The sequence below is a fragment of the Pseudomonas sp. GL-B-26 genome (assembly GCF_019947405.1).
Lineage (GTDB): Bacteria > Pseudomonadota > Gammaproteobacteria > Pseudomonadales > Pseudomonadaceae > Aquipseudomonas.
In genome coordinates this window covers 55,678-113,348 of sequence record NZ_JAGYGJ010000010.1, presented here as the reverse complement: position 1 = coordinate 113,348, position 57,671 = coordinate 55,678, and the positions used below count along the sequence as shown (strand labels likewise).

At 54.8% G+C, this 57,671-nt stretch carries 41 protein-coding genes (2 of these 41 only partly in view); 30 read left to right on the top strand and 11 right to left on the bottom strand.

All coding sequences use genetic code 11. The features are described from left to right. Together KGB23_RS09155 and KGB23_RS09150 are read right to left on the bottom strand one after the other, a co-directional pair. On the bottom strand, positions 1-3,445 hold the 5' portion of the coding sequence (locus tag KGB23_RS09155; protein ID WP_223430767.1) for a PAS domain-containing hybrid sensor histidine kinase/response regulator. It extends 26 nt beyond the left edge of the window; the window shows 3,445 of its 3,471 coding nt (coding positions 1-3,445); it begins with the start codon at positions 3,443-3,445; its stop codon lies off the left edge, out of view. Between the two features lie 232 nt (positions 3,446-3,677). After that, positions 3,678-4,217 (bottom strand): TetR/AcrR family transcriptional regulator, encoded by a 540-nt coding sequence (locus KGB23_RS09150; protein ID WP_223430765.1) that lies wholly within the window; start codon positions 4,215-4,217, stop codon positions 3,678-3,680. A 91-nt stretch (positions 4,218-4,308) separates the two neighbouring features. On the opposite strand from KGB23_RS09150, the gene KGB23_RS09145 reads away from it, so the two are divergent. The 4 genes from KGB23_RS09145 to KGB23_RS09130 all read left to right on the top strand — a co-directional run bounded on the left by KGB23_RS09145 (position 4,309) and on the right by KGB23_RS09130 (position 9,086). Then, positions 4,309-5,502, top strand: coding sequence for an MFS transporter (locus KGB23_RS09145; RefSeq protein WP_223430764.1), 1,194 nt, complete (start codon positions 4,309-4,311; stop codon positions 5,500-5,502). Positions 5,503-5,544: 42 nt separating this feature from the next. Beyond that, positions 5,545-5,856 (top strand): cupin domain-containing protein, encoded by a 312-nt coding sequence (locus tag KGB23_RS09140; RefSeq protein WP_008148700.1) that lies wholly within the window; start codon positions 5,545-5,547, stop codon positions 5,854-5,856. A gap of 105 nt (positions 5,857-5,961) precedes the next feature. Beyond that, entirely contained in the window at positions 5,962-7,113 is a 1,152-nt protein-coding gene (locus tag KGB23_RS09135; RefSeq protein WP_223430759.1) for a TDT family transporter, read from the top strand. Between the two features lie 98 nt (positions 7,114-7,211). Beyond that, positions 7,212-9,086 (top strand): MFS transporter, encoded by a 1,875-nt coding sequence (locus KGB23_RS09130; protein ID WP_223430757.1) that lies wholly within the window; start codon positions 7,212-7,214, stop codon positions 9,084-9,086. A 46-nt stretch (positions 9,087-9,132) separates the two neighbouring features. Here KGB23_RS09130 and KGB23_RS09125 read toward each other — a convergent pair whose 3' ends face one another. The 5 genes from KGB23_RS09125 to KGB23_RS09105 form a co-directional block, all read right to left on the bottom strand. After that, positions 9,133-10,059 carry a GGDEF domain-containing protein gene (locus KGB23_RS09125; protein WP_223430756.1) on the bottom strand — a complete coding sequence of 309 codons (927 nt, stop codon included), beginning with the start codon at positions 10,057-10,059 and terminating at the stop codon, positions 9,133-9,135. 374 nt (positions 10,060-10,433) lie between these two features. Further along, the gene (locus KGB23_RS09120; RefSeq protein ID WP_046047994.1) at positions 10,434-11,174 is read right to left on the bottom strand and encodes a YciK family oxidoreductase; all 741 of its coding nucleotides are present in this window, start codon (positions 11,172-11,174) and stop codon (positions 10,434-10,436) included. 200 nt (positions 11,175-11,374) lie between these two features. Continuing rightward, positions 11,375-12,046 (bottom strand): N-acetylmuramic acid 6-phosphate phosphatase MupP, encoded by a 672-nt coding sequence (mupP, locus tag KGB23_RS09115; protein ID WP_223430754.1) that lies wholly within the window; start codon positions 12,044-12,046, stop codon positions 11,375-11,377. 4 nt (positions 12,047-12,050) lie between these two features. Beyond that, positions 12,051-12,749, bottom strand: a complete 699-nt coding sequence (gene ubiG / locus KGB23_RS09110; RefSeq protein ID WP_033055822.1) for a bifunctional 2-polyprenyl-6-hydroxyphenol methylase/3-demethylubiquinol 3-O-methyltransferase UbiG — start codon at positions 12,747-12,749, stop codon at positions 12,051-12,053. 57 nt (positions 12,750-12,806) lie between these two features. Continuing rightward, positions 12,807-14,141: a TRZ/ATZ family hydrolase gene (locus tag KGB23_RS09105; RefSeq protein ID WP_223430753.1), complete on the bottom strand. Its 1,335-nt coding sequence runs from the start codon at positions 14,139-14,141 to the stop codon at positions 12,807-12,809. A gap of 108 nt (positions 14,142-14,249) precedes the next feature. Between KGB23_RS09105 and mtnA the strand changes: the two genes are divergently transcribed. The 20 genes from mtnA (at position 14,250) to KGB23_RS09005 (ending at position 42,946) form a co-directional block, all read left to right on the top strand. After that, positions 14,250-15,326 (top strand): S-methyl-5-thioribose-1-phosphate isomerase, encoded by a 1,077-nt coding sequence (mtnA, locus tag KGB23_RS09100; RefSeq protein WP_223430752.1) that lies wholly within the window; start codon positions 14,250-14,252, stop codon positions 15,324-15,326. Positions 15,327-15,761: 435 nt separating this feature from the next. Further along, positions 15,762-18,419 (top strand): DNA gyrase subunit A, encoded by a 2,658-nt coding sequence (gene gyrA, locus KGB23_RS09095; RefSeq protein ID WP_008148713.1) that lies wholly within the window; start codon positions 15,762-15,764, stop codon positions 18,417-18,419. Positions 18,420-18,656: 237 nt separating this feature from the next. Then, positions 18,657-19,742 (top strand): 3-phosphoserine/phosphohydroxythreonine transaminase, encoded by a 1,086-nt coding sequence (gene serC, locus KGB23_RS09090; RefSeq protein ID WP_056744078.1) that lies wholly within the window; start codon positions 18,657-18,659, stop codon positions 19,740-19,742. Further along, positions 19,742-20,836, top strand: a complete 1,095-nt coding sequence (gene pheA / locus KGB23_RS09085; protein ID WP_030128742.1) for a prephenate dehydratase — start codon at positions 19,742-19,744, stop codon at positions 20,834-20,836. Before serC ends, pheA begins: the two co-directional genes overlap by 1 nt. Before the next feature lie 12 nt (positions 20,837-20,848). Next, on the top strand, positions 20,849-21,961 hold the full coding sequence (gene hisC / locus KGB23_RS09080; protein ID WP_223430751.1) for a histidinol-phosphate transaminase: 1,113 nt from the start codon (positions 20,849-20,851) through the stop codon (positions 21,959-21,961). A gap of 28 nt (positions 21,962-21,989) precedes the next feature. Further along, positions 21,990-24,197, top strand: coding sequence for a bifunctional prephenate dehydrogenase/3-phosphoshikimate 1-carboxyvinyltransferase (locus tag KGB23_RS09075; RefSeq protein ID WP_263288570.1), 2,208 nt, complete (start codon positions 21,990-21,992; stop codon positions 24,195-24,197). After that, the gene (cmk, locus tag KGB23_RS09070) at positions 24,194-24,883 is read left to right on the top strand and encodes a (d)CMP kinase (RefSeq protein ID WP_008148720.1); all 690 of its coding nucleotides are present in this window, start codon (positions 24,194-24,196) and stop codon (positions 24,881-24,883) included. The genes KGB23_RS09075 and cmk overlap by 4 nt, the downstream gene beginning before the upstream one ends. Positions 24,884-25,003: 120 nt before the next feature. After that, positions 25,004-26,695: a 30S ribosomal protein S1 gene (gene rpsA / locus KGB23_RS09065; RefSeq protein WP_008148721.1), complete on the top strand. Its 1,692-nt coding sequence runs from the start codon at positions 25,004-25,006 to the stop codon at positions 26,693-26,695. A gap of 218 nt (positions 26,696-26,913) precedes the next feature. Further along, a complete protein-coding gene (locus KGB23_RS09060; RefSeq protein ID WP_134422176.1) occupies positions 26,914-27,192 on the top strand; it encodes a hypothetical protein in 279 nt (92 codons plus the stop codon). A 152-nt stretch (positions 27,193-27,344) separates the two neighbouring features. After that, positions 27,345-27,641, top strand: a complete 297-nt coding sequence (gene ihfB / locus KGB23_RS09055) for an integration host factor subunit beta (RefSeq protein ID WP_033055808.1) — start codon at positions 27,345-27,347, stop codon at positions 27,639-27,641. Positions 27,642-27,668: 27 nt separating this feature from the next. Beyond that, positions 27,669-27,905, top strand: coding sequence for a LapA family protein (locus tag KGB23_RS09050; RefSeq protein ID WP_223430748.1), 237 nt, complete (start codon positions 27,669-27,671; stop codon positions 27,903-27,905). A 228-nt stretch (positions 27,906-28,133) separates the two neighbouring features. Continuing rightward, positions 28,134-29,210 (top strand): dTDP-glucose 4,6-dehydratase, encoded by a 1,077-nt coding sequence (gene rfbB, locus KGB23_RS09045; RefSeq protein WP_223430747.1) that lies wholly within the window; start codon positions 28,134-28,136, stop codon positions 29,208-29,210. Then, on the top strand, positions 29,207-30,100 hold the full coding sequence (gene rfbD, locus KGB23_RS09040) for a dTDP-4-dehydrorhamnose reductase (RefSeq protein ID WP_223430745.1): 894 nt from the start codon (positions 29,207-29,209) through the stop codon (positions 30,098-30,100). The genes rfbB and rfbD overlap by 4 nt, the downstream gene beginning before the upstream one ends. Then, positions 30,097-30,987 carry a glucose-1-phosphate thymidylyltransferase RfbA gene (rfbA, locus tag KGB23_RS09035; protein WP_150655192.1) on the top strand — a complete coding sequence of 297 codons (891 nt, stop codon included), beginning with the start codon at positions 30,097-30,099 and terminating at the stop codon, positions 30,985-30,987. Before rfbD ends, rfbA begins: the two co-directional genes overlap by 4 nt. A gap of 54 nt (positions 30,988-31,041) precedes the next feature. Then, positions 31,042-31,965: a glycosyltransferase gene (locus KGB23_RS09030; RefSeq protein WP_223430743.1), complete on the top strand. Its 924-nt coding sequence runs from the start codon at positions 31,042-31,044 to the stop codon at positions 31,963-31,965. Further along, on the top strand, positions 31,962-32,924 hold the full coding sequence (locus KGB23_RS09025; protein WP_223430742.1) for a UDP-glucose 4-epimerase family protein: 963 nt from the start codon (positions 31,962-31,964) through the stop codon (positions 32,922-32,924). Before KGB23_RS09030 ends, KGB23_RS09025 begins: the two co-directional genes overlap by 4 nt. Continuing rightward, positions 32,921-33,940 (top strand): MraY family glycosyltransferase, encoded by a 1,020-nt coding sequence (locus KGB23_RS09020; RefSeq protein WP_223430741.1) that lies wholly within the window; start codon positions 32,921-32,923, stop codon positions 33,938-33,940. Before KGB23_RS09025 ends, KGB23_RS09020 begins: the two co-directional genes overlap by 4 nt. 137 nt (positions 33,941-34,077) lie before the next feature. Beyond that, complete coding sequence (locus KGB23_RS09015) at positions 34,078-36,015, top strand: glycosyltransferase family 2 protein (RefSeq protein ID WP_223430739.1); 1,938 nt, start codon at positions 34,078-34,080, stop codon at positions 36,013-36,015. A 729-nt stretch (positions 36,016-36,744) separates the two neighbouring features. Then, on the top strand, positions 36,745-41,694 hold the full coding sequence (locus KGB23_RS09010; RefSeq protein ID WP_223430738.1) for a glycosyltransferase: 4,950 nt from the start codon (positions 36,745-36,747) through the stop codon (positions 41,692-41,694). A 274-nt stretch (positions 41,695-41,968) separates the two neighbouring features. After that, positions 41,969-42,946, top strand: a complete 978-nt coding sequence (locus KGB23_RS09005; RefSeq protein ID WP_223430737.1) for an NAD-dependent epimerase/dehydratase family protein — start codon at positions 41,969-41,971, stop codon at positions 42,944-42,946. Positions 42,947-43,209: 263 nt separating this feature from the next. Here the strand turns inward: KGB23_RS09005 and KGB23_RS09000 are convergent, their stop codons facing one another. Together KGB23_RS09000 and KGB23_RS08995 are read right to left on the bottom strand one after the other, a co-directional pair. Beyond that, on the bottom strand, positions 43,210-43,953 hold the full coding sequence (locus tag KGB23_RS09000) for an ABC transporter ATP-binding protein (protein WP_150655198.1): 744 nt from the start codon (positions 43,951-43,953) through the stop codon (positions 43,210-43,212). A 13-nt stretch (positions 43,954-43,966) separates the two neighbouring features. Continuing rightward, on the bottom strand, positions 43,967-44,767 hold the full coding sequence (locus tag KGB23_RS08995) for an ABC transporter permease (protein ID WP_223430736.1): 801 nt from the start codon (positions 44,765-44,767) through the stop codon (positions 43,967-43,969). Between the two features lie 677 nt (positions 44,768-45,444). Between KGB23_RS08995 and KGB23_RS08990 the strand changes: the two genes are divergently transcribed. The 6 genes from KGB23_RS08990 to KGB23_RS08965 all read left to right on the top strand — a co-directional run bounded on the left by KGB23_RS08990 (position 45,445) and on the right by KGB23_RS08965 (position 55,611). Then, positions 45,445-47,439 (top strand): polysaccharide biosynthesis protein, encoded by a 1,995-nt coding sequence (locus KGB23_RS08990; protein WP_223430735.1) that lies wholly within the window; start codon positions 45,445-45,447, stop codon positions 47,437-47,439. A 1,002-nt stretch (positions 47,440-48,441) separates the two neighbouring features. Continuing rightward, positions 48,442-51,678, top strand: a complete 3,237-nt coding sequence (locus tag KGB23_RS08985; RefSeq protein ID WP_223430734.1) for a glycosyltransferase — start codon at positions 48,442-48,444, stop codon at positions 51,676-51,678. A gap of 121 nt (positions 51,679-51,799) precedes the next feature. Continuing rightward, on the top strand, positions 51,800-52,828 hold the full coding sequence (locus KGB23_RS08980; protein ID WP_223430733.1) for a dehydrogenase: 1,029 nt from the start codon (positions 51,800-51,802) through the stop codon (positions 52,826-52,828). Next, positions 52,813-53,409, top strand: a complete 597-nt coding sequence (locus KGB23_RS08975; protein WP_223430732.1) for a D-sedoheptulose 7-phosphate isomerase — start codon at positions 52,813-52,815, stop codon at positions 53,407-53,409. The genes KGB23_RS08980 and KGB23_RS08975 overlap by 16 nt, the downstream gene beginning before the upstream one ends. Further along, positions 53,409-54,098, top strand: a complete 690-nt coding sequence (locus tag KGB23_RS08970) for a nucleotidyltransferase family protein (protein ID WP_223430731.1) — start codon at positions 53,409-53,411, stop codon at positions 54,096-54,098. Before KGB23_RS08975 ends, KGB23_RS08970 begins: the two co-directional genes overlap by 1 nt. Before the next feature lie 445 nt (positions 54,099-54,543). Next, positions 54,544-55,611 (top strand): acyltransferase family protein, encoded by a 1,068-nt coding sequence (locus KGB23_RS08965; RefSeq protein ID WP_263288566.1) that lies wholly within the window; start codon positions 54,544-54,546, stop codon positions 55,609-55,611. Positions 55,612-55,936: 325 nt separating this feature from the next. Here the strand turns inward: KGB23_RS08965 and KGB23_RS08960 are convergent, their stop codons facing one another. After that, complete coding sequence (locus KGB23_RS08960; RefSeq protein ID WP_223430728.1) at positions 55,937-57,046, bottom strand: acyltransferase family protein; 1,110 nt, start codon at positions 57,044-57,046, stop codon at positions 55,937-55,939. Between the two features lie 36 nt (positions 57,047-57,082). Next, positions 57,083-57,671, bottom strand: the 3' portion of a protein-coding gene (locus tag KGB23_RS08955; protein ID WP_223430727.1) for a putative nucleotide-diphospho-sugar transferase. The gene runs 179 nt beyond the window's last position; 589 of the gene's 768 nt are visible here — the last part of the coding sequence; the start codon falls outside the window, past its right edge — the gene reads right to left on this strand; it ends in the stop codon at positions 57,083-57,085.

The window sequence follows — 57,671 nt, the reverse complement described above, 5'->3', positions numbered from 1 at the left end:
GCGCCCGCAACGCCGCCGGTTTCACCGGTTTGGCCAGATAATCCAGCCCCGCCGCATGCACTTGGGCCACCGTCTCCGGTCGCCCATCGGCGCTGATCACTACCCCTGGCACTGGCTCACCCAATCGGGTTCGCAGCCATGCCATCAGTTCGGTCCCGGTCTCGCCATCGTCCAGGTGGTAATCCACCAGCGCCAATTGCGGTCGCATCCCGTCGCTAAGCAGCGCCGCGCATTCATCGCGGTTGCGCGCGGTCCAGACCTGACAACCCCAGCGCGTGAGCAAGCTGTTCATGCCGATCAGGATGCTGTCTTCGTTGTCGATGCACAGCACCTGCGAGCCGCTCAGCAATTTGCCATTGAGTTCGGCGACCTGGGTCGGGAGCGCGGATTGCGCATGAGCCAACGGCACACTGACGCTGAACACACTGCCGCGCCCCGGCCAGGAGCGTACGCGCAAGGTATGACCCAGCACGCGACACAGCCCGTCAGCGATCGCCAAGCCAAGCCCCAGGCCTTTCTCCGCGCGCGTCTGGTGGCTGTCGAGGCGTTTGAATTCTTCGAAAATGACCTGCTGTTTATCCACAGGAATGCCCGGACCACGGTCCCAGACTTCCAGGCACAGCTCGCCCTTGCGTCGACGAACCCCTAGCAGCACCGGGCCTTTGGCGTAGCGGAAAGCATTGGTCAGGAAGTTCTGCAGGATTCGTCGCAGCAGTTTGATATCGCTGTCGACGCGCAACGTACTGCCCCTGACGCGGAATTTCAGCCCTTGGTCGCGGGCCAGCGCCTTGAACTCGGCACCGAGGACATCGAACATCTCATTGAGCACGAACGGTTTGGGATCAGGGTTGATCTTGCCGTTTTCCAGGCGGGAAATGTCCAGCAGGTCGCTGATCAAGTCCTCGGCCGAGCGTAGTGAAGTGTCCAGATGATGGACCAGTTTCTGCGCCTCACCGGAAAGGCCGTCGTCTTGGTGGGAAAGGGCGGCCGAGAACAGTCGCGCAGCGTTCAACGGTTGCATCAAGTCGTGGCTGACCGCCGCCAGGAAACGGGTTTTAGACTGATTGGCCGATTCCGCGGTGCCCTTGGCTTCGGTCAGGGCGAGGTTGAGTTGCGACAGTTCGTGGGTCCGCTCGGTGACCCGACGCTCCAGGCCCTCGTTGGCTTCGGTCAGCGCCTGCTCAGCCTCGCGGAACGCGGTGATGTCGGTGAAACTCATGACAAAACCGCCGCCCGGCATCGGGTTGCCGATCAGCTCGATCACACGGCCATTAGGGAAAAGTCTTTCAGAAGTATGGGCGCGGCCCTGACGCATCCAGTGCAAGCGCCGTGCTACATGCACTTCGGCTTCGCCGGGGCCGCACAGGCCGCGTTCGGCGTTGTAGCGAATGATGTCGGCAATCGGTCGGCCAAGCCTGATCAGTCCATCCGGATAGTTGAACAGCTCCAGGTAGCGCCGGTTCCAGGCGACCAGTTTCAGCGACTGGTCGACCACACTGATGCCTTGGGTGATGTTCTCGATCGCGCCTTGCAGCAGCGCGCGGTTGAATTGCAGCACTTCGGAGGCTTCGTCGGCGATTCGGACCACGTCCTCGAGTTGCATTTCCCGACCTTCGATGGCGGCTTTTACCACCGCTCGGGTCGAAGAAGCACCCAGCACACCGGCCAGCAAACGTTCGGTATGGGCGATCCATTCACCATCGGCGTTCTGGTTCGGGTTGAAGCCTTTGCCCTGGCGGTAGGCGAAGCGGATAAAACTTTGACGGGCGCGTTCCTCACCGACGAAGCGTGCGGCCAACTGCAATAAATCGTCGATCTGCACCGACAGCATCGAACGGGCGCTGGGGCGGGCGCTGATTTCCTGACCGATGAAGCGACCCGCCTGCCAATGTTCCGAAACCCTCGTACGCGACAGCACCGACACCCAGGCGAACAGCGTGAAGTTGGCTGCAAGCGACAACACCACGCCTTGTGTCAACGGGGTGAGCGGCAGTTTCAGCGGGTTGCTGTGCAACCAGGCCAGCCCCGGGAAACTGCTCAAGGACAAACCGAGGCTGTGGGCCGCTATCGGCAAAATCAGGGTGTAGAACCAGAGGAATGTCCCGGCGGCGAGGCCGGCGAATACTCCCCGGCGATTGGCTTGTTTCCAGTACAGCGCGCCGAGCATGGCGGGGGCCAGTTGGGTCACGGCGGCGAAGGCGATCTGGCCGATGGTCGCCAGGCTCGCCGTCGAGCCGAGCAGGCGATAACTGACGTAGGCCAGCAGCAGAATCACCACAATGCTCACTCGGCGTACCGAGAGCATCCACTGGCGGAACACTTCGAACGGCCGCTCGGCGTTGTTGCGCCGCAGCAACCATGGCAACAGCATGTCGTTGGAGACCATGGTCGACAACGCCACGCTGGCAACAATCACCATGCCGGTCGCCGCCGAGGCGCCACCGATAAACGCCAGCATCGCCAGGGCGGGATGGGATTGAGCGAGCGGCAGGCTGATGACAAACGAGTCCGGCAGCACCGAACTCGGCAGCAGCATCTGACCGGCGAGGGCGATAGGAACGACGAACAACGCCGCCAGCGCCAGATAGGCTGGAAACACCCATTTGGCCAGGCGCAGATCCTGAGGGTCGATGTTTTCCACCACCGTCACGTGGAACTGCCGGGGCAGGCAGATGATTGCCATCATTGCCACGCCGGTCTGCACCACCATCGACGGCCAGTTGATGGTTTCCTTCCAGTATTCTTCCAGACGCGGTGCGAGCATGGCCTGGTCGAACAGGTCGTCGAAACCGTCGTACAGGCCGTAGGTCACGAACGCGCCGACCGCGAGAAAAGCAAACAGCTTGACCAGCGATTCGAACGCAATCGCCAGCACCATGCCGCGGTGGTGTTCCGTGGCGTCGAGGTTGCGGGTACCGAAGACGATGGTGAACAGCGCCAGCGCCAGTGACACGATCAGCGCCGTGTCCTGGGCGCGAGTGCCCATGGCGTCGGCACCGGCACCGATCAACAGGTTTACCCCGAGCACGATGCCCTTGAGTTGCAACGCGATGTAGGGCAACACGCCGACCAGGCAGATCAGCGCCACCACCACGGCCAGCGACTGGGATTTGCCATAACGCGCGGCGATGAAGTCGGCAATGGAGGTGATGTTCTCCTGCTTGCTGATCATCACCATTTTTTGCAGGACCCACGGCGCGCACACCAGCAGCAGGATCGGTCCGAGGTAGATCGGCAGGAAAGACCAGAGTTGTTCGGCGGCCTGGCCCACGGCGCCAAAGAAGGTCCAGCTGGTGCAATAGACGGCCAGCGACAGGCTGTACACCCAGGCGCGCACTCGCGGCGGCAACGGCGTGCTGCGACGGTCGCCGTAGAAGGCGATGGCGAACATGATGGCCATATAGGCCAGGGCGACGGCGGCGATCAGCCCGCTGGACAGCGACATGGGAACTCCAGACAAAAGACACCCGGGACTCCCGCCCGGACAGACAGTCTCGCACGATGGCAGGGGTTAGTCAGTGTCGACCAAGGTCGCGGCGCGGCGGGGTGTCGCAGGGTGTGTGCCAGTTGGATCTTGGGTGTCTGTGCAGGCCTCTTCGCGAGCAAGCCCGCTCCCACAGGGGATTTGTAAGCAACATAGATCCAGTGTGGGAGCGGGCTTGCTCGCGAAGGGGGCCTCACTGACTCAACGCAATCTCGATCAACCGATGCAATTCCTCAACCTCCAGCGGCGTCGCTGAAAACAGGATACGAAACACCGTCGGCGCCGCCACCATGTTGATCAGCCGATCAACGTTCGGCTTCGACTGATCGGGGTAACGATCCAGAATCGTCTGCAATTGCCCGCCAATGATCGTCGCGCAAAGGGCTGGCGTGGTGCTGCATTGCACGTCGCGCAACATGTTGCGGCCGGGCTCGGAACTCATCTCGTCCAGATACTGCTCGGCCCAGGCGCGTACATCACCGCGCAGGTTGCCGGTATTGGCCGGCTCGCTCTCGGGGCGCATGCGGGCGAGGGCGACATCCGCCAACAACACCGACAGGTCGCCCCAACGCCGGTAAATGGTCGACGGCGTGACGCCGGCACGCGCGGCGATTTGCGGGACGGTCACGGTGGTGCGGTCCTGCTCTTCAAGGAGATCGCGGACTGCCGAGTGAACCGACTCTTGCACCCTGGCGCTTCTACCGCCAGGGCGTAAACCTTCTTTAATAGCCATGCATCGGACCTTAACACAAAGAATTTGCTTTAAGCGTCAGCCAGTCGCACACTCCGCAAAAGCAAAAAGTTAGCTTTTGCGGAGTGTATTTATGTCCAGTTCTACGTCTAATCGTTCAAGCCTGGGGTTCCTGGCGATCACCTTACTCAGTTTTCTCGCGGCGTCCACGGCGCCGACGCCGTTGTATCACTTGTACCAGGAACACCTGCAATTCTCGGCAGCGACCCTGACCCTGATTTTCGGCGTGTACGCCATCAGCTTGCTGGCGGCATTGCTCACGGTCGGTTCGCTCTCGGATTACCTGGGGCGCAAACCGGTGATCTTCACCGCTGTGATGTTGAACATGCTGGCGATGCTGCTGTTTATCAATGCAGACAGTGTCGCCTGGTTGATCAGCGCACGGGTGCTTCAAGGTTTTGCTACGGGAATGGCCACTGCCGCATTGAGTGCGGCGCTGCTGGACACCGATCGCCAACAAGGGCCGCTGGTCAACAGTGTCGCGCCGTTGCTGGGCATGGCGTCGGGTGCCATGGGTTGCGGCTTGTTGGCCGAGTTTGCGCCGCTGCCGTTGCAGTTGACCTATTGGGTGCTGTTCGCGCTGTTTGTGATGCAAGCGCTGTACGTCTGGCGTTTGCCGGAAAGCGTCAGTCCCCAAGCGGGAGCCTGGGCCTCGCTGCGCCCGACACTGCATGTGCCGATCCAGGCGCGGCGTGCGTTGTGGTTGGTGCTGCCGATCAATATCGCTGTATGGGCGCTCGGTGGTTTTTACGCTTCTTTGGCACCGTCTCTGGTGCGCACAGCCACTGGATCGACCTCAAATCTGATTGGCGGTGCGACGGTGGCCGTGTTGACGGTGACCGGTGCGTTGATGATCTACACCTTGCGCAATCGGCCGGCCGACAAGGTGTTGCGCTTGGGCGGCAGTCTGCTGTCCATCGGCGTCGCGCTGATTCTGATGGCGGTGCACAGCGCCAGCCTGCCGCTGTTTTTCGTCGGGACGTTGTTGGCCGGTGGCGGTTTTGGTGCCGGTTTTCTCGGTGCACTGCGCAGCGTCGTGCCGCTGGCCTTGCCCCATGAGCGGGCAGGGTTGATGTCGGCTTACTACGTGCTGAGTTATCTGGCGTTCTGCTTGCCGTCGTTGCTGGCCGGAAACTTGACCCGGACCTTCGGGCTGGTGGCCACCACCGATGGTTACGGTGCGGTGCTGATTGCTCTCTCGGTCGGCGCTCTGCTCGCGTTGATGCGTAAGCAGTCCATGAAAGTCTGTGGCGTCGATGTTCGATGACCGCTAGCCTTGGCACCGCCATCCATTTCGACGGACCGACGCATGAAAATCATCCGCAGCAAATCCTTCACCGCTGACCGTGCCTGGGGCGCTTTGGATATCGCCAACATGAACGGCATCACCACGCGTTTGCACTGGACCGATCAGCCCTATAAATGGCACATCAATGATGGGCAGGAAGTGTTCGTGGTGCTGGATGGCGTCGTGCAGATGCGTTACCGCGAAGCAGGTCAGGAGAAAGAAGTGGAGTTGGGTGTAGGCGATATCTTCTATGCCGACGTCGGTACCGAACACGTTGCCCATCCGCAGGGTGCGGCGAGAATCCTGGTGATCGAGACTGAAGGCAGCGTCTGACGTTATATCTGCAAAACAGATAACAGTTAGAGATATTACCCGTTATATCGATATTCGATTCGGATCTACCATGGGCTCCACCTCAACAGAGGACAGGAGTTCACCATGACATGCCCCAACACTGCCCCAGCCGGTTTCAAACCTTTTAGTCATTTGCAGCACCCGCGTGAAGTCATCCGCCAGTTCACGCCGAACTGGTTCGCCGCCACCATGGGTACCGGTGTGCTGGCGTTGGCGCTGGCGCAGCTGCCTGGCGCAAATGCCGGTTTACACGCAATTGCCGAAGCCCTTTGGCTGTTCAATATTGTGCTGTTCGTTTTATTCGCGGTTATGTATGCGGCGCGTTGGGCGCTGTTTTTCGATGAGGCGCGGCGGATTTTCGGCCACTCCACGGTCTCGATGTTTTTTGGCAGCATCCCCATGGGCCTGGCGACCATCATTAATGGTTTCCTGGTGTTCGGTCTGCCGCGTTGGGGTGAGGGCGTGATTCATGTCGCCGAGGTGCTGTGGTGGCTGGACGTGGCGATGTCTGTGGCGTGCGGCGTGCTGATTCCCTACCTGATGTTTACCCGTCAGGAACACAGCATCGACCAGATGACCGCCGTCTGGCTGTTGCCGGTGGTGGCGGCAGAAGTGGCGGCCGCCAGCGGTGGTCTATTGGCGCCGCACCTGGCCGATGCCCATTCGCAATTGGTGGTGCTGGTGACCAGCTACGTGCTCTGGGCCTTTTCCCTACCGGTTGCGTTCAGCATTCTGACCATTCTGTTGCTGCGCATGGCACTGCATAAGTTGCCCCACGAAAACATGGCCGCCTCCAGTTGGCTGGCGCTGGGGCCGATCGGCACCGGGGCGCTGGGCATGTTGCTGCTGGGCGCCGACGCGCCGGCGATCTTTGCTGCCAACGGCCTGCCGGGCATCGGTGAAATCGCCGCAGGGCTGGGATTGGTGGCCGGGATCACCCTGTGGGGCTTTGGTCTGTGGTGGATGCTGATCGCGCTGCTCATCACCCTGCGTTACCTGCGCGTCGGTATTCCGTTCAATCTCGGCTGGTGGGGTTTCACCTTCCCGTTGGGCGTCTATTCTCTGGCGACGTTGAAACTGGCCAGCACCTTGAACCTGACGTTTTTCAGTGCCTTCGGCGGTGTGCTGGTGGTGCTGCTGGCGGTGATGTGGCTGATCGTCGCCAAACGGACAGTGCAGGGCGCCTGGCGGGGCGAGTTGTTTGTCTCGCCATGCATTGCAGGATTAAAGAAATAACCTGCAAAGTTTAGGTAATGTGTGGCCTGGATCGCCGTTGGATATTCCAATAACTGCATCCACGCCACTCTCTACCCAACATCAGGGACACATGGAAGATGAGTCACCCCTCACAGTTCACCTTGCTTCGCACCCGGCGCTTCCTGCCGTTCTTCATCACGCAGTCGCTCGGGGCGTTCAACGACAACATCTTCAAGCAGTCGCTGATACTCGCCATTCTCTACAAGTTGACCATCGACGGTGATCGCTCGATTTGGGTCAACCTGTGTGCGCTGCTGTTCATTCTGCCGTTCTTCCTGTTCTCGGCACTGGCCGGGCAGTTCGGGGAGAAGTTCGCCAAGGACGCGCTGATTCGTCTGATCAAGCTCGGGGAAATCGCCATCATGGCGGTCGGCGCGGTCGGTTTCATGTTCGATCACCTGTCGCTGATGCTGGTGGCGCTGTTTGCCATGGGCACTCACTCGGCGCTGTTCGGGCCGGTGAAATACTCGATCCTGCCGCAGGCCTTGCGTGACGAAGAGCTGGTGGGTGGCAACGGCCTGGTGGAAATGGGCACCTTTCTGGCGATCCTCGCCGGGACCATCGGTGCCGGGATCATGATGTCCTCCAGTCATTACGCGCCGATCGTCTCCACGGCGATCATCGGTGTTGCGGTCCTCGGCTACCTGGCCAGTCGCAGCATTCCACGGGCTGCGGCCGCCTCCCCGGAAATGCGCCTGAACTGGAACATTTTCAGCCAGTCCTGGGCCACGTTGAAGCTGGGCTTGGGGCAGACGCCAGCGGTGTCACGCTCGATTGTCGGCAACTCGTGGTTCTGGTTTGTCGGGGCGATTTATCTGACGCAGATCCCGGCCTATGCCAAGGAGTGGATGCACGGCGACGAAACCGTGGTGACGCTGATTCTTACCGTGTTCTCGGTCGGTATCGCGCTGGGTTCGATGCTCTGCGAAAAACTGTCCGGCCGCAAAGTCGAGATCGGCCTAGTGCCGTTCGGCTCGTTCGGTCTGACCGTGTTTGGTTTGCTGCTGTGGTGGCATTCCGGTGGAATTCCAGACAGCGTTACAGGCCATGGCTGGATCGAAATCCTGGGTTTTGGCCACGCCTGGCTGGTGTTGATCGACATTCTGGGGCTTGGGGTGTTCGGCGGTTTCTACATCGTGCCGCTGTACGCGCTGATTCAGTCGCGTACCCCCGAGAACGAGCGGGCGCGGGTGATTGCCGCCAACAATATTCTCAACGCACTGTTCATGGTGGTCTCGGCGATTGTCTCGATCGTCTTGCTGAGCATGGTCAAGCTGTCGATCCCGCAGCTGTTCCTGGTGGTGTCGCTGCTGAACATCGGCGTTAACGCCTACATCTTCAGCATCGTCCCCGAGTTCAGCATGCGCTTCATGATCTGGTTGCTCAGCCATTCCATGTACCGCGTAGAGCATCGCAATCTGCAACTGATTCCCGATGAAGGTGCGGCGTTGCTGGTCTGTAATCACGTGTCCTTCGTCGACGCCTTGCTGATCGGCGGCGCGGTGCGTCGGCCGATTCGCTTTGTGATGTATTACAAGATCTACAACTTGCCAGTGCTGAACTTTATCTTCCGTACGGCCGGGACCATTCCGATCGCGGGGCGTCAGGAAGACATTCAGATCTACGAAAAAGCTTTCACGCGCATTGCGCAGTATCTGAAGGATGGCGAGTTGGTGTGCATCTTCCCTGAGGGAAAATTGACCGCCGATGGCGAGATCAACGAGTTCAAGGGCGGGCTGACGCGGATTCTCGAAGAGACGCCGGTGCCGGTGATTCCGTTGGCACTGCAGGGGTTATGGGGGAGTTTTTTCAGCCGCGATCCGCAAAAAGGCGTGTTTCGCCGGTTGTGGTCACGGGTGACGCTGGTGGCAGGGCCTGCGGTGTCGGTTGAGGCGGCAGAGCCAGCCAGGTTGCAAGGGATGGTGGGGGAATTGCGCGGCGCTGTGCGCTAATTCCTTTCGGTGCGGGCCGCTAACCAGGCGTGCCCGCTCTGGGCATTCAACCCGCCATCGCCAACCGGTTACGTCCCTCGCGCTTGGCCACATACAACGCATTGTCGGCCCGTCGCAACAGACTGTCGGCAGACTCGCCGGGCAATAGCGTCGAGCAGCCAAGGCTTACCGTCAGCTCGATCGCATGGCCGTCGGCCGAATATTCCTCTGCCTGCACTGCAAATCGTAGCCGTTCGCCAACCATGGCTGCCGCCTCACGACTCGTGTTGGAAAGCAGGATCAGGAACTCTTCGCCACCAAAACGGAAGACCATGTCCACATTGCGCAACTGGTTTTTGATCGAGGCTGCAACGGCCTTGAGCACGTCATCGCCAGCGCTGTGTCCGTGGGTGTCGTTGATGTGTTTGAAGTGATCGATGTCCAGCATCAGCAGCGACAAGGGTTGCAGATGCCGACGCGACATCTCGATTTCCCGTTGCAGGGTCTGATCCATGGCAATGCGGTTGCCGGTATCCGTGAGCGGATCGCGCAAGGCGCTTTGGGTGGCAGCGCGGTAGAGCAAGGCATTGCGCATCGGATACAGCAATGCGGACAGCAGCGATTCGAGGTTGCCTTGTTCCTGCTCACTGAAGCGCTGATTGCGGCGGAATACCAGTTCGCCCAAGTGCTCGCCTTCATGGCTGAGGCTGTAGCTGATCGAATGATGCCCGCGCAGGCCGAACGCCAGGCGCAAGTCGCTGGACGTGTGCTCGTACGTCAAGGCGTCAAGCGGTACAAGTCGCTGAATCTCACGGAAGAAGAGCCCCAGAATGCGTTGCGGCTCAAGACTGGTTTGCAGCTGCAGGCTCAGTTGCTGGCGCATTTGCGCAAGGCTGACGGGCCTCTCGATGAGGGTAGGCTGCTGACCAAAGCCCAGGCGTTGCAATTTGGCGCTATCGAAGTCAATTGCGTTGGTCTGGGAAGGTGATTTCATATGGCGTGCGCCCCTAAGCAGTAAGGCTGTCTTACAGGCTGGGTGAGAGCGGCATTGGGCTGCGCGTCATACTGGTCCATCAGTCCCGTAGGACATTTGGCGCAAGTTTAGTCCGCTTTGCCGACGATAAGTAACCTGTCGGCTCAGGCGTCCGCCCGTTTGCTTTCACACTGCGTGTCTGAGCAAATTTAGAGCGAAAGTCGTGCCATTCGGTTCAGTCGGATAAAAAGCGTTCTAAATCAAAGTATTGAAGCTGTCGTTGAAGAGCGTTGCTACGTTCTGTGACAGTTATTTGACTTGTGGCAGGGGTGGTTACGACGCACTTTGAGTGCCGCGACGGGAAGCCGTCGCGGCACAAAAGCGACGCGCGGGCGTTACTGAGCGTTGAACGCCTGGCCGTTGATGCCGGTGCTGTCCGGACCCATCAGGTAGAGGTAAACCGGCATGATCTCCTCGGGCGTCGGGTTGTTCAGCGGGTTTTCACCCGGGTAAGCCTGGGCGCGCATGCTGGTGCGGGTGGCGCCCGGGTTGATGCTGTTGGAGCGCACCGGTGCCACGGTGTCGACTTCGTCGGCCAGGGTTTGCATCAAGCCTTCGGTGGCGAACTTGGACACGCCGTAAGCGCCCCAATACGCACGCCCCTTGCGGCCGACGCTGCTGGACGTGAACACCACCGAAGCGTCCTGAGACAGCTTGAGCAGCGGCAGCAGGGTGCTGGTGAGCATGAACATGGCGTTGACGTTGACGTGCATGACGCGCATGAAGTTTTCACCGGACAGCTGTTCGATCGGCGTACGTGGGCCAATGATCGACGCGTTGTGCAGCAAACCGTCGAGATGGCCGAATTCGGTTTCAATCATCGCTGCCAACTCATCGTATTGATGGGGCAGGGCGGTTTCCAGGTTGAACGGGATCACCGCCGGTTGTGGATGGCCGGCGGCTTCGATTTCGTCGTAGATCTGAGTCAGGTTGGCTTCGGTCTTGCCCAGCAACAGCACGGTGGCGCCGTGTGCAGCGAAGGTTTTTGCGGCGGCAGCACCGATGCCACGGCCAGCACCGGTGACCAGGATGACCCGGTCCTTGAGCAATTCTGGGCGAGCGGAATAATCAAACATAAGAAACCTCACAACAATTCAATAGGCAGGCATCGCACTCGTGGCGAGAGGGCTTTTGTGGCGAGGGGATTTATCCCCGTTCGGCTGCGCAGCAGTCGCAAACCTGACAATTCGGTGTGACTGACGAAATTGCAGGGGCCGCTTCGCGACCCAACGGGGATAAATCCCCTCGCCACAAAAGCATCCGGCAGCCAGTCAGGTCAGCAACTGCACAGCGCGCTATCGAGCACCTTGCGCAACTCCAGCGGATGATCGACCACCACATCCGCGCCCCAATGCCGCGGGTTATCGTCCGGATGAATGTAGCCATAGGTCACGGCGGCCGTCTTGGTGCCGGCATCGCGACCTGATTCGATATCGCGCAGGTCATCACCCACAAACAGCACGCTGGCGGGGTCCAGGTCGAGCATCTTGCACGCCAGGATCAACGGCTCGGGGTCCGGTTTGCTGTTCTTCACATGGTCCGGGCAGATCAACAACGCCGAGCGCTCGGCCAGGCCAAGCTGTTGCATGATCGGCTCGGCGAACCGCAGTGGTTTGTTGGTGACCACGCCCCAGATCAGGTTGGCCTTTTCGATGTCGGCCAGCAGTTCGCCCATGCCGTCGAAGAGTTTGCTGTGAACCGCGCAGCCGGCGAGGTAACGCTCCAGAAATTCCAGGCGTAATTCCTCGAAGCCCGGTGATTCCGGGTCCATGGAGAAGGTCACGGCGACCATCGCCTTGGCGCCGCCGGAGATCTCGTCGCGAATGTGCTGGTCGTTCATCGGCGGAAGGCCGCGGTCGGCACGCATCGCCTGACAGATCGCAATGAAGTCCGGCGCGGTGTCGAGCAGGGTGCCGTCCATGTCGAAAAGAACTGCTCTGATACGCATCGGCTTACTCCTCGCGCAGGGTCTGGATCATGTAGTTGACGTCCACGTCGGAGGCCAGTTTGTAGTGCTTGGTCAGCGGGTTGTAGGTCAGGCCGATGATGTCCTTGACGGTCAGGCCGGCCATGCGGCTCCAGGCACCCAGCTCGGACGGGCGGATGAATTTCTTGAAATCGTGGGTGCCGCGCGGCAGCAGCTTCATGATGTATTCCGCGCCGACGATGGCGAACAGGTACGCCTTCGGGTTGCGGTTGATGGTGGAGAAGAACACCTGGCCGCCGGGTTTGACCATGCGGAAGCAAGCGCGGATCACCGAGGACGGGTCCGGTACGTGCTCGAGCATTTCCAGGCACGTGACCACGTCGAACTGCTCGGGCATTTCTTCAGCCAGCGCTTCGGCGGTGATCTGCCGGTATTCGACGCTCACGCCGGATTCCAGCTGATGCAGTTGCGCGACCGCCAGCGGCGCTTCGCCCATGTCGATGCCCATGACGGTAGCGCCGCGCTGGGCCATGGCTTCGCTGAGAATGCCGCCGCCGCAACCGACGTCGAGGACTTTCTTGCCGGCCAGGTTGACCCGTTCGTCAATCCAGTTGACCCGCAGCGGGTTGATGTCGTGCAGCGGTTTGAACTCGCTTTCGCGATCCCACCAGCGATGGGCCAGGGCTTCGAATTTGGCGATTTCGGCGTAGTCGACGTTGCTCATGGTTAAGTCCTCTAAAACTTGAAAAATCCTGTTGCCCCGGTGGTGAGTCCGGGGTGCTTACGATTCGGTATGGCCGCTGATGCGCTGGCCCCAGGCCTTGGCGGTGGCGCAGAGCTGTTCTTCATCCAGACGAGTCAGGCGACGGTCCTCGAGCAGTTGCTTGCCGGCGACCCAAAGGTGTTTCACGCAATCACGGCCGGTGGCATATATAAGCTGCGAAACCGGGTCATAGACCGGTTGCTGCGCCAGGCCGGAGAGATCGATCGCGACGATGTCCGCGGCTTTGCCGACTTCCAGCGATCCCACTTCGGATTCAATGCCCAGTGCGCGGGCGCCATTGAGCGTGGCCATGCGCAGGGCACGATGAGCGTCCAGTGCGGTGGCCGAGCCGGCGACGGCTTTGGCCAGTAAGGCGGCGGTGCGGGTTTCGCCGAGCAGGTCCAGGTCATTGTTGCTGGCTGCGCCATCGGTGCCGATCGCCACATTGACGCCAGCCTGCCACAAGCGCTCCACCGGGCAGAACCCGCTGGCCAGCTTCAGGTTCGACTCCGGGCAATGAATCACGTTGGTGTTACTTTCTACCAGCAACACCTGGTCTTCATCGCTGATCTGAGTCATATGAACCGCCTGAAAGCGCGGCCCCAGCAAGCCCAAGCGTCCGAGGCGGGCCAATGGGCGCTCGCCGTACTGCTCGACGGACTGCTGCACTTCATAAGCAGTTTCATGCACGTGCATATGGATCGAGGCGTCCAGTTCTTCGGTGATTACCCGGATTTTCTCCAGGTTCTCGTCGCCCACGGTGTAGGGTGCGTGGGGGCCGAAGGTGACTTTGATGCGCTCGTGGTGCTTGAGATCGCTAAATAATTCGACGCCCTGACGAATGGCGTCGTCCGCCGTGCTGGCGCCCGGGATCGGGAAATCGAGGATCGGAATCACGATTTGCGCACGAATGCCGCTGTTATGGACGCGCTCGCTGGCAACCTTCGGGAAGAAATACATGTCAGAGAAGCAGGTGATGCCACCTTTGATCTGCTCCGCGATTGCAAGGTCAGTGCCGTCACGGACGAAAGTTTCATCGACCCACTTGGCTTCGGCCGGCCAGATGTGGTCTTCCAGCCAGGTCATCAGGGGCAGATCATCGGCCAGGCCACGGAACAGCGTCATCGCCGCATGACCATGGGCATTGATCAAGCCAGGGCAGAGCAACATTTCCGGCAGTTCGCGGACTTCGGTTGCGTTAAGCTTCAGCGCAGCCGAGCGTGGGCCGATGAAGACGATGCGTCCGTCGCGGATGCCCAGGGCGTGCTCTTTGAGGACAACGCCAGCGGGTTCGACGGGTACCAGCCAGGTCGGCAGCAATAGCAAGTCGAGCGCAGCGGCAGTGTTCGGCATCGAGAGTCGGTTCCAGAGCTTTTGTAAAGGATGGCGAAGTATACCCGAGCGTCTTCGCGGGGGGATCGCTATAATCGACGGCTTTTGTTCATGAGTACGGGGTGACGGATGCGCGATCGACTGTTGGCTGCGGAGAAGGTGAAGGCCATCGATTGGCGTGATGGCGCCCTTTACCTGCTGGATCAGCGTATTTTGCCGTTCGAGGAAACCTGGATCGCCTACACCAGCGCTGCTGGCGTGGCCGAGGCCATTCGTTCGATGGTAGTGCGCGGAGCGCCGGCGATTGGCATCAGTGCAGCTTATGCCATGGTGCTGTCGGCCCGCGCCCGAATTGCCGAGGGTGGTGACTGGCAGGCAGCGTGGGAAGAGGATTACGCGCTACTGGCCGACTCCCGTCCAACAGCGGTGAATCTGTTCTGGGCCTTGAGCCGCATGCGTGACCGCCTGGACCGTCTCAAGGACGACGCAGACCCTCTGGCGGCGCTGGAGGCGGAGGCTATCGCCATTCACGAGAGTGATCGCGAAGCCAACCTGACCATGGCGCAACTGGGTGTGGACCTGATCCGCAAGCACCAGGGCAACGCCCAGGCGATTCTGACCCACTGCAACACCGGCGCACTGGCCACCGGCGGCTTTGGCACGGCGCTTGGCGTCATTCGTGGCGCTTTCATCGAAGGCATGGTCGAGCGCGTCTATGCCGACGAAACCCGTCCATGGCTGCAAGGTTCGCGGTTGACCGCATGGGAGCTGGCCAACGAAGGCATTCCCGTGACCCTCAATGCCGACTCCGCCGCCGCCCACATCATGAAGACCAAGGGCATTACCTGGGTGATCGTCGGTGCTGACCGGATCACCGCCAATGGCGATGTGGCCAACAAGATCGGCACTTATCAGCTGGCGGTGAACGCCATGCACCACGGGGTGCGTTTCATGGTGGTGGCGCCGAGTTCGACCATCGACATGAACCTGGCCAGCGGTGATGAGATCCCGATTGAAGAGCGCGATGGTCGCGAGTTGCTGGAAGTGGGCGGTAAGCGGGTCGGGGCGGATGTCGAAGCGTTCAACCCGGTATTCGATGTGACTCCGGCTGACCTGATCGATGCGATTGTTACCGAAAAAGGCATTGTCGAGCGTCCGGATACCGCGAAAATGGCGCAGTTGATGTGCCGCAAGCGTCTGCATTAAAGATATCTGGCGTCTGATAAAACGCCTTCGCGAGCAAGCCCGCTCCCACATTTGATCGATTTCTCAAGTTAGACACGGTCGGGTGTGGGAGCGGGCTTGCTCGCGAAGAGGCCCTCACAGCCACCAAACAACCCCCATTCACTCCGAAATTCTTCAATCAAAAAGGCTCTAAGCCTCTCTCGTCCCCTTCAAGCCTGTCACCGGTCAACTAACTATGCTCCATGCGCATCTGGGGGATAGGTGCGTGGCGGCTCTTGTGATAACATCCGGCGGTTTCCAAGGTAGCCCGATGTGGCTGCCTTTACTGCGCAGATCCATGGCATAACTCGTTGATTTGTCGTAAGTCGGTGCATGGCACTCAGCCTGCAGCGGCGAGCTTCGTTCGTCCCATATGGATGTGACGAAGTTTCACCAGAAAAAGGAATCAGGCTTCTCATGGGCGAACTGGCCAAAGAAATCCTCCCGGTCAATATCGAAGACGAGCTGAAGCAGTCCTACCTCGACTACGCGATGAGCGTAATTGTCGGGCGGGCACTGCCGGATGCGCGCGATGGCTTGAAGCCCGTGCACCGGCGTGTGCTGTTCGCGATGAGCGAGCTGGGCAACGACTTCAACAAGCCGTACAAGAAATCTGCCCGTGTTGTCGGTGACGTGATCGGTAAGTATCACCCTCACGGTGATACCGCGGTGTACGACACCATCGTTCGGATGGCGCAGCCATTCTCGCTGCGCTACCTGCTGGTAGACGGTCAGGGCAACTTCGGTTCCGTGGACGGCGACAACGCCGCCGCCATGCGATACACCGAAGTGCGCATGACCAAGCTGGCGCACGAGCTGCTGGCTGACCTGCACAAAGAAACCGTGGACTGGGTGCCGAACTACGACGGCACCGAAATGATCCCGGCGGTCATGCCGACCCGTATTCCCAACCTGTTGGTCAACGGCTCCAGCGGTATCGCCGTGGGCATGGCGACCAACATCCCGCCGCACAACCTCGGTGAAGTCATCGACGGTTGCCTGGCACTCATCGACAACCCTGAGTTGACCATCGATGAGCTGATGCAATACATCCCTGGTCCGGACTTCCCGACCGCCGCGATCATCAACGGTCGCGCCGGCATCATCGAAGCCTACCGCACCGGTCGTGGCCGCATTTACATGCGCGCCCGCTCGATGATCGAAGACATCGACAAGGTCGGTGGCCGTCAGCAGATCGTCATCACCGAACTCCCTTACCAGCTGAACAAGGCCCGTCTGATCGAGAAGATCGCCGAGCTGGTAAAAGAGAAGAAGCTTGAAGGCATCACCGAACTGCGCGACGAGTCCGACAAGGACGGCATGCGCGTCGTGATCGAACTGCGTCGCGGCGAAGTGCCTGAGGTGATCCTCAACAACCTCTACGCCCAGACCCAGCTGCAAGCGGTGTTCGGTATCAACATCGTCGCGCTGATCGACGGTCGTCCGCGGATCCTGAACCTCAAGGACCTGCTGGAAGCCTTCGTGCGTCACCGTCGCGAAGTCGTTACCCGCCGTACCGTGTTCGAACTGCGTAAAGCCCGCGAACGTGGCCACATTCTGGAAGGTCAAGCGGTTGCCCTGTCGAACATCGACCCGGTTATCGCCCTGATCAAGGCTTCGCCAACGCCGTCGGAAGCCAAGGAAGCGCTGATCAAGACCGCGTGGGAATCTTCCGCCGTGGTCGCGATGGTTGAACGCGCCGGTGCCGATTCGTGCCGTCCAGAGACCCTGGACCCGCAATACGGTCTGCGTGAAGGCAAGTACTTCCTGTCGCCGGAACAGGCTCAAGCCATTCTGGAACTGCGTCTGCACCGTCTGACCGGTCTGGAACACGAAAAGCTGCTGGCCGAGTATCAAGAGATCCTCAACCAGATCGGCGAACTGATCCGCATCCTCAGCAGCGCCACGCGCCTGATGGAAGTGATCCGTGAAGAGCTGGAAGTGATCCGCGCCGAATACGGCGATGTGCGTCGCACCGAGATTCTCGATGCCCGTCTCGACCTGACCCTGGGTGACATGATCCCGGAAGAAGAGCGCGTCGTGACCATTTCCCACGGTGGCTACGCCAAGACCCAGCCATTGGCTGCGTACCAGGCTCAGCGTCGTGGCGGTAAAGGCAAATCGGCTACCGGCGTGAAGGATGAGGATTACATCGCTCACCTGCTGGTCGCCAACAGCCACACCACGCTGCTGCTGTTCTCCAGCAAAGGCAAAGTGTACTGGCTGAAAACCTACGAAATCCCGGAAGCGTCCCGCGCTGCCCGTGGTCGTCCGCTGGTCAACCTGCTGCCGCTGGACAGTGATGAATACATCACCACCATGTTGCCGGTCGACGAATACACCGAAGGTCACTTCATCTTCATGGCCACTGCCAAAGGCACCGTGAAGAAGACCCCGCTGGAATCCTTCAGCCGTCAACGCAGCGTCGGTCTGATCGCGCTGGAGCTGGACGAAGGTGACGTACTGATTTCTGCCGCCATTACCGATGGCGAGCGCGAAGTCATGCTGTTCTCCGACGGCGGCAAGGTCACTCGCTTCAAGGAAACCGACGTTCGCGCCATGGGCCGTACCGCTCGCGGTGTCCGCGGCATGCGTCTGCCGGAAGGCCAGAAGCTGATTTCCATGCTGATCCCGGAAGAAGGCAGCCAGATCCTGACCGCTTCGGCCCGTGGTTTCGGCAAACGCACGGCGATCACCGAGTTCCCTGAGTACAAACGTGGTGGTCAGGGCGTTATCGCCATGGTCAGCAACGACCGTAACGGCCGTCTGGTCGGTGCAGTCCAAGTACTCGACGGCGAGGAAATCATGCTGATTTCCGACCAGGGCACACTGGTTCGTACTCGTGTCGACGAAGTCTCCAGCCTGGGTCGTAACACCCAGGGCGTGACCCTCATCAAACTGGCCAGCGATGAAACGCTGGTAGGTCTGGAGCGGGTTCAGGAGCCGTCGGAAGTCGAAGGTGAAGAGCTGGAAGAAGGTGAAGAGGGTGCAGTGTTCGACGGCGAAGTCGTCATCGACGACGTTGTTGAAGATCAGCAACTCGACGCCGCAGCCGACGAAGAACCGCAGGAATAAGCGGGCAGACAGGGGGCGGATGAGAATTCGCCCCCTTGTTGTTTGTCCTCTGGAATTGTTTTTAATGTAGGGCTGTAGGAGCTGTCGAGCGAAGCGAGGCTGCGATCTCTTGATCTTGCTCTTGCTTTAGCTATGTGGGGTCCATACGAAAAGATCGCAGCCTCGCTTCGCTCGACAGCTCCTACAGGTCAAATAGTTTTGTTGCGTGATTACCACCAAATCAGAGCGAGATTGGATGTGAGCAAGAGAGCCTATAACTTCTGTGCCGGTCCTGCGGCACTTCCCGAAGCTGTCCTGCAGCGCGCCCAGGGTGAACTCCTCGACTGGCACGGCAAGGGCCTGTCGGTCATGGAGATGAGCCATCGCAGTGATGAGTTCGTTTCCATCGCCACCAAGGCCGAGCAGGATCTGCGTGATCTGCTGAATATCCCCTCGAACTATAAAGTGCTGTTTCTGCAAGGTGGCGCCAGCCAGCAATTTGCTCAGATTCCTCTGAACCTGTTGCCCGAAAGCGGCACCGCCGACTATATCGACACCGGTATCTGGTCGCAGAAAGCCATCGAAGAAGCTTCGCGCTACGGGAACGTCAACGTTGCCGCTACCGCCAAGCCTTACGACTATTTCGCTATTCCCGGTCAGAACGAATGGAACCTGTCGAAAGATGCGGCCTACGTTCACTACGCACCGAACGAAACCATCGGCGGCCTGGAATTCAACTGGGTTCCGGAAACCGGTGATGTTCCGCTGGTCGCCGACATGTCTTCCGACATTCTCTCGCGTCCGATCGATGTTTCGCGCTTCGGCATGATCTACGCCGGCGCCCAGAAGAACATCGGCCCGAGCGGCATCGTCGTCAACATCGTTCGCGAAGACCTGCTGGGTCACGCCCGTTCCCTGTGCCCGACCATGCTCAACTACAAGGTCGCGGCCGACAACGGCTCGATGTACAACACCCCGCCAACCCTGGCCTGGTACCTCTCGGGTCTGGTATTCGAGTGGCTGAAAGAGCAGGGTGGTGTTGAAGCCATCGGCAAGCTCAATGAAGTGAAACAGCGCACGCTGTACGACTTCATCGACGCCAGCGGCTTGTACAGCAACCCGATCAACAAGTCGGATCGCTCGTGGATGAACGTGCCGTTCCGTCTGGCTGACGACCGTCTCGACAAGCCATTCCTGGTCGGTGCCGAAGAGCGTGGCCTGTTGAACCTCAAGGGTCACCGTTCCGTGGGTGGCATGCGTGCCTCCATCTATAACGCCGTCGACATCGTTGCGGTCAACGCACTGATTTCGTACATGGCAGAGTTCGAGAAGGAACACGGCTAATGTCTGAGCAAGAACTCAAGGCACTGCGCCTGCGCATTGATGCCCTGGACGAGAAAGTCCTGGAGCTGATCAGTGAGCGCGCACGCTGCGCCCAGGAAGTTGCGCGAGTAAAGATGGCCTCGCTGGCCGAAGGCGAAGTGCCGGTGTTCTATCGTCCTGAGCGTGAGGCTCAGGTGCTCAAGCGTGTTATGGAGCGTAACCAGGGGCCGCTGGGCAACGAAGAGATGGCGCGGCTGTTCCGCGAAATCATGTCCTCGTGCCTGGCCCTCGAGCAGCCACTGAAAGTGGCTTACCTTGGCCCTGAAGGCACCTTCACCCAGGCGGCGGCCATGAAACACTTCGGTCACGCCGTGATCAGCAAGCCGATGGCAGCGATCGACGAAGTGTTCCGTGAGGTGGCGGCCGGTGCGGTGAATTTTGGCGTGGTCCCGGTGGAAAACTCCACCGAAGGCGCGGTCAACCACACCCTCGACAGCTTTCTCGAACACGACATGGTGATCTGTGGCGAAGTCGAGCTGCGGATTCACCACCACCTGTTGGTCGGTGAAAACACCAAGACTGACAGCATCAGTCGTATCTATTCCCACGCCCAGTCGCTGGCCCAGTGCCGCAAATGGCTGGACGCGCATTACCCGAATGTCGAGCGCGTGGCAGTGTCCAGCAACGCCGAAGCAGCCAAGCGAGTCAAGGGTGAGTGGAACTCGGCGGCGATTGCCGGCGACATGGCGGCAGGCTTGTACGGGCTGACCCGTCTGGCCGAGAAAATCGAGGATCGCCCGGACAACTCCACGCGATTCCTGATGATCGGCAGCCAGGAAGTGCCGCCGACCGGCGACGACAAGACTTCGATCATCGTTTCCATGAGCAACAAGCCCGGCGCACTTCACGAGTTGCTGGTGCCGTTCCACGACAACGGCATCGACCTGACGCGAATCGAGACGCGTCCTTCGCGCAGTGGTAAATGGACCTACGTGTTCTTTATCGACTTCGTCGGCCACCACCGTGATCCGTTGATCAAGGGTGTGCTGGAAAAGATCAGTCAGGAAGCAGTAGCACTCAAAGTGCTGGGTTCCTACCCGAAAGCAGTTCTCTAAGGGCGGTAGCAAATGAGTGGTGACTTCCTCGCTCTGGCACAGCCGGGCGTGCAACAACTTTCGCCTTACGTTCCGGGCAAGCCTGTGGACGAACTGGCGCGTGAGCTGGACCTTGATCCGGCCAGCATCGTCAAACTGGCCAGCAACGAAAACCCGTTGGGCGCTAGTCCCAAGGCTCTGGCGGCGATTCACGTAGCGCTGGCCGAGCTGACCCGTTACCCAGACGGCAACGGTTTTGCGCTCAAGACCCTGCTGGCCGATCAGTGCCGCGTCGAGCTCAATCAGGTGACGCTGGGCAACGGTTCCAACGACATTCTGGAGCTGGTCGCCCGTGCCTACCTGGCGCCGGGTTTGAACGCCGTGTTCAGCGAGCATGCGTTTGCGGTCTATCCGATCGTCACGCAAGCCGTCGGCGCTACGGCCAAAGTGATTCCGGCCAAAGACTGGGGCCATGATCTGTCGGCCATGCTGGCCGCGATCGATGCCGATACTCGCGTGGTGTTCATCGCCAACCCGAACAACCCGACCGGGACCTGGTTTGGCGCCGAGGCGCTGGACGAATTCCTGCAGGACGTACCGGAACACGTGCTGGTGGTGCTGGACGAGGCCTACATCGAATACGCCGAAGGCAGCGACTTGCCGGATGGCCTGGACTACCTGGCGGCCTATCCGAACCTGCTGGTTTCGCGCACATTCTCCAAGGCTTACGGCCTGGCGGCATTGCGGGTCGGCTATGGCTTGTCCACTGCGGTGGTTGCGGATGTGCTGAACCGCGTGCGTCAGCCGTTCAACGTCAACAGTCTGGCCCTCGCCGCCGCGTGCGCTGCGTTGCAAGACACCGAGTACCTGGCTGAAAGCCGTCGCCTGAACGAATCCGGCATGCAGCAGTTGGAAGCAGGTTTGCGCGAGCTGGGGTTGAGCTGGATTCCGTCCAAGGGCAACTTCATCTGCGTCGATCTGGGTCGCGTTGCGGCACCGGTCTTCCAGGGCTTGTTGCGCGAAGGCGTGATCGTGCGTCCGGTGGCCAATTACGGCATGCCGAACCACCTGCGCATCACCATCGGTCTGCCGGCGGAAAACAGCCGCTTCCTCGAGGCGCTGACCAAGGTTCTGGCTCGTGGTTGATGTCACTGCACTGCAATCTGCTGAACCTATGATCGGTCGCCTGGTGGTGGTCGGTCTGGGGTTGATCGGCGGTTCGTTTGCCAAGGGTTTGCGTGAAAGCGGCCTGTGCCGCGAAGTGGTCGGGGTCGACCTCGATCCGCAGTCGCGCAAACTGGCGGTTGAATTGGGTGTGGTGGATCGCTGCGAAGAAGACCTGGCCGCTGCATGCCAGGGCGCCGACGTGATTCAGCTGGCCGTACCGATCCTCGCCATGGAAAAAATGCTCAGCCAATTGGCCGGTATGGACCTGGGGCAAGCGATTCTGACCGACGTCGGCAGCGCCAAAGGCAATGTGGTGCGGGCGGCAACCGAGGCGTTTGGTGGCATGCCGGCGCGTTTCGTGCCAGGGCATCCGATCGCCGGTTCCGAGCAGAGCGGGGTGGAAGCCTCTAACTCAGAGCTGTTCCGTCGCCATAAAGTGATTCTGACACCGCTGGATCAGACTGATCCGGCAGCCCTGGCAGTGGTCGACCGGTTGTGGCGCGAATTGGGCGCCGATGTCGAGCACATGCAGGTCGAGCGTCACGACGAAGTGTTGGCGGCGACCAGCCATTTGCCGCACTTGTTGGCGTTCGGTTTGGTCGATTCGTTGGCCAAGCGCAATGAAAACCTTGAGATCTTCCGTTACGCTGCCGGCGGTTTCCGCGATTTCACAAGAATTGCGGGTAGCGACCCGGTCATGTGGCACGACATCTTCCTCGCCAACCGCGAAGCTGTCCTGCGCACACTCGATACATTTCGCAGCGACCTCGACGCCTTGCGCGACGCGGTCGATGCAGGGGATGGGCACCAATTGTTGGGCGTGTTCACTCGCGCCCGGGTTGCCCGCGAACATTTCAGTAAAATCCTGGCCCGCCGGGCTTATGTGGACGCTATGAATTCCAACGACCTGATTTTCCTGGCACAACCTGGTGGCCGCCTGAATGGGCGGATTCGAGTACCGGGCGACAAATCGATTTCCCACCGTTCGATCATGCTCGGCTCCCTGGCTGAAGGCGTTACCGAAGTGGAAGGTTTCCTCGAGGGCGAAGACGCCCTGGCAACCTTGCAAGCCTTCCGTGACATGGGCGTCGTGATCGAAGGTCCGCACCACGGTCGCGTGACCATTCACGGCGTCGGCCTGCATGGCTTGAAGCCTGCACCGGGCCCGATCTATCTGGGCAACTCCGGTACGTCGATGCGTCTGCTGTCTGGCCTGTTGGCTGCGCAGAATTTCGACAGCACCCTGACGGGCGATGCTTCGCTGTCCAAGCGTCCGATGAATCGCGTGGCCAATCCGCTGCGTGAAATGGGCGCCGTGATCGAGACCGCTGCTGAAGGTCGTCCACCGATGACCATTCGTGGCGGCAACAAGCTCAAAGGCCTGACCTACACCATGCCGATGGCCAGTGCCCAGGTTAAATCCTGCCTGCTGCTGGCGGGTTTGTACGCCGAGGGCAAGACCACCGTCACCGAGCCGGCTCCAACCCGCGACCACACCGAGCGCATGCTGCGTGGCTTCGGCTACCCGGTCACCGTCAATGGCGCGACCGCTTCGGTCGAGTCCGGCCACAAGCTGACCGCGACCCACATTGAAGTGCCGGGCGACATCTCGTCGTCGGCGTTCTTCCTGGTGGCTGCGTCGATCGCCGAAGGTTCGGAGCTGGTGCTTGAGCACGTCGGCATCAACCCGACCCGTACCGGTGTGATCGATATTCTGCGTCTGATGGGCGCTGACATCACCCTGGAAAACCAGCGTGAAGTCGGCGGCGAACCAGTAGCTGATCTGCGCGTACGAGCAGCTAAACTCAAAGGTATCGAGATTCCCGAAGCGCTGGTTCCGCTGGCCATCGACGAATTCCCGGTGCTGTTCGTAGCCGCCGCCTGTGCCGAAGGGCGCACCATTCTGCGTGGCGCTGAAGAGCTGCGGGTTAAAGAGTCGGACCGGATTCAGGTCATGGCGGATGGCTTGCTGGCGCTTGGCGTCAAGTGCGAGCCGACCCCGGACGGCATCATCATCGACGGCGGCCAGATCGGCGGCGGCGAAGTGCACGGTCACGGCGATCACCGGATTGCCATGGCCTTCAGCGTGGCTTCGCTGCGCGCGACTGCACCGATCCGCATCCATGATTGCGCCAACGTCGCGACGTCGTTCCCGAACTTCCTCGCGCTGTGTTCGCAGGTCGGTATCCGTGTTGCACAAGAGGCTCAGTCGTGATTATCAAGCCGCCGGTCATCACCATCGACGGGCCTAGCGGTTCGGGCAAGGGCACTATTGCCGGGATTCTGGCCAAGCGTCTGGGCTGGTGCCTGCTGGATTCCGGTGCGCTGTACCGCCTGCTGGCATTCGCCGCGCGTAACCATGGCGTCGATCTGACCAATGAAGAGTCGCTGAAGCTGCTGGCCGCTCATCTGGATGTGCAATTCGTCGGTGCGACCGAAGGTCATCCGCAGCGGATCATTCTCGAAGGTGACGATGTCACTGATGATCTGCGCAACGAACAAGTTGGCGCCTGGGCTTCCCAGGTCGCTGCACTGCCGGCGGTGCGTGATGCGCTGCTCCAGCGCCAGCGGGCGTTTCAGGAGGCTCCGGGTCTGGTGGCCGATGGTCGCGACATGGGCACGGTGGTTTTCCCCGATGCACCGCTGAAGATATTCCTCACTGCCAGTGCCGAGGAGCGTGCGCGCCGTCGATACTTGCAGTTGAAGGGCAAAGTCGATGGTGTTAGTCTGTCGAGTCTGCTAGATGAGATACGTGTCCGCGATGAGCGTGACACCCAGCGAGCGGTAGCCCCGCTCAAACCGGCGGCTGACGCCATACAGCTGGATTCCACGGAATTATCCATCGATCAGGTGCTGGAACGCATCATGAGCGAGATCGCCATTCGCGATATCGCCGGGTGACCAAGAAACTCCGTAGGGGACCAGTCATAGTCTTGCGGTGTTTCTTCTAATGAACATAACCCACGTCGTCTGGGACGTGGAGATGGGCGTATCCTTCGCCCTTATTCAACAGGAATTAAAATGAGCGAAAGCTTTGCGGAACTCTTTGAAGAAAGCCTAAAAACCCTGAACCTTCAGGCAGGCTCCATCATCACCGGTGTTATCGTTGATATCGATTACCAAGCTCGCTGGGTAACCGTTCACGCTGGCCTGAAGTCTGAAGCACTCATCCCGCTTGAGCAGTTCTACAACGATGCTGGCGAACTGACTATCAACGTCGGTGACGAAGTTCACGTTGCTCTGGACTCGGTTGAAGACGGCTTTGGTGAAACCAAGCTGTCCCGTGAAAAAGCCAAGCGCGCTGAATGCTGGATTGTTCTGGAAGCAGCCTTCGCAGCCGAAGAAGTGGTCAAGGGCGTTATCAACGGTAAGGTTAAAGGCGGCTTCACTGTCGACGTTAACGGCATCCGTGCGTTCCTGCCAGGTTCTCTGGTTGACGTCCGTCCTGTGCGCGACACCACGCACCTGGAAGGCAAAGAGCTGGAATTCAAGGTCATCAAGCTTGACCAGAAACGCAACAACGTTGTCGTTTCCCGTCGTAGCGTCCTCGAAGCCGAGAACTCCGCTGAGCGTGAAGCTCTGCTGGAATCCCTGCAGGAAGGTCAACAAGTCAAAGGTATCGTCAAAAACCTCACCGATTACGGCGCATTCGTCGATCTGGGTGGCGTCGATGGCCTGCTGCACATTACCGACATGGCTTGGAAGCGTATCAAGCATCCTTCCGAAATCGTCAACGTTGGCGACGAGATCGATGTCAAGGTTCTGAAGTACGATCGCGAACGCAATCGTGTTTCCCTGGGCCTCAAGCAACTGGGCGAAGATCCATGGGTTGCTATCAAAGCCCGTTACCCAGAAAGCACTCGCGTTACCGCTCGTGTAACCAACCTGACCGACTACGGCTGCTTCGCTGAGCTGGAAGAAGGCGTTGAAGGTCTGGTACACGTTTCCGAAATGGACTGGACCAACAAGAACATCCACCCTTCGAAAGTCGTACAAGTCGGCGACGAAGTGGAAGTTATGGTTCTGGACATCGACGAAGAGCGTCGTCGTATCTCCCTCGGCATCAAACAGTGCAAATCTAACCCATGGGAAGATTTCTCTGGCCAGTTCAACAAGGGCGATAAAATCTCCGGCACCATCAAGTCGATCACCGATTTCGGTATCTTCATTGGTCTGGACGGCGGCATCGACGGTCTGGTTCACCTGTCCGACATCTCCTGGAACGAAGTGGGCGAAGAAGCCGTTCGCCGCTTCAAGAAGGGCGACGAGCTGGACACCGTTATCCTGTCGGTTGACCCAGAGCGCGAGCGCATCTCCCTGGGTATCAAGCAACTGGAAAGCGATCCGTTCTCCGAGTACGTTCAAGAGAACGATAAAGGCGCCATCGTTAAAGGCATCGTGAAAGAAGTTGACGCTAAAGGCGCCATCATCACTCTGGCCGACGATATCGAAGCGACTCTGAAAGCCTCCGAAATCAGCCGTGACCGCGTTGAAGACGCGCGCAACGTTCTGAAAGAAGGCCAGGAAGTAGAAGCCAAGATCATCAGCGTTGACCGCAAGAGCCGCGTAATCCAGCTCTCCATCAAGTCGAAAGACGATGCTGAAGAGAAAGAAGCAATCCAGAGCTTGAAAGACAAGCCTTCGGATAGCATCGCTGCTGGTCCTACCACTCTGGGCGACCTGTTGCGTGCACAAATGGAAAAACAGAACTAAGTTCTGTCAAACCATAGAAAAAGGGCGACTTCGGTCGCCCTTTTTTGTGTCTGCGATTTGGTGATTATGATGGTCACGCAACGCTGCGATTGTTTGCCGTGAAACCAATCGACCCGGCAAGTTGTCTCTTTCTTTAATCGGATTAATCGTTTATTTGCAGCTAGTCTTTAGCCTGAAGCGAGCGGCCGTCGGGCGGCGTGTCCGACCTAAGGAAGCGAATGAACAAGCTCATTGTCGTCATAGCAGTTCTGACACTGGCGGGCTGTACCACTAATGCCAAAACTCATGCAGTGCGTGGGGTCAGTGGCATCGAGATCGATTGTTCGGGATTGGGCTCGGGATGGGAGAAGTGTCGCAAGCGAGCGAACAAGGAGTGCAAGGCAGCGGGCTACAAAGTTGTAGCCAGATCCGATGATGCCAAGGACGAGGATGAGTACCCCTTTGGCTTTAATCCGGCGGGCTATCTGACGCGCACCATGCTGGTGATCTGTAGATGAGTGTGTGAGTGCGGGATCAGTGTTCCGATGCGCTGGAGGAGTGCATCTCATTGCTGGTGGAGTATGTCAAAAACTCGGGCTGTTCAAATTGATCCGGGCGTGCTAAAACCTTTGAAGCGCTGATCTAGCTGCTTGAAAAAGAAGGGAAAAATATGACGAAGTCGGAGTTGATCGAACGAATTGTCACCCATCAAGGGCTACTCTCATCCAAGGATGTGGAGCTGGCCATCAAGACCATGCTCGAACAAATGTCCCAGTGTCTGGCCACCGGTGATCGCATCGAGATCCGTGGGTTTGGCAGCTTCTCCTTGCACTACCGCGCACCGCGCGTAGGTCGCAATCCAAAAACCGGTCAGTCCGTCAGCCTCGATGGCAAGTTCGTTCCGCATTTCAAGCCGGGAAAAGAATTGCGTGATCGAGTCAACGAGGATGAGGAGGAGGTTCTTTGACAGTTGGCGCTCATCAAGGAGCTACTCATGCGTAACCTCAAGCGGGTGCTGCTTGGTGTTTTTATTCTTTTGCTGGTGCTGGCGATCCTGGCATTTGTGCTCGAAAATCAGCAGTCGGTTTCGCTCCTGTTCCTGGGGTGGACTGGGCCGCAGTTGCCGATATCGGTAGTTATGGTCCTGGTCCTGCTAACAGGGATGGTAATTGGTCCGATCCTTGGCTGGTTCGCTCGAAAGGCCAGAATGTCGCGCAAGTACCGTGCTTGACTGCGACCAAGATGGATGGCATCGAATTTGTGCCGCAGTTTGTCTATATTCAATAGTAAAACCTTTATTAAACTGTAAAATGTTGCGGCTGTCCGAATAGCTATTCATCCGCATTCGGTTCAGGCTGACTCTGTCAGAAGCCTTTGCTGAACCAGGCGGCTTCTGCATTTATGGATTAGGCAGTGCTCGCTAGGCAGCCCTGTCAGCAACTCAAGGGTATGTTTTCGCGTGAAAATTCTAGTAACCGGCGGCGCCGGATTTATTGGCTCTGCAGTCATTCGTCACATCATCTCCAATACTGCAGATTCCGTAGTCAATGTGGATAAGCTGACTTACGCCGGCAACCTTGAGTCGTTGGCCGAAGTGGACCAGAGCGCGCGCTATGTGTTCGAGCGCGTCGACATCTGCGATCGCGATCAGGTTGACCGCGTCCTTCGTGACCATCAGCCCGATGCCATCATGCATCTTGCCGCCGAGTCTCATGTAGATCGCTCAATCTCCGGTCCTTCAGAGTTTATCCAGACCAACATCATCGGCACCTATACGCTGCTGGAGGCTGCGCGCAATTATTGGAGCGCGCTGGATGAGGAGCGCAAAGCCAATTTCCGCTTCCACCATATCTCGACTGACGAAGTCTACGGAGACCTCGAAGGTCCGGAAGACCTCTTTACCGAAACCACGCCGTACCAGCCAAGCTCGCCGTACTCGGCCAGCAAGGCCAGTTCCGATCACCTGGTTCGCGCCTGGAGCCGTACCTACGGCCTGCCGACCTTGGTCACCAACTGTTCGAACAACTACGGCCCGTGCCACTTCCCTGAGAAGTTGATCCCGTTGATCATCCTCAATGCGCTGGAAGGCAAGCCGCTGCCGGTCTATGGTAAAGGTAACCAGGTTCGCGACTGGCTCTATGTCGAAGACCACGCCCGTGCTCTGTACAAAGTCGTTACCGAAGGCAGTATCGGTGAGACGTACAACATCGGTGGCCACAACGAAAAGCAAAACATCGAAGTGGTGCACACCCTGTGTGCACTACTCGACGAACTGCGTCCGGACTCCGCTCATCGCCCGCACGCCAGTTTGATCACCTACGTCCAGGATCGCCCGGGCCACGATCAGCGCTACGCAATCGATGCCAGCAAAATTCAGCGCGAATTGGGTTGGGTGCCTGAAGAAACTTTCGAAACCGGTATTCGCAAGACTGTCGAGTGGTACCTGAACAACACTGAGTGGGTAGCGCATGTGAAGAGCGGCAGCTACCAACAGTGGATCGACAAGAACTACACGGATCGCTCGAACAAAGCATGAAAATCCTCTTGCTGGGAAAAAACGGCCAGGTGGGCTGGGAGTTGCAACGCTCCCTGGCAACGCTTGGCGAGTTGATTGCCCTGGATCGTCATACGGTCGATGGTTTGTGTGGTGACCTGTCGGATCTCGACGCGTTGCGCGCCACGATCCGCCTGGTCAAACCCGACGTCATCGTCAACGCTGCGGCCTACACGGCTGTTGATAAAGCTGAGTCCGAGACCGAACTGGCCGACCGTGTGAACGGTCAGGCAAGCCAACTGATGGCCGAAGAGGCCTTGGCTCTGGGTGCTTGGCTGATTCATTACTCCACTGATTACGTCTTCAGTGGCCAGGGTTCTACCCCCTGGCAAGAGTCAGATGAAGTCTCCCCGGTGAATCAATACGGCGCCAGTAAGCTGGCCGGTGAACAGGCAATTACCGCGTCGGGATGCAAGCATCTGATCTTCCGCACCAGCTGGGTCTATGGCGCTCGAGGCAACAACTTCGCCAAAACCATGCTGCGTTTGGCCAAGGATCGCGAAACATTAAGTGTTATAGCCGACCAGATCGGAGCCCCGACGGGGGCAGACCTGATTGCCGACGTAACCGCGTTGGCCATTCAGCAAGTTCTGCAACGTCCCCAGCTTTCTGGCTTGTATCACTTGGCGGCCAGTGGTGATGTGTCCTGGCACGGCTATGCTAGCCATGTGATCGGTTTCGCCCAAGACAACGGCGAGCAGCTCGCCGTAACGGCGGTCAATCCGATTGAAACGACGGCTTATCCAACACCTGCGCGCCGGCCTCTGAATTCGCGTTTGAATACTCAGAAGCTGCGTGACAATTTTTCTCTACACTTGCCGGATTGGCAAAGTGGCGTAACCCGAATGCTTAGGGAAGTTCTGAATAAATGACCACGACAAATCGTAAAGGCATCATCCTCGCCGGCGGCTCAGGTACGCGCCTGCATCCGTTGACCCTTGGCGTGTCCAAGCAGATGCTGCCGATCTACGACAAACCGATGATCTTCTATCCGCTATCGGTGTTGATGCTCGCGGGCATGCGCGAAATTCTGATCATCTCTACTCCGGAAGATTTGCCCTGCTTCCGTAAACTGCTCGGTGACGGAAGCCTGTACGGCATCAAGCTGACTTACGCCGAACAGCCTAGCCCGGACGGCCTGGCGCAAGCGTTCATCATCGGTGAAGAGTTCATTGGTAAGGATCCTTGCTGTCTGATCCTGGGTGACAACATTTTCTACGGTCAGCACTTCTCGGACAACCTGCGCTCCGCCAGCTCTCAACAACATGGCGCTACCGTATTCGGCTACCACGTCTCCGACCCGGAACGCTTCGGTGTTGTCGAGTTCGACAAAACCGGTCGCGCTCTTAGCATTGAAGAGAAACCGCTGAAGCCAAAATCCAACTATGCAGTGACCGGCTTGTACTTCTACGACAACGATGTTGTCGAGATCGCCAAGAACATCAAGCCATCGGAGCGTGGCGAGCTGGAAATCACCGACGTTAACCGCGCCTACCTCGAGCAGAACACCCTCAATGTAGAAATGCTCGGACGCGGTTTTGCCTGGCTGGACACGGGGACTCACGACTCGTTGCTCGAGGCCAGTCACTTCGTGCACACGATCGAGCAGCGTCAAGGCTTGAAAGTGGCCTGCCTGGAGGAGATCGCCTACAACAACGGTTGGATTACCGCTGAACAGTTGGGCGCTCAGGCCGATAAGCTGAAGAAGACTGGCTATGGTCAGTACCTGCAAAAACTGCTGGATTTGGATTCCCTCTGAGTCGAGAGGGTTTACTTTCAAACCTAGCGTTTAATCCGTGCAAGCAGGAATAGCATGCCAGTAAAACATCCCAAGGTTGCAGTTTTGCTGGCTGCGTACAACGGAATGCAGTGGATTGAGGAGCAACTGGTCTCGATTCTCGGCCAGTTATCGGTCGACGTTACCCTGCACATTAGCATCGACCCCTCTACTGACGGCACCGAAGCGTGGTGTAAAGCTTATGCGGCTGAGCATCCAGCAGTTGTAGTGCTTCCGGATGCCAATCGCTTCGGCGGAGCATCGCGCAACTTCTTTCGGTTGATCCGGGACGTTGACTTCGATGGCTACGACTTCGTCGCCTTTGCCGACCAGGACGACATCTGGTATCCCGACAAGCTGCACAGAGCAACCCAGGCGCTGCAGGCGCGAGGAGTAGATGCCTACTCCAGTAACGTGACGGCGTTCTGGCCAAGCGGCAGAACCCAGCTGCTGGACAAGGCGCAGCCTCAGGTCGCCTGGGATTTTTTGTTCGAGGCAGCGGGGCCTGGCTGCACCTATGTCTTTAGAAAAAGCCTGGTAGAAGCCTTGAAAGGCTCGATGCTCGCCAACTGGCAGCAACTGCAAGGTGTAACTTTGCATGACTGGTACTGCTACGCCTTTGCGCGCAGTCATGGTTACCGTTGGTATATCGACCCGTTACCCAGCATGGATTACCGGCAGCACGAGCGTAATCAGGTCGGTGCCAACACAGGTCTGAGTCCGTTGATCGCTCGTTACAAAACCATTCATGACGGTTGGTGGTTCGGTCAGGTTCGCCTGATTGCAGATCTGGTGGGGCAGGGGACGAAGCCCTTAGAAGGCGTCTTGCTACAATTACGGCGAACGGAACTGATGAAACTGTCCTTCAGTGCCTGGCAATGCAGGCGTCGGGTACGGGACAAGATTTTCTTCTTTTTTATCTGTTGGGTCACCGCATTGATAGGAAACAAAGCTCAATGACAGCCCCAAAGGTATTGGTCACGGGGGCAGGCGGTTTCGTGGGTGAGGCGCTGGTTTTCAGGATGTTGGTGGACAAACAGTTCGCTCCGATCGCAGCCGCTCGCGGTCTCACCCGGTTACAGGGTTTATGCCCGGTTGTACCCTTTGATCTGAATGATCCTGAAGCCTTGTCTGAGTTGAAGGATGTAAGTGCGGTCGTCCACGCGGCGGCCAGAGTTCATGTGATGAACGAAATCGCCTCTGATGCCTTGGCCGAGTTTCGCAAGGTCAATGTGGAGGGCACTCTTCGGTTGGCAAAGCGCGCCGCTGAATCGGGAGTCAAACGCTTCATCTTCATCAGTTCGATCAAGGTCAATGGCGAAAGCACCCTGCCAGGCAAGCCGTTCAAGGCTGACGATACTCCGGCTCCGGTGGATCCTTATGGCGTGTCCAAGCACGAGGCTGAACAAGCCCTGAGACAACTTGCTCGTGAAACGGGAATGGAAGTGGTGATTATTCGCCCGCCATTGATCTATGGGCCGGGGGTTAAAGCCAATTTTCTGAGTATGCTGCGCTGGCTCAACAAAGGTATTCCGTTACCGTTGGGAGCGGTCCGGAATCAGCGTAGTCTTGTGGCGATCGGAAACCTGGTGGACCTTGTAATCACCTGTATCGATCATCCTGCCGCAGCGAACCAAACCTTTCTGGTCAGTGATGGCCAGGACTTGTCCACAACTCAAATGCTACGTCGCCTGGGCAATGCGCTCGGGACGAAGGCCTGGCTCTTGCCATTGCCAGAGTGGTTGCTGGTAGTGGCGGCTTCGGCATTGAGAAAGCAATCCGTTGCTCAACGGATCTGCGGGTCATTGCAGGTCGACATCAGCAAAAATCGTGAATTATTGGGGTGGACACCACCCATCAACATGGATGAAGCCATGCGCCAAACCGCAGGTCACTATCTGGACGCGCAGACGAAATGACTTTTTTGTGGCTGCTACTTGCAGTATTCGTTGTTTCCTGGGGGCTGACGCTTGTTTTACGTCGTTATGCTTTGTCCAAAAGCTTGATGGATATACCAAACGAGCGCAGCTCTCACTCTGTGCCTACTCCTCGGGGTGGAGGTGTAGCTATTGTTGTCTCCTTTCTGTTGGCGCTTCTGATCCTTCGCGGTCTTGATTTGATGAGCCTGGCGACGCTCTTTGGTTTGCTGGGGAGCGGCCTGTTGGTCGCGCTTATCGGTTTTGCCGATGATCACGGGCATATCGCTGCAAGGTGGCGCCTGTTAGGCCATTTTGCTGCCTCGATATGGGCGTTATATTGGCTGGGAGGCTCTCCTTGCGTCACGCTCTTTGGCGCTACCCTTGATCCAGGGTGGATTGGGAATATTTTGTTTGTGCTGTATTTGGTCTGGATGCTGAATCTTTACAACTTCATGGATGGCATTGACGGCTTGGCCAGTGCTGAAGCGATCAGTGTCTGCCTCGGAATGTTGCTGGTCTATTGGTTTGGCGCAAACCTCGAACTGGCGTGGGGGCCTCTGGCTCTGGTGGCAGCGGTCGCGGGTTTTCTCTGTTGGAACTATCCGCCGGCGAAAATTTTCATGGGAGACGCAGGCAGTGGTTTTTTGGGGGTTGTATTGGCAGGGATGTCCATTGAGGCAGCCTCCAAGTCGCCTGAGTTGCTCTGGAGCTGGTTGATCATGCTTGGCGTTTTCGTTGTTGATGCGACGTGGACCCTGATGCGCAGGCTTTTGCGAGGTGAAAAAGTATATGAAGCCCACCGCAGCCATGGTTATCAATATGCCTCTCGCAAGCACCGTAGCCATAAAACAGTAGTGCTGGCATCGATCACTATTAATTTTGTATGGCTCATGCCGTTATCGATCGCTGTAGCAAGTGGGTGGATTTCCGGATTTTTTGGTATGGTCGTCGCTTATGCTCCACTGCTATTTATCGCATGCACCTACAAAGCTGGAGAGTCGGAGCAAGTAGTGTAATTAAAAAGCGTCAGAAACACATATCAACACAGGTTTGCATGGTTGCCTCTCTTGTAGAGCGTCTTGGGATGTACCTGCCGCTGATGTTGTGATATTTGCAGGTCGCTAAGTTGCATTGGTTAGGGGGTTCGATTTTAATGAGTGGTTTATTCAGTATGGTTGCTTCAAAGATTTGGCAAGTCGTAACACGTTTTTTTCGAGGGCTGCGCTCTTTTTTGGCCAAGTCTAAAGCGTTCATTCGGCCCTTTTACCAAAAGTTTCCTTTCCTTGTGTGGATTCGTGTTCGTATACATTTGTTTTTCAAGCGTTTGCGCGAGAACATAATGTTAGTGATTTATTCGCGAAATAATACCAAGGCGATACAGGCTATATTGAATCGTCGTTTTTCACGGTTCCAGAACTCGTCGGTCGCCCAGGCGCAACCCGTTATTGATGTGTCGGTGGTGACGTTCAATAGTGGCAAGTGGATTGATGGTTTTTTTGAATCGTTAAGGGCGCAAAGTTACCCGCTCAGCAAATTCAATATGTTCTTTGTTGATAACGGATCTTCGGACAGCACCCTCGAAGCATTGCAGCGTTGGCAGGCATTGCTTGGTCAGGAAGTGGCTGGTTTCGACATTCTGGAAGGCGACAATGTCGGGTTTGGTGCCGGGCATGAAAAGGCAATCCATAAAGGAAGCTCTGAGTATTTTCTTGTTAGTAATGTGGATATCGTTTTTGCCAAAGACTCTATAACCAGAGTGGTGGCCGATGCTTTGGCTGATGCCAAGGCTGAGGTGGCATCCTGGGAGTTGAGGCAGGCACCTTATGAGCATCCTAAATATTACGATCCGGTAACGTTGGAAACCAACTGGTCGTCCCATGCTTGCGTGCTCGTAAGAAGGTCGGCTTACGTTGAAGTCGGTGGATACGAGCGCGAGATCTTCATGTATGGCGAAGATGTCGAGCTTTCCTATCGCTTCAGGTCCTATGGATACCAACTCAAGTATTGCCCGTCCGCCGTCGTCTATCATTATACCTATGAGCATGAGCATCATATAAAACCGATTCAGTATACCGGCAGCACGCTGGCCAATGCTTATATCAGGCTACGCTATGGGAATTTGAGCGATAGAGTGGGTGGCTTTATCTTGCAGTGCCTGCTTTTGCTCCGTCCGGAACCCTATGCTGGTGCCCGTCGCGATGTGTTCAGAAACTTCGGTGTGATATTCAAGAAGGCTCGGTATTTTATGCAGGGCAAGGGGCCGAGTGAAAACTGCTATTTCCCTTTTCGGGGCTTTGATTATGAAATGATCAGGGATGGGGCGTTCTGGGAAGTGGGTGAGCCATTGGCCGATTACCCTCTTGTTACTGTGGTTACTCGAACTTACAAGAATCGAGGAGAGTTTCTCAGGCAGTCCATGATGTCCGTGCTTAATCAGACGTATCCGAATATCGAGTTGATAGTCGTTGAGGATGGCGGTTCTACGATGAGCTCGGTTGTGGCTGATTTCGAGTTTCCGGAGGGAATGAGTGTCAGTTACTACTCCCTCGATAAAGTCGGTCGTTCGGTTACCGGTAATTATGGTCTCGAAAAGGCAGCCGGAAAATATTGCATGTTTCTCGATGATGATGATTTGCTTTTTGCGGATCATGTCGAGGTGCTTGTTGGTGCGTTGGCGAAAAATTCTGATGCGGTAGCGGCCTACTCATTGGCATTGGAAGTCGGCACTGTTGCCAGTGGCGTGGAAGAGCAATACTTTGAGGTTAGCCATGCTGTACCTCCGATTCTCAAGCAAGAATATGACTATGATGTTCTGTTGGATCACAACTTTATAGCGATCCAGTCTCTCCTTTTTCAAAAGGATCTCTACTTGCAGCGAGGTGGATTTCAAACCGATATGAGCAGTCTCGAAGACTGGAATCTTTGGTTGCGCTATGGTTACGGCAATACGTTTGCTTATGTGCCAAAAACAACGTCTTTGTTTAGAACTCCTGGTGACCCCTCTGTACGGGTGGAGCGGCATATGCAGTTGCATGAAGCTTATTATATTGCCAAGAATCACGCAGTGAAAACGTGTAAGAGTTATACCTGAGTTCGTGCTTTAGCAGTTTTTGGTATTGAATTTTGTGAATTGAGTCATTCCGTGTGAGTGGCTCTTTTTTTTGTATTTCTCTACTGATGGAGCTCTGGCTGGTTGGTCGATGTCGTTGGTTTTGTATACAATCTGTTGGCTCTTTATTGGTTTTTTGCTCCTCAATATTCTGGTTTTTTGTCCAGGTGGATGGGGGCAGCCCTTTAAATAAGCAAATCAGGCTGTTTCGGGAGGGGCGCAAGCCTGGGTCAGGATGGTTTCGAGCGGTGCACCGTCCTGTGTCCCGTCAACGATTCGGTCCACCGTGTACGTGCCTGGGTTTGAGGTGATTTTCGCTCTTGGCGGTAGGGGCTTGAGCCTTTTTTGTTGGGCGCTGCGGCTAGGCCATAGGTAAGAACCCCGGTATTTCTGAGCTATTTTGAATGTTAAGACCAAAAAATGTTATAAATCAGTTTTGGTTGGTTTCGCGCTTGTTTGCTCCGGGTCAGTGACCGCGCTTGTGGTTCGCTCGGCCCAAGGGGGCTAACGTCGTCGACGTATAGTCGTCGCTGGAACCAGGGAGTGGTCATTTGCAAGTGTTACCCTTTTATGTAGGGCTATGGTTGTAGCCGTCTTACAGGGTGTTCGGATTAGTGCAGATAATTTACTCGATTGGAAGTGCGTTGCTGAGAGTCAGCATGCCCATAGGATTTTTTGACGCATATGCTAAATATTAGTGATTTGTCATCAGTGGACAAACAAAAAGTCTTTGACTATCTCAAGTGGAACAGTTTCCGTTCCGAAAAGTACAAGGTTTTATACGTTAGTACCCCCAAGGTTGCGAGTACTTCCCTGAAGTGGTGGTTTGCGTCGCTGGAAGGTTGTTCGCAGGCCTTGCGTGGCGTCGGTGAGGCTGCGGGTAGCAATTCTGATCAAGTTGTTCACGAGTTTCACAAGGTTGCGCCCCATGTCAGCGGGCTGGAAATAGACGACCTTTTGGAACCTCTTCTTTCTGATACATATTTTCGATTTGCCGCCGTACGAAACCCTTATGAGCGCATCTTCTCTGCATGGCAGTCGAAAATACTGTTGCAAGATCCGCAGCAGGTCGCATCGTATCCAAAGTTTGAGTTGTTACAGCAGCCGGTAAAAAGCGCAGCGGATATTGCTTCGGCTTTTGAGGCGTTTCTGGAGTATCTCGCTAGTAATAGCGCATCTTCACCTGAAAAAGATTTTTGGGCGCCTCAAGCCACGCTATTGCGTCCGGATCTGATCAATTATTCCTTGTTGGTCAAAATTGAAAGTTCCCCTGAACTCCATAAAGCATTATCGGAGCACTTCGGTGAGCAGGCCGCCGATCCTTTTGCAGAGCCTTCACCAAGTGAAAATGTCATTCCCTTCCTTCCTGATTTTATAACGGAACGAAGTGCGAATTTTATTAAAGGGTTGTATGCCGAAGATTTTGATGTCTTCGGATATGACAGGCAGGTACCAGAACGTACAGAAGCGTTTACGGTAGAGCAGTTGGATCTCGCGTTTGACGCGGCCAGGCTGATTCGGGAAAGTCGTCAACAAATAGGTGCGCGCGCCCTTCAAATCCAGGACTTGACTCAACAGATCGAGGATTTGAATCAGCGAATTGCGTCATTGAATCCGACTCTGTTCGAACGTGAATCGCAGTTAAAAGAGCTCATGGGTTCTTTGGTTAAGCGTGACCGGCATATCGCCAGTCTTGAGCAATCTGTGGGTGTGCTCAACAGGCAGTTAGTCGATCTCAAAGCCGTTTTGGTTGATCACGAAAAAGAGAATGTCAGTCTGAAGGCTGATCTGCTCAAGACGCAGCAGGAACTCCAGGCATTACTCTCTTCGCATTCCTGGCGTTTAATGTCGTCTGTGCGCATGGTTTCAGGGTTTGTGCGAGAGTCTGTCCATAACGTCAGAACGCTGACATGGAGTAAAGTTGTCGACTCGTTAAGGCGTCGTCGAGAGCTTTATAACGAAAACACTCTTCGTGAGATTCAAGAAAGCGGGTTGTTTGATCCGGAATATTACCTGGCCAATAATGCAGATGTGCGGGCAAAAAGCACTGATCCACTCAAGCACTACATGCTCAAGGGCTGGATAGAAAATCGCAATCCTTGCGCCGCTTTCAGTCCTTCGGATTATCTGTTGGCTAACCCTGATGTTGCCGAGGCTCAGGTTCATCCGCTGCTTCACTACATTCAATGCGGACAGCTCGAAGGTCGTCCAATCAGATTGCCAGTTCGCATTTGCGAAATGACGGCGGTCAAGCGTCGTCCCGTCGGGCGCAATGCGGTTTTCAATCCGTATGGTGAATATACACCGATACCGGTCCTAAAGGCTGTGCTCGAGGCACAGATCGAAGCCGTCAAAAAGTCAGGATTGTTCGACGAGAAGTACTACCTTGCGATGTACAGCGATGTACCGGAGGTCTCGGTAGATCCGCTCAGGCACTACTGTGAACAGGGCTGGCGCGAAGGTAAAAATCCTTCCATGGACTTTGATACGCGCGCCTACCTGGCACTTTACAAAGACATTCAACACATTGGTCTCAACCCGCTTTGGCATTACATTGTCACTGGCGCGGCGGAGCATAGAATAGCGGTACCGGACGCACTCATTAATCACGAAAACGACATCCGTTTTGGTGAAGTTAACAGCGACATCAAGTTGCTCGCGTTCTATGTATCGCCTGACTGGGAGGCGTTGCGTAGTGCCAGATTCGCTGCCAAAGGCAATTCGCAGCGACCACGCCCTGACAAGATGCTTGGGTTGTATGATTCGTTGGATGGGCGTGTGCTCACCCAGCAGGCACTCAGTGCCAAGAGCCATGGCTTGTTTGGCTTTTGCTTCAAACTGAGCGCAGATTCGGTTGTGCAAGCGTCGCCACAGCCTCTGGACATTTTTCTTGCCCATACAGAAATCGACTTTAATTTCTGCGTTCAAATAGATTTGCATCAGGAAGGCCTGGCGAATAACTTGATTACGCCTGTTGTTGCAGTTCTAGCTGATAAGCGATGTGTGCAGGTTGATGAGCGACCCGTCATCGTGGTTAAGCTCAATGAGTATGACGAAGACATCGTTGATTCAATTCGCAAGCTACGTGAGCGTTTGAATGAACTGTGTGACGGCGTGTACTTGATTGCTCAGTTTGGCTTCGCGGGTTCGGAAGAGTTGGCGCAGGACCTGGATGGTTTGTGTGACGCCGCGCTTGATCTTTCTGCAGATCCTGTGCCGGGCGAAACTGGCGTATTTACACCGCAAAACAAGAATGGAATAGATACCGTTCCGTATAACCTTGTTGCTTCGCAAGGGATCGTGCGAGCGCAGAAAACACATCTTCGTACTACTCCGGTTTTCCACGCGATTTCATTGGGGCGTGATGAAACTGCGCTTAAGCAATATTCTCCTCTGGTGTATTCGCGCTTTCACATTCGTGACTATGGACGTTGGCTTGACGCGGCGATCAGAGGCGCGAGAAAAGTTCTCCCCGAGGATCGCCGTCTACTGTTCGTGAATGCCTGGAACAATTGGCAGGAAGGACTTTTCCTTGAGCCAGACAGTATCACCGGTTTTGGTCGGTTGAACGAAACAACACGCGCTTTGCTGGATATTGACTCCAGTATCATTATGCCAAAAGTTTCGGTAATTGTTCCAAACTATAATCATGAAAGCTACCTTGCTCGTCGGCTGGATAGTATTTATGGGCAGACTTACAAAAATATAGAAGTTATCCTGATGGATGACTGTTCGACTGATGATAGCCGTTCGGTGTTAACTGGTTATGCGGAAAAGTACCCTGATGTAACGCGCTTGTTATTCAATGAGACGAATTCGGGTGGCGTTTTTCATCAGTGGGCTAAGGGGATCAAGGCGGCCACAGGTGACCTGGTGTGGGTCGCTGAAAGCGATGACTACTGTGATGAGCGTTTTCTGGAGGCGCTTGTCAGTTGTTTTGATGATGAAGCGGTCATGCTTGCGTACTCGAAATGTGAGTTCGTAACCACCGACGAAGTTGTTATGCCGGACCAGTTCCTTAACTATGTAAGTGATCTGGAGTGTGCGAATAAATGGGCGGGTTCCTATGTAAGCACGGCGCATAACGAAGTGCGCGCGGCGTTGGGTATTAAAAATACAATACCTAATGCCAGTGGCGTGCTTTTCAAGCGTCCCGTTGATATGCCTCTGCTGGATGATCAGTCGTGGTTGTCAATGAAAGTTGCCGGTGACTGGGTCTTCTATTTGCACATCCTGCGCGGCGGAAAAATTGCTTACTCCACTGAGGGTACAAACTTCTTCCGTCGACATTATGCAAGTACTGCCAACACCACTTATCGCAAAGAGGTCTTTTATCGCGAGCTCGGGGTGGCCAACAGAACGGTTCAGTCCCTCTACAATGTTCCGATGTCGGTGCTTGAGGCTTGCGAGGAATCCAGCAAGAAGCTGTATGACCACTATGTCGGGGGCTCCGCAGAAGAGTTTCTACGCTGGTATGACCATGATTCGATTGTTCGTGCAAGGGCTGACCGACTGCCGAACGTGATGGTTTCCACCATCGGCTTCTATCCGGGCGGTGCCGAAATTCTTCCGATTCGACTTGCAAACGAGTTTAAACGCCAGGGTATTTCCGTTTCCTTGTTTAGCGCCGGTATACCAAAACGCGAAGACGGTGTTCGCAAGATGCTGAGAAACGACGTGCCGGTGATCGAGACGTCGAATATCGAATCAGTGAAAGAGATCATTCATGATTTCGGAATTGAAGCACTTAATAGCCACCAGTGGTACGTTCAGAAGTACCCGGTCGATGTCCCGGATGTTTTTTCCGAGCTCGGCGCCCACGTGGCTGCTCTGCACGGGATGATTGAACATGGCAATGGAGTGACTGATGAACAGTTGCGCATTGCTGACAAAGGTGTCAGTACATGGGTCTATACCGCTGAGAAGAATCTTGTTCCTTTCTCGGACATCTCGCTGTACGACAAGTCTTCTCCCCGTTTCGTCAAGGTTCCTAACGGGTTGCAGCCGCCGGAAATCGTTCCAATCTCGCGCGTGCAGATGGGTATACCGGAGGATGCTTTTGTATTGTGTTGTGTCAGTCGGGCAATTCCCGATAAAGGCTGGGGCGAAGCTATCCAGGCGGTAGAACTTGCGCGATCACTTTCCGGTCGGGACATCCGTATTATATTGGTCGGTAATGGCCTGGTGTACGATGAGTACTGTCAAGCAGGTGCGCCGGACTTCGTTTACCTGGCTGGCTTTAGTGATAACTCCGTAGGCCATTATGCTGCCGCGGACATGGGCATCATGTTATCGACCTTCAGGTCCGAGAGTTTCCCTCTGACCATTGTCGATTGCCTGTTTGCCGGCAAGCCATACATTGCCACCGACGTTGGCGACATCAAAAACATGTTGACGATAGAGAGCGGTGTTGCAGGGGAGATTATCGAGTTGGAAGATTGGGTAGTCCCAATCGAGAGCACGGCCCGCGTGATTGCAGCGTTCGCGACAGATGAACGGAAATACCAGGAAGCCGTCGGCTTGGTGAAAGGCGTTTCCAGTCGATATCGAATTGACGCCGTTGCCTCTCAATATCTTCGTTTGTTCGAGCGTGACATTCAGCAGCACAGGGCGGAGTCGGCGAAGGCCGAAGGCTCTGGCATGACTGTTAAAGACCTGTAGCCGGACTTGCTGTAAGCAGGACAGCTAGCGTTAAGGGGAGGGCTCACAGGGCAGGTCCGGCTGATTGCCAGGCCTGCACTGAGAGCGAGACGGGCGTCTCCGGCAATTTGGTAAGCCGCCTCTCTTGACGTATCATTAGCTGTCACAGTGTGTTCCGTTAAAAATTAAAGTGTAGGTCGTTGCAATGGTTGCTAAGGATGGGGAAGGTCACGCCCGCCTTGTCTGCTGCTGCATAAGGCGGCAGTCCAACCATTTCAAGCGCTGGAGGGCAACGTTGAACAATTCCGAGAACACTTCCCCTAATCCCGTTAAGCGGTCCCTGGTTTTGGGGGGGCGTGGTTTCATAGGCACCCACTTGATAGACGCATTGCTCGATCAGGGGCATTTGGTGCGCTGTTTCGATCGTCCCAATGTGGTGCCGTTGGGTGAATCCCACTCCAATCATCCTAATTTCGAGCTTTGCGAAGGAGACTTCACCAGTGAGGCCGAAGTCGCCAAGGCATTGGAAGGTTGCGATGTTTGCTATCACCTTGTGTCTACTACACTCCCCAAGTCTTCAAATGCTGATCCCGTCTTCGATGTGGAGAGCAATGTCGTTGCGACCATCCGCCTGCTAAACCTCGCGGTGAAGTCCGGCCTGAGGAAGATTATTTTTATCTCCTCCGGTGGTACGGTGTATGGAGAGCCTACGCAAGTACCTATTCCAGAAACCCATGCTACTGACCCGGCCTGTTCCTATGGAATTGCCAAGTTGGCGATCGAGAAGTATTTGGCGCTTTTCCATCGCTTATACGGCCTTGACTATACTGTTCTACGTCTTGCAAACCCCTTTGGTGAGGGGCAGCGCACCTATGCTAGCCAAGGCGCGGTTGCCGTATTCCTTGGCAAAGTCCTGCGTGGCGAGACGGTTGAGATTTGGGGCGATGGCACGATTGTACGCGACTACATTCATGTCTCTGATGTGGTGAGAGCGTTGTTGGCATCGTCAGCGCGATCCGGTGAAGAGCATGTGTTCAATATAGGTTCAGGGCGCGGACATAGTCTCAATGAGGTTCTTGACGCGATCGAGAGGGTCGCGGGGCGAAATGCAAGGCGTCAGTACTTGTCGGGTCGCGGATTTGACGTACCTGTCAGTGTCCTGGATATCGAGCGCGCCAAACAGTCTTTGGGGTGGGTCCCTTTCGTGAGTTTCGATCATGGATTGGAGCGCTTTGCCGCTTGGTTATTGGATAATCCGGAGTCAACACATTGATTTAACGATGGGGCTGCAATTATAAGCCCGGTCAGATAATTCTCAGGTGCGCAGCTCAAAATTTCCGGTTGGGGCATCCGCCATGGAATTGAGAGGCGCGTGAGGATTAAGAATGGCACATGCTGTGCTATTCAATATATTGAAGGTAGGCCATAAACAAGAGCGCCGATTTGTTAGATATGTTTGTACTCACGAACATATCTAACAAATCGGCGTTCTTGTTTCTTTTAGCTTAATGAAGGTTACAGGCACGGAGGAAAATATTAGTTACCAAAATAAGCTCGGGTAACTGTTTCCGGATCTGAATCCATTTTTATTCTGCCGTGCTCCAGCCAAATGACCCGATTGCATGTATGCATCACCAGGTCACGGGAGTGGCTGGCTATCACCAAAATGCTGGTGGCTTGGACCAGTTCGTTCATCCGAGCTTCTGCTTTGTGCTTGAAGCCTTCGTCCCCTACCGACAGCCATTCATCCATGATCAATATTTCAGGTCTGATGGTCGTCGATACCGCAAAGGCCAAGCGCAAGTGCATGCCGGAAGAGTACGTGCGTACCGGCATGTCAATGAAGTCGCCCAGTTCTGAAAACTCAATGATTTCGTCGAGTTTTTCTGCAATATCGCTTTTTGTCATCCCAAGCAGGATGCCGCGCATGAAGATGTTTTCCCTGCCGGATGCCTCCGGGTCTATCCCTAATGAAATATCAATGAGGGAAGCGACTTCGCCGCTGATACTGGCGGTGCCAGCGGAGGGGGCGTATACACCGCTCAGCAGTCTGAGCAATGTGCTTTTGCCAGCGCCGTTATGACCGAGCAATCCAACCCGCTCTCCGTCATTGAGGGAAAAAGTAAGGTCTTCCAGTGCTCTGACGATCACTCGACCTTGATCGTTGGCACTGAGTTTGCCGCCTGTAGCGACTTGAATCAGCCGCTTTTTCAGAGAGCGAGCACTTGCGTTATAGATAGGGAAATCAACGCATGCGTTATGAAATTCAATAGAAGCCATAATAGTTTTCTTCTTAGAGCCAATAAGCAATGCGACGTTTATAGAGGCCATAGATGATGATCGCTATGCACCAGCCAAACAGAGCCATGCCCCCGGCCACGCACCAGCTAACAGTGCTCACATCCTGTCCGAGCAAGGGGGCCCTGACTATTTGAACGAGGTGATAGATGGGGTTCAAATCCAGTAAATAGGTGCCGGCTCGTCCTGGTAGCAGGCTTGGAAGCCACATGATTGGCGTCAAATAAAAGGCAATTTGCAAGACGCTCGCAATGATCTGCGGGAGGTCGCGATATCGAGCGCATAAAAGGCTCAATATCAAGCTGATCCATGCCAGATTGAGAACAAGCAGCGCAAAGCCCGGGACACTCAACAGTGCTCCAAGACCCAATGGTTTCTGAACAGCCAGCAGCACAAGCGGGAAAATGACGATGTTGTGCGCGAGGATCAAAGTATTGCGCCATATCGTGCGTAAAATATGCACGAATAATGGGATGGGGAGTTGTTTGATAATGCTTTCTGCGGCAATGAGGCTGGTGCAGCCCTCTAACACGCAGGTAGAAATAAAACTCCAGAGAATCATACCTGCTGCAAGAAATGGCAGAAAGTCTTTCATGGGGGAGTTAAATATTTGGCCAAATACGAGGCCAATAGTACCAATCATAACGCCCATGCTGATGGTTAGCCAAAACGGTCCGACAGCAGAGCGCCTATACCGTTGACGTACATCCTGCCATCCGAGCATGCCTACCAGAGAATAGCGCTTTACAGCCGTCGCTATGTCTGCCATGGCAGCGGCAATTGAGTTGTTTAGCATTCGAAATACCGGGTTGTCAAAACAGTCGATGATTGTAATCTTGTAGGAGGGTGTAGTGTCACTTTTTCCATCCCGTCTAGTTTCCAGTTTTTTACGATCGCGGGATCTACTCCACGTAGAATGCCCCCGCTGCAAGGAGGGGGGTAAAGTCTGAAGCGGTTTCGTATGGCGTGCGCGTACTCGGTGTGCTCGCTACCATGACAAGCTTGAGCTATTCGTTCAGAAAACAGTGCATGTGTCGAGCGATTCAGGTGTGCTAATGCTCAGAAATAAAGTTCCTGCCGGATGATTTGCACTTTTTCTATCATCCCACGGTCAGAGGTTAACTCCCAAGAAATTTCCTACATTCCAGATACGCATATTGAGCCAGGTCGCAGCGTCTGGTCGTAAGTGCCCCACGTAAATCGCCTGCTCGAAAGGGGTCAGAGAGATTGGCTGATGGTTGCCGACGAGCAGCTCCACAGCCGCAACGTGTCCTGGTTTTCGACCGGGTTTCGCGTCCTCGCGTTGTCTGTCCGGCAGACCGGTCAGAGGGGCGAATTATAGCGGCGCTTTGAGTAAAATGCTCGTTCCTGGGTCCTGCCCTGTGCAAGTATTGGGCGATCTCGTCCTCATTGTGGTTACAATGCCGATCGACGACCGCGTAAAAGGAGGGGGCTACGGGCTCGAAAGCTTGAATGGATAAAATACGCAGAGTGTTGCTTGGTTTGCCTCGCAGGCAAAAAAGACTGATACAGGTCGCCACCGATGTGGTTTTGGTGTGGGTTGCTTTGTGGCTGGCCTTTATCGTCCGCCTCGGCATCGACGACATGTACAATCCGCTAAAGTCGCATTTCTGGCTGTTCGTCAGTGCCTCGATTATTGCCATTCCCCTTTTCGTACGCTTTGGCATGTACCGCGCCGTCATGCGCTACTTCGGCAATGATGCGCTGATTGCCATCGTCAAGGCGGTCAGTCTGTCCTCGCTGATCCTCGCCGTGGTGGTCTACTGGTACAGCAATCACCAGGCCGTGGTGCCGCGCTCCATCATCTTCAATTACTGGTGGCTAAGCCTGGTAATCATTGGCGGCCTGCGTCTGTGCATGCGTCAATACTTCATGGGTGATTGGTTCACCGCTGCGCAGCATGTACCGTTTGTCAATCGAGACGATGGTTTGACCAAGGTCGCCATTTACGGCGCAGGCGTGGCAGGCAATCAGTTGGTTGCAGCGTTGCGCATGGGCCGCGTGATGCGCCCTGTGGCGTTCATCGATGACGATTCCTCTATCGCGGATCGTTCGATTGCCGGGTTGCGGGTCTATAAGCCCAAGCATATTCAGCAGATGATCGACATGACCGGGGCTCAGGAAATTCTTCTGGCGTTGCCGTCTTCGACCCGTGCGCGGCGCAGGGAGATTCTCAATTTTCTGGAGGGTTTCCCGCTCCATGTGCGCAGTGTTCCGAACTTCACTGATCTGGCCAGTGGTCGGGTCAAGGTGGATAACATTCAGGAAGTCGACATTGCTGACCTGCTGGGGCGGGATTCGGTACCGGCTCAGCCTGATTTGTTGGCTCGATGTGTCAAGGGCAAGACGGTTTTGGTGACGGGGGCGGGCGGTTCGATCGGTTCCGAGCTTTGTCGGCAGATTTTCTCCCTTGGACCGACCACGCTGTTGTTGTTCGATCATAGCGAATTCAATCTTTACAGCATTTTGTCTGAGCTCGAGCATCGTATTGCTCGTGAGTCGTTGCCTGTCCGGTTGTTACCGATACTGGGGTCGATTCGCCATCCCCATAAACTTCTGGATGTAATGAAGACCTGGAGCGTGGACACGGTTTATCACGCGGCGGCCTATAAGCACGTGCCGATGGTTGAGCACAATATTGCCGAAGGTGTGCTCAACAACGTGATCGGGACGCTCAATACCGCTCAGGCTGCATTGGAGGCTGGTGTTGCAAACTTTGTGCTGATCTCGACCGATAAGGCCGTACGCCCGACCAATGTCATGGGTAGCACCAAACGGCTGGCCGAGTTGACCTTGCAGGCCCTCAGTCGTGAGTTGGCGCCGGTGTTGTTCGGGGACAAGTCCAATGTGTCCCGGGTCAACAAGACCCGTTTCACCATGGTGCGGTTCGGTAATGTGTTGGGCTCGTCTGGCTCGGTTATTCCGCGCTTTCACAGCCAAATCAAATCGGGCGGGCCCTTGACGGTTACCCATCCGAAGATTACCCGTTACTTCATGACCATTCCCGAGGCGGCACAGCTGGTAATACAGGCCGGCTCAATGGGGCAGGGTGGTGATGTGTTTGTGCTGGACATGGGCGAGCCGGTCAAGATCATCGAGCTGGCGGAGAAGATGATTCACCTGTCTGGCTTGAGCATTCGCTCGGAGAAAAATCCGCAAGGCGATATTGCCATCGAGTTTACTGGGCTGCGTCCCGGGGAAAAGCTTTACGAAGAGTTGCTGATCGGCGACAACGTGTCCGCTACCCAGCACCCGATGATCATGAGTGCCAAGGAGGACCATTTGCCTTGGGAAGTGCTCCAGCGCAACTTGATAGAGTTGCTGTCTGCCGTTGAGCGGGATGATTATTCGCGGGTTCGCCAACTTCTGCGTGACACTGTCAGTGGTTACGCCCCGGATGGTGAAATCGTCGACTTGATTTACCAGCAGCGTCGCCTCGAACCTTGATTGTTACACGCTCTGTAACAGACACATTTTTGACAGAGTTGCCCATGACCCAGATTTGGGGGCAGCTTCGCAATAGCTGTTCTTCTTATCGATGTCATGGAGCGTCACTTACGTATAAAGGCTGCTTCTACTCTCTGGTTTTTGCCTTGATGACTAGCGCTTCTATTGCCCAAGACACCGGCAAGGCGATTCCGGGGAAAAGCGTGACAGGCTTGAGGTGAGTTGATTCGTAGGCGCGAGTGCCCGAGTCCGTTTATTGGGCAACGTTTTTTGTTTGTGCTTGTCCTTGTTCCATTGGGCTTTGTCAGGTGTGATGGTTTTGCCCCCTCCCATGCAAATGCTGCGTAGTCTGATGATCAGTGGCGACGGTCTATTTTGGTCGTACTGGAGTAGAGCGTGGCTGTCACCGCTTTAACCTGCACCACGAGGACAGCTTTCGCGGCCTGCCCGCGATGGCGTCCTGCGTCCCCTTCATCACCGAATACCTCGGACGACTTCTTGAAACCACTCAGCTAGCGCTGAGCCATCATCTCCAGGTGTTCGCTGTAGTTTTCGATCTGTGCTTTGCAGATGACTACCTACCGGCATTCGATTATCTGCGTAAGAATGTTTGGCAGTAACCCGCCGGTCAGCACGTCCAGGAAAACTGCGAATGAGTCTCCGGATGTGCTTGAATACGCCCTGACTACCTGATCTGAGCCCCATATGAGCCTGATGAGCTTTTCCAGGGAGCGTTGCGCGAGTAATGCAGAAATTGGCTTTCGTGAGGTGTTCGCGGCGGCTAAAAACACTAGAATGAGCGGCTGGAATGATCGTTTTTGATCGATCCGCTGTTTTTTTTGAATTAAATATTTATTTGAAAGGAATGTCTGGTGCTGAATTTTTATCGAGTTAATAAGTTTTTTTTATTGTGGCAGGTTTTTTGCGGGGATTAAAGGGTTCGCTTTCTTTTGGCGGGTTCTAAATATTCTATTAAAGTAAGTATGATTAGGGTTTATTGAAATGTGGCGCAATCCAAAATACTGGCTGGATGGTGAGCCAATTCAAAATTTCGGCGATTTTTTGTCGGATTTTTTTATGCAAAAACTTTTTTACAGTGCGGGCATGCAGGCAGACTCCATTAGGATTGTCGGTAGCTGTATGGATGACGAGTTGTTGAAGAGTGAATCAGAGTTTGATACTCAGCAGGGTATCCGAACTATTTATTGGGGATGTGGGCTTCGGCACGAAAATAGTTTAACCGACAAGAGTCGTGGGCTTGTCGATATTCTGGCCGTTCGAGGCCCTTTGTCACGATCAGCATTGCGGTTGGGGATAGAAACTCCAATGGGGGATCCGGGGTTGCTTCTCCCTGCGCTTTACACCCCAAGCTCTTTGCCTGGAATTAAGGGTGAGACCCTCTTGGTTCCTCATTTTCACGATATCAGAACGGACGATGAGCTCCTTGCATTAAGTGGATGTAGTGCGATCCTTAGGCCAAATATAAATAATGATACTCTTTGTATTTTTGAATTTATTGATCGTTTAACGACTGCAGAATTTGTTTTGTGCGGATCATTGCATGCGGCGATTGTAGCGGCGGCATATGGGCGTCGTTTTGGGTTCTGGAACAGCGATTGTGTTGATCTGCCTTTTAAATGGCAGGATTTTGCGGCCTCGATTTCCATGTCTTGCGTTTTTCACGATAATGTTGAGCAGGCGCGATCTCATTTCATTAGCGAAATAGAACCGAAAATATCGATCCCGGTCCTTTGGCCGCTGCTGGCTGTTGCGCCATTTGCTGTGCGTCCAGAAGCCATGGTAAAGGTTATGGAGTTCGATGTAAGAAGGCATGGAGTGTCCGCTCTTCAGGTTGCAGCTCCATCGCTTGCCGCAAATAAGGTACAGTCCGCAATTCTTCAGGTTAACTCGCTTTCAGCTAATTCTCTAGTTGCGCTGCAGAAAGCGCAGGGTGATTTGCTGGAGTTAAGCGCTGCTCGCGAAGATGCCTTGCATGAGTTAGAGAGAGTTCGTGCAGAGGCTGCTAATGCTACATTTGAAAGGGATCTCGTTGTCAGTAGTACAAGTTGGCAGATTACGGCGCCTCTTCGTAAAGTTGGGGTGCGTTACCCGGTGGTGGGTCGCACGTTTCGTCGTTCACTCAAGATTCTCTGGTGGACGCTCACGATGCAAATTGGCCATAAATATCTTTTGTGGAAAAGAAAACGCACCGTGGTGCCAGTGATTTCTGCGGATGCTGACACTGCCCAAGTACAGCAAGTGGTTGCTGCCAAGTCAGATTTTAACTTGGAAAGTGCATTTGTGTGCATGTATGGGGAAGCGCCAATTTACTTCCCGCCGGTAGAGGCTCCTGTAGTATCGATAGTGATACCCGTTTATCGAGAGCTAGGTGTTCTCAAAAATTGCCTTCGCTCAATTTCCATTGGTCTTGAGGGTGAACCGTCTTTTGAAGTTATTCTCGTCGACGATTGTCCAGAAGAGCAAGTTCTGTGGGGCATACCGGATAGCGGGGGGTTATTTAAGATTTCAAATTCGGAAAACTTGGGTTTCTCGCTTGCATGTAATCGAGGCGCCGAAGTGGCGCGCGGGCGCTTCATCTGTTTTTTAAATAGCGATACAATCGTATATTCTGGATGGCTTCGTCATTTAGTTGATGCGCTCGAGGATGTCCCGAACGCAGGGCTTGTTGGTGGAATGCTATTGAATGTTGATGGTTCTATTCAAGATGCCGGTTGGCGAATGCTTCAAAGCGGTCAGGGTTATCCTATTGGCCGTAACAAAGATGCCAGAAACGGAGCCTTTACCTATCGTAGGGAGGTGGACTGTGTTGCTGGCACATGCTTTTTGATGAAGACATCTTTATTTCTAGGCATGGGGGGGCTCGATGCTCGTTACGCTCCTGCATCTTATGTAGATTTTGATCTTGCGTTCCGTGTGCAAGAGCGCGGGTTGAAGGTTATTTGCGAGCCAAAAAGCCGTATCGTCCATCTCGGCGGCGCATCATATGGGGATGCGAAGGAGAGACAAAATCAGATAAGTACCATCAATCAGGCGAAGTTCTCTGAGCGTTTTGCAACTGTTTTACCCATGCAGCCGAGCGGATCGGAGGATGAGTTTTTACTGCAGCAGGTGTCTGATGAGCGGCCAGTCTTTCTAGTTGTTGAATATAGTGTACCGCAGCCGAATCGTCATGCAGGCGATGTCACCATGAGTAGCTATTTATCCTTATTGGCGTCAACTGGATGGCGGGTCGTCTTCTGCCCTGTGGAAGGAAGGGCAGAAGGCCCTTCAGCCGATAATCTTGAGCGTCAAGGTGTCATGTTGATTCGATCACCTCAGACCCTTGAATCATGGTTAATGGAAAATGGCAAATACGTGAAGGAAGTGTGGTTGGCACGACCTGAAATTGCTGAAAATATCATTAATCCGTTACGAAATTTAACTTCTGCTCGTTTGACATATTACACTCATGATTTGCATCACGTGAGGCTTGAAAGAGAGGCGGAGTTATATGCTGACCCTGATAAATTTGCTGACGCAAATCGGATGAAGGAAGCAGAACTCTCGGTGTTTTCGAGTGTAGATAAAATTATATCGCCAAGTGCCGATGAGGCTGAGGTGATACGACGTTTAGTTCCTGATAAGCCTGTTTTCGTACTGCCGCCATATTATTATGAGGCTCATGAAATTTGTCGTCGCGACGCTGCTCATTTCGAAGGGTTGACAGACATAGTTTTTGTCGGGGGGTTCCCTCACGCTCCGAACGTGGATGCAGCGCTATATATAGTAAATGAAGTAATGCCGCGTGTATGGGAGAAGCGCCCAGATGCCCGCGTGGTCCTTGTTGGTTATGCGCCCCCAGCTGAAATTCTTGCTCTCGCTGGTTCTCGTGTCGTAGTGACAGGCCAGGTACCAGACGTCAAACCCTATCTCGATCGTGCGCGTATGGTGCTTGTAGCGCTTCGTTATGGTGCAGGAGTAAAAGGTAAGACAGTGGATGCTTTGCGTGAGGGAATTCCAGTGGTTTCGACTCAGGTTGGCGTTGAGGGGGTTGGTGTGACATCTGGCCTTGACGCCATAGTAAGCGAGAGTGCGAATGGCCTTGCAGAAGGTGTTCTGGATTTACTGTCCGATACCGCGCGCTGCGCTGAATTGTCTGCTGCGGGAGCTGATCTGATTATGAAGGGGTTCTCCCGTGCCGCTGCGTGTCTTGCAATTGACGAGGTGTTTCGGGCGTGATGGCATGCTTCGGCTTTTTGAAAAAGTTGAAGCGGGCGCATAAAAAAATATTGCTTCACCCTCGGGGGTGAAGCTCTTGGGTTGCTTAAATGAACCGAGCAAGGGTATTGGAATCAACAATATGATAATTCGCGCACGTGCACCTTTGCGTCTAGGGCTTGCAGGTGGTGGTACGGATGTTTCTCCGTTTTGTGATATCTACGGCGGTTACGTACTCAATGCAGCAATAGATCGTTACGCTTATGCGGTGATTGAAACTTTGGAGGAACCACTGGTTCGCTTCATCGCAACCGATCAACAGGTGGAGAAGGTAATGCCTTGCGCTGCCTCGTATGTGCTGGATGGTAAGCTTGACCTGCATGCGGCGGTTTACAATCATATGATCGAGCATTACAACGGTGGCCGCGCCATTGCGATGCAGTTCAGCACTTTATGCGACGCGCCTGTGGGGTCTGGCCTGGGTTCTTCCTCCACGCTAGTGGTTGCCATGATTCGTGCGTTTGTGGAGCTGCTGAATCTGCCACTTGATGATTATACAATTGCGCTCTTGGCTTTTCGTATTGAGCGAGTGGAATGTGGATTGCAGGGCGGCAGGCAGGACCAGTATTCCGCTACATTTGGTGGCTTCAACTTCATGGAGTTTTATGCTGATGATCGGGCAGTAATCAATCCATTACGTATCAAGAGTTGGATTATCTGCGAGTTGGAAGCTTCACTTGTGTTGTTCTTTACCGGGGTATCACGAGAGTCGGCGAAGATCATTGCCGATCAGAGTGGTAACGTGAAGGCGGGGGTGGTTGGCGCCGTGCAGGCCATGCACGGTATTAAGCACGAAGCGCTGGTAATGAAGGAGTGTCTGCTGCGCGGAGATTTTTCTGGCTTCGTAGAATCAATGCGCCAAGGTTGGGAAAATAAGAAATGCTCGGCCAAGTCGGTATCGAATCCGTATCTAGATGAGATATATGACGCCGCCATTGCCTCAGGCGCTCTTGCTGGTAAGATTTCGGGGGCGGGTGGAGGTGGCTTTATGTTGTTCTTTGTGCCTACAGAGCGACGCATGGAAGTAATTCGGACCTTAAGCTCCTTCGACGGTCAGATTAGTAATTGTCACTTCACCAAATATGGCACGCAGGCATGGAGAATCAATTGAGGAAATACATTGAGGCGCAGATAGTCGATTCACAGGCAATCATGAATGCTATGTTGGCTGATAGTAACCTTATCGACCGTGTTGAGGCTGCAGCATTATCCTGTATACACTGCATGAAACAAGGAGGAAAGATTCTTTTGGCAGGTAATGGGGGCAGTGCAGCTGATGCTCAGCATATTGCGGGTGAGTTTGTCAGCCGTTTTGCCTTTGACCGGCCTGGATTACCAGCAATCGCGTTGACCACGGACAGTTCTATCCTCACTGCAATTGGTAATGACTACGGCTACGAAAAATTGTTTGCCAGGCAGGTGCAAGCACTTGGCCAAAAAGGCGATGTGTTCATTGCTTATTCAACCTCTGGTAAGTCCCCCAATATTCTACTCGCTCTGCAAGAGGCTCGGGCGCGTGGTTTAGTGTGTGTTGGACTGACCGGCAACCTCGGTGGGCCAATGAGCGAGATTTGTGATCATTTGCTTGCGGTCCCCTCACCAGATACACCAAAAATTCAGGAGGGCCACCTGATATTGGGTCATATCTTGTGCGGCTTGGTAGAAAACGCAATTTTCAAGGGTAACGCCTGATGGAAGCCATTGTTCTGGCGGGGGGATTTGGCACTCGGTTACGTCAGTTGGTGCCCGATCTACCTAAGCCCATGGCACCTATTGCTGGCAGGCCGTTTCTGGAAATTTTGCTCAGTGCCTTGGCTCGTAAGGGCTTTAAGCGCGTGACATTGTCAACAGGTTATATGGCTGAAAAAATATCTAACCATTTTGGCGAGCAATATGCGGGAATGGAGCTGAGCTATGTGGTTGAAGAGGAGCCTTTGGGTACGGGGGGGGCTGTTCGATTGGCCTTGGCGCAGTGTCATGAGGATCATGTGTATGTGTTTAACGGTGATACGTATCTAGACCTCGAGGTTGATCCAGTCGAAAGGCTTTGGCAGTTGCATCGGCGCCCAATCATCGTCGGGCGCGAAGTGCCGGATACTGCACGATATGGCCGTTTGCTTACAGACGAAGGGAAGGTAAGCGGTTTTACGGAAAAAGGCGTTTCTGGGGCGGGATTAATTAATGCTGGTTGTTACGTTTTCTGTCGGCATCAACTGGATTCATTTGAACCTTATATTGCCTTTTCGCTGGAAGCAGACTACTTGGCAACAGAGGTAAAACACACATTTTTTGATGTATTTGTAACGGAAGGTCAGTTTATCGATATCGGTATTCCTCAAGATTTCCAGCTTGCGCAAACTTTGCTGGCTAGTGTTCCGTGAAACATTCAGGATTGTTTCTTGAACGAGATGGCCTGATTCATTCTGGTCGTGAGTTTAAGAGGGGAGATGTTTAGTTTGCAGGCGGCGTATTTTAACTACCCAAGCCAGTAGACTTTCGAAAAACGGCTGCCAAAGCGTGCCAGCGACCGCCGGCAGTCCGGCACCGCTGATCTAAAAAAGCATGGCCAACCCAGCGCTACAGCTCGAAGTTGGACGGTGCATAGGCTGATTGAGCTGCAGAGGACCAAGTGGCGTTGTATGATCCTCACAGCGTCACCAATGACGGCACGGGAATACGTGTGATCCAGGTCTGCAGCGAAGACATCGGTCCCGGCCTGACGAAGTGCCGGGCTATTGCCCTACGCGAGCTGTTGGAAGAATAGAAGTTTCTTATTACTTTTAATTAAAATCAGGGCGGAAATACATGCTGCACAAGGATAATAACTTGAACTTGTTACGGTTGGTTGCCGCGCTGATGGTGCTATATGCTCATTCATTCGATATTTACGGTAATTCCCCGGAGATCTTTATTGGTCTTGATTCCTACGGCGGGCTCGGGATTGCGATATTTTTTATCGTTAGTGGTTACTTGATTGCAAAAAGTTGGAGTTTTGATCCTTCGGTCATTAGTTTTTTAGTTAAGCGATCGCTGCGAATATTTCCAGCCCTGATTGTTGTTGTCGTAGTAACTTCGTTTTTGCTTGGTCCCATTTTTTCCACTTTGACAGTCAAACAGTATTTCTTGAATCTGGCATTTATTATGTACTTAAAGAATATAATTTTAAGTCCAGTATTCTATTTGCCGGGCGTGCTGGAGCACGCCAGAGTTGCCAATGTGATCAATGGTTCTCTATGGAGTTTGCCTATCGAGTTTTTTATGTATTTGGTAGTCGTGGCGCTTGGGTTTCTATTCAAAGGCGGTCGTCTTGTATACACAGTTACCACAGTATTGTTTGCGCTGATTGTGGTTTTTTGGTGCTGGCGAGATGCGCCTTTGCTGGTGGTTTACGATACTGATGTAAGAAACATTCCGTTGATAGGCATCTATTTCATGATTGGGGCATGTTATGCGAAGTGGGGGCTCGAACGGTGGTTCAGTCTTTCCGGCGTAACTGTCATGGTGATGATAACCCTTCTTCTGGCACCGTATTCATCGATTTCGAAGCCCCTGCTATGGCTTACGTTACCGTATGTCGTCTTGGCATACGGACTTTCCAGAAGTTGGTTGGGAAGCTTGGTTAATAAAGTGGGTGACTGCTCTTACGGTGTTTATATCTATGCTTTTCCGGTTCAGCAGTTTGTTTTGCTCAAATTCCCCGGCATTGCCTATTCAACCTACCTTATTGTTACAGTGGTCATTACTCTGGTTTTGGGATACGGCTCTTGGCATTTGATAGAGAAAAGGGTTCTCAAATTCAAGCCAAAAAATAAAGTCAGGCCTGTATCGAATGGTGGTGATGCCGATTCGGCGTTCAATCCTGTTGTGGGTGAGAAGCTCAATTCAGGGGCTTGAGCAAGTGTATGTATTTATGATGTAACAGTCACTCAGGTCACCTATGAAGAGCTACAGGGGCTGCTGCGACAGCGCAGACGCCTGACGATCCTAAAATCCCCAGGGTTTCATAATGCCCGGTTTATGGATCAGTTTCTTCACCAGGCTGGAGAACCGTAAGCGCTCCATGAACCCCACATTCAAAGCACTTAACTGATCCGCGATGCTGTACTCCCGATTTCTTTCCGGAGCCAGCACCTCATGATGCGTCCCGACGCAATAGTCGAAAAGTCTATCTCGACCCAAGCCTGTAGACTTCCGAAGATCTATTGAAGGCCTTCCGCGTTTATGCTGCATCAAGCGCATTTCTACGCGTCAGTGGATTAGTGGAAATGCGCCGTCCAAGTTCATGGAAGGGCACTTCAACAACTCTATGAAGGATATCTGCTGCCGCGATTGATGCCACCACCCCTATCACGGGAATGGCTACGATGCGGGCACTTTCGGACAATTCCAGTGTGTTACTCAGCCACATGGATGCGAATAGAACTTGCATATGTATCATGTAAAGCGGGTAGCTTATTCGCCCAAGGTACGTAACGATTCTTGTTGATAATATTGAACCGATCACGTTGCTGCTTCCGGAAAACTTGGCCGAGACAATGCTGAGGAACGTAATGATCCAGATTATTAATGGTGCCGAAAATTCGCGAAGAAAAACCAATGTAAACGCGATAGATAATACGGCAACGGATATTAACTCTTGTTGTGATAGTTTTTGTAAAAAGTTCTTGAACGCAAAATAGCTGAGGAAACCTGCGCAGAACATGGGTAAGTTATTCCCGAGGAATCCGCTTTCCATGTAAGGGCTGACAATCCAGCATACTGCTGCAATCGAGATAACTGCGATACGCGCCGAAACCCGCCCAAGGGATGTGAGCATCAGAAACAGCAGCGGCGCGACTAAATAAAACTGCCACTCTACGGTAAGGCTCCATGCTTGTCCGACGAGTGTAAGGGAAGCATAGGGCAAGACGGATGTCGGCAAAACTCCTTGTAGAAGTGGTATATGGGCCAAGACGTGAAAAAACAGATTGCTTTGAGCAATTTCAATAATCTGAATTCGTCCGTCTGTTGCAACTCCATGTGGCGACGCATGCAAGATTTCCGTGGCTATAGGCAACGAGGCTATTGAAATAAGCAATGCCACCCAGTATACCGGTAATATGCGAAACGCCCGCCCTATTATATAGCGCGGGTATGATTGGGGGCCGCGATCAAGCATCGAGAAAATCACGAAGCCACTAAGTATGATGAATACCTGCACGGGATATGAGTTATACAAGTTGTTGGGGAATGAGCCAAAAAGCGGGGGCAGTGCAGCAAGCACATGCCCCAAAACCACCCACAACGCCATAACTCCGCGTAAGCCTTCGAGTTCGCGAATATATTTCATTAGGCCAGTGACACCTTAATAGTCAAGATTTATATTCTATCCGGGCAATGCTAGGTTTAAATTTGAATAGCTGGTAATGTCAATCCCTTCAAGATGCTCTGGAGGAATTAAAAATTCGTTTAATTCGAAGCGATCTCTAAATTCAGAGAGTAACTGCTCCTTTGTCTTGATGCTTGAGGCTAGATGCAGAAGACGATGTTCGTTCGGCGCGTCGCGATAATGAAACTCTCGGCTATTGAACTCGGTATATTCAAGCCGGGTAAAAAAATCTCCTTCGCGGAAGCGACTGTCCGTGCTTAATACATAAACCATCGCATCCTGGTCGCCATTTGTATACATTCCGTATTTCTCTTGGTCCCACCACTTCTTCACATCGTCTAACTTTACATTGCGCACTGCATCCAGGAACTGAGCTGAGCGACGTGTAGATTTTAAGAAAAATTGTCCCGATGAAATAAATGTCCATGCGCCTTGATTAACGGGACTCTTGCATATAACGAGATCGAACTTCGCGAAACGCTCAACATATGGAATGAGTCTCCAGGAGAAGTCCGTAAAGTAGGCATCATCATCAAGCCAGAAGACCCACTCGTCCGCACCGAGAGCTGCCTGGATGATCTCGATT

Excerpts from the sequence above, each read along its gene's own strand:
- KGB23_RS09150 (WP_223430765.1), bottom strand. The coding sequence starts at position 4,217 with ATGGCTATTAAAGAAGGTTTACGCCCTGGCGGTAGAAGCGCCAGGGTG.
- KGB23_RS09145 (WP_223430764.1), top strand. The coding sequence starts at position 4,309 with ATGTCCAGTTCTACGTCTAATCGTTCAAGCCTGGGGTTCCTGGCGATC.
- KGB23_RS09140 (WP_008148700.1), top strand. The coding sequence starts at position 5,545 with ATGAAAATCATCCGCAGCAAATCCTTCACCGCTGACCGTGCCTGGGGC.
- KGB23_RS09135 (WP_223430759.1), top strand. The coding sequence starts at position 5,962 with ATGACATGCCCCAACACTGCCCCAGCCGGTTTCAAACCTTTTAGTCAT.
- KGB23_RS09130 (WP_223430757.1), top strand. The coding sequence starts at position 7,212 with ATGAGTCACCCCTCACAGTTCACCTTGCTTCGCACCCGGCGCTTCCTG.
- KGB23_RS09125 (WP_223430756.1), bottom strand. The coding sequence starts at position 10,059 with ATGAAATCACCTTCCCAGACCAACGCAATTGACTTCGATAGCGCCAAA.
- KGB23_RS09120 (WP_046047994.1), bottom strand. The coding sequence starts at position 11,174 with ATGTTTGATTATTCCGCTCGCCCAGAATTGCTCAAGGACCGGGTCATC.
- mupP (WP_223430754.1), bottom strand. The coding sequence starts at position 12,046 with ATGCGTATCAGAGCAGTTCTTTTCGACATGGACGGCACCCTGCTCGAC.
- ubiG (WP_033055822.1), bottom strand. The coding sequence starts at position 12,749 with ATGAGCAACGTCGACTACGCCGAAATCGCCAAATTCGAAGCCCTGGCC.
- KGB23_RS09105 (WP_223430753.1), bottom strand. The coding sequence starts at position 14,141 with ATGCCGAACACTGCCGCTGCGCTCGACTTGCTATTGCTGCCGACCTGG.
- mtnA (WP_223430752.1), top strand. The coding sequence starts at position 14,250 with ATGCGCGATCGACTGTTGGCTGCGGAGAAGGTGAAGGCCATCGATTGG.
- gyrA (WP_008148713.1), top strand. The coding sequence starts at position 15,762 with ATGGGCGAACTGGCCAAAGAAATCCTCCCGGTCAATATCGAAGACGAG.
- pheA (WP_030128742.1), top strand. The coding sequence starts at position 19,742 with ATGTCTGAGCAAGAACTCAAGGCACTGCGCCTGCGCATTGATGCCCTG.
- hisC (WP_223430751.1), top strand. The coding sequence starts at position 20,849 with ATGAGTGGTGACTTCCTCGCTCTGGCACAGCCGGGCGTGCAACAACTT.
- KGB23_RS09075 (WP_263288570.1), top strand. The coding sequence starts at position 21,990 with ATGATCGGTCGCCTGGTGGTGGTCGGTCTGGGGTTGATCGGCGGTTCG.
- rpsA (WP_008148721.1), top strand. The coding sequence starts at position 25,004 with ATGAGCGAAAGCTTTGCGGAACTCTTTGAAGAAAGCCTAAAAACCCTG.
- KGB23_RS09060 (WP_134422176.1), top strand. The coding sequence starts at position 26,914 with ATGAACAAGCTCATTGTCGTCATAGCAGTTCTGACACTGGCGGGCTGT.
- ihfB (WP_033055808.1), top strand. The coding sequence starts at position 27,345 with ATGACGAAGTCGGAGTTGATCGAACGAATTGTCACCCATCAAGGGCTA.
- KGB23_RS09050 (WP_223430748.1), top strand. The coding sequence starts at position 27,669 with ATGCGTAACCTCAAGCGGGTGCTGCTTGGTGTTTTTATTCTTTTGCTG.
- rfbD (WP_223430745.1), top strand. The coding sequence starts at position 29,207 with ATGAAAATCCTCTTGCTGGGAAAAAACGGCCAGGTGGGCTGGGAGTTG.
- rfbA (WP_150655192.1), top strand. The coding sequence starts at position 30,097 with ATGACCACGACAAATCGTAAAGGCATCATCCTCGCCGGCGGCTCAGGT.
- KGB23_RS09030 (WP_223430743.1), top strand. The coding sequence starts at position 31,042 with ATGCCAGTAAAACATCCCAAGGTTGCAGTTTTGCTGGCTGCGTACAAC.
- KGB23_RS09025 (WP_223430742.1), top strand. The coding sequence starts at position 31,962 with ATGACAGCCCCAAAGGTATTGGTCACGGGGGCAGGCGGTTTCGTGGGT.
- KGB23_RS09020 (WP_223430741.1), top strand. The coding sequence starts at position 32,921 with ATGACTTTTTTGTGGCTGCTACTTGCAGTATTCGTTGTTTCCTGGGGG.
- KGB23_RS09015 (WP_223430739.1), top strand. The coding sequence starts at position 34,078 with ATGAGTGGTTTATTCAGTATGGTTGCTTCAAAGATTTGGCAAGTCGTA.
- KGB23_RS09000 (WP_150655198.1), bottom strand. The coding sequence starts at position 43,953 with ATGGCTTCTATTGAATTTCATAACGCATGCGTTGATTTCCCTATCTAT.
- KGB23_RS08995 (WP_223430736.1), bottom strand. The coding sequence starts at position 44,767 with ATGCTAAACAACTCAATTGCCGCTGCCATGGCAGACATAGCGACGGCT.
- KGB23_RS08990 (WP_223430735.1), top strand. The coding sequence starts at position 45,445 with ATGGATAAAATACGCAGAGTGTTGCTTGGTTTGCCTCGCAGGCAAAAA.
- KGB23_RS08985 (WP_223430734.1), top strand. The coding sequence starts at position 48,442 with ATGTGGCGCAATCCAAAATACTGGCTGGATGGTGAGCCAATTCAAAAT.
- KGB23_RS08980 (WP_223430733.1), top strand. The coding sequence starts at position 51,800 with ATGATAATTCGCGCACGTGCACCTTTGCGTCTAGGGCTTGCAGGTGGT.
- KGB23_RS08975 (WP_223430732.1), top strand. The coding sequence starts at position 52,813 with ATGGAGAATCAATTGAGGAAATACATTGAGGCGCAGATAGTCGATTCA.
- KGB23_RS08970 (WP_223430731.1), top strand. The coding sequence starts at position 53,409 with ATGGAAGCCATTGTTCTGGCGGGGGGATTTGGCACTCGGTTACGTCAG.
- KGB23_RS08960 (WP_223430728.1), bottom strand. The coding sequence starts at position 57,046 with ATGAAATATATTCGCGAACTCGAAGGCTTACGCGGAGTTATGGCGTTG.